The sequence below is a fragment of the Bacillus sp. SJS genome (assembly GCF_000732485.2).
GTDB lineage: Bacteria > Bacillota > Bacilli > Bacillales > Bacillaceae > Metabacillus_B > Metabacillus_B sediminis.
The window spans coordinates 57,509-113,975 of record NZ_JAQV02000023.1; the positions used below are offsets into that span (position 1 = coordinate 57,509).

63 protein-coding genes and 1 pseudogene (2 of these 64 cut by a window edge) are annotated in these 56,467 nt (G+C 46.8%); 57 read left to right on the forward strand and 7 right to left on the reverse strand.

Annotated elements, in window-relative coordinates; genetic code table 11:
- Together rpoE and AS29_RS13755 are read left to right on the forward strand one after the other, a co-directional pair.
- Window positions 1–101, forward strand: the 3' portion of a protein-coding gene (gene rpoE, locus AS29_RS13750) for a DNA-directed RNA polymerase subunit delta (RefSeq protein ID WP_035407988.1). The gene continues 454 nt to the left of window position 1, outside the view; 101 of the gene's 555 nt are visible here — the last part of the coding sequence; its start codon lies off the left edge, out of view; its stop codon occupies window positions 99–101.
- Between the two features lie 251 nt (window positions 102–352).
- On the forward strand, window positions 353–1,960 hold the full coding sequence (locus AS29_RS13755) for a CTP synthase (protein ID WP_035407989.1): 1,608 nt from the start codon (window positions 353–355) through the stop codon (window positions 1,958–1,960).
- A gap of 48 nt (window positions 1,961–2,008) precedes the next feature.
- On the opposite strand, the gene AS29_RS13760 is transcribed toward AS29_RS13755, so the two are convergent.
- The gene (locus AS29_RS13760; RefSeq protein ID WP_035407991.1) at window positions 2,009–2,554 is read right to left on the reverse strand and encodes a DUF2529 domain-containing protein; all 546 of its coding nucleotides are present in this window, start codon (window positions 2,552–2,554) and stop codon (window positions 2,009–2,011) included.
- Between the two features lie 339 nt (window positions 2,555–2,893).
- Between AS29_RS13760 and AS29_RS13765 the strand changes: the two genes are divergently transcribed.
- The 9 genes from AS29_RS13765 (at window position 2,894) to AS29_RS13810 (ending at window position 11,648) form a co-directional block, all read left to right on the forward strand.
- Complete coding sequence (locus AS29_RS13765; RefSeq protein ID WP_035407993.1) at window positions 2,894–3,268, forward strand: response regulator; 375 nt, start codon at window positions 2,894–2,896, stop codon at window positions 3,266–3,268.
- A 187-nt stretch (window positions 3,269–3,455) separates the two neighbouring features.
- Window positions 3,456–4,313, forward strand: a complete 858-nt coding sequence (locus tag AS29_RS13770; RefSeq protein ID WP_035407995.1) for a class II fructose-bisphosphate aldolase — start codon at window positions 3,456–3,458, stop codon at window positions 4,311–4,313.
- A gap of 104 nt (window positions 4,314–4,417) precedes the next feature.
- Window positions 4,418–5,059, forward strand: a complete 642-nt coding sequence (fsa, locus tag AS29_RS13775) for a fructose-6-phosphate aldolase (RefSeq protein WP_035407997.1) — start codon at window positions 4,418–4,420, stop codon at window positions 5,057–5,059.
- 595 nt (window positions 5,060–5,654) lie between these two features.
- Entirely contained in the window at window positions 5,655–6,944 is a 1,290-nt protein-coding gene (locus AS29_RS13780; protein WP_035407999.1) for a UDP-N-acetylglucosamine 1-carboxyvinyltransferase, read from the forward strand.
- A 74-nt stretch (window positions 6,945–7,018) separates the two neighbouring features.
- Window positions 7,019–7,981, forward strand: a complete 963-nt coding sequence (glpX, locus tag AS29_RS13785; protein ID WP_035408001.1) for a class II fructose-bisphosphatase — start codon at window positions 7,019–7,021, stop codon at window positions 7,979–7,981.
- Between the two features lie 283 nt (window positions 7,982–8,264).
- The gene (gene rho / locus AS29_RS13795) at window positions 8,265–9,548 is read left to right on the forward strand and encodes a transcription termination factor Rho (RefSeq protein WP_035408004.1); all 1,284 of its coding nucleotides are present in this window, start codon (window positions 8,265–8,267) and stop codon (window positions 9,546–9,548) included.
- A 170-nt stretch (window positions 9,549–9,718) separates the two neighbouring features.
- Window positions 9,719–9,919 (forward strand): 50S ribosomal protein L31, encoded by a 201-nt coding sequence (rpmE, locus tag AS29_RS13800; protein ID WP_035408007.1) that lies wholly within the window; start codon window positions 9,719–9,721, stop codon window positions 9,917–9,919.
- Between the two features lie 208 nt (window positions 9,920–10,127).
- Window positions 10,128–10,745 carry a thymidine kinase gene (locus tag AS29_RS13805; protein ID WP_035408009.1) on the forward strand — a complete coding sequence of 206 codons (618 nt, stop codon included), beginning with the start codon at window positions 10,128–10,130 and terminating at the stop codon, window positions 10,743–10,745.
- A 123-nt stretch (window positions 10,746–10,868) separates the two neighbouring features.
- On the forward strand, window positions 10,869–11,648 hold the full coding sequence (locus tag AS29_RS13810) for an AIM24 family protein (protein WP_051860679.1): 780 nt from the start codon (window positions 10,869–10,871) through the stop codon (window positions 11,646–11,648).
- Between the two features lie 637 nt (window positions 11,649–12,285).
- Here AS29_RS13810 and AS29_RS13815 read toward each other — a convergent pair.
- From AS29_RS13815 to AS29_RS13825, 3 genes are all read right to left on the reverse strand, one after another.
- Window positions 12,286–12,801, reverse strand: coding sequence for a MerR family transcriptional regulator (locus AS29_RS13815; protein WP_035408011.1), 516 nt, complete (start codon window positions 12,799–12,801; stop codon window positions 12,286–12,288).
- A 122-nt stretch (window positions 12,802–12,923) separates the two neighbouring features.
- Window positions 12,924–13,307, reverse strand: coding sequence for an SMU1112c/YaeR family gloxylase I-like metalloprotein (gene gloA2, locus AS29_RS13820; RefSeq protein ID WP_035408014.1), 384 nt, complete (start codon window positions 13,305–13,307; stop codon window positions 12,924–12,926).
- A 13-nt stretch (window positions 13,308–13,320) separates the two neighbouring features.
- Window positions 13,321–13,764 (reverse strand): hypothetical protein, encoded by a 444-nt coding sequence (locus tag AS29_RS13825; protein WP_035408016.1) that lies wholly within the window; start codon window positions 13,762–13,764, stop codon window positions 13,321–13,323.
- A gap of 221 nt (window positions 13,765–13,985) precedes the next feature.
- Between AS29_RS13825 and prfA the strand changes: the two genes are divergently transcribed.
- The 28 genes and pseudogenes from prfA (at window position 13,986) to AS29_RS13960 (ending at window position 37,699) form a co-directional block, all read left to right on the forward strand.
- A complete protein-coding gene (prfA, locus tag AS29_RS13830) occupies window positions 13,986–15,056 on the forward strand; it encodes a peptide chain release factor 1 (RefSeq protein WP_035408019.1) in 1,071 nt (356 codons plus the stop codon).
- A gap of 2 nt (window positions 15,057–15,058) precedes the next feature.
- Window positions 15,059–15,904, forward strand: coding sequence for a peptide chain release factor N(5)-glutamine methyltransferase (prmC, locus tag AS29_RS13835; RefSeq protein ID WP_035408020.1), 846 nt, complete (start codon window positions 15,059–15,061; stop codon window positions 15,902–15,904).
- Between the two features lie 15 nt (window positions 15,905–15,919).
- Window positions 15,920–16,549, forward strand: coding sequence for an NUDIX hydrolase (locus AS29_RS13840; protein WP_035408022.1), 630 nt, complete (start codon window positions 15,920–15,922; stop codon window positions 16,547–16,549).
- Between the two features lie 173 nt (window positions 16,550–16,722).
- The gene (gene spoIIR / locus AS29_RS13845; protein ID WP_035408024.1) at window positions 16,723–17,388 is read left to right on the forward strand and encodes a stage II sporulation protein R; all 666 of its coding nucleotides are present in this window, start codon (window positions 16,723–16,725) and stop codon (window positions 17,386–17,388) included.
- A gap of 79 nt (window positions 17,389–17,467) precedes the next feature.
- On the forward strand, window positions 17,468–17,911 hold the full coding sequence (locus AS29_RS13850) for a hypothetical protein (RefSeq protein WP_035408027.1): 444 nt from the start codon (window positions 17,468–17,470) through the stop codon (window positions 17,909–17,911).
- 182 nt (window positions 17,912–18,093) lie between these two features.
- Window positions 18,094–19,140 carry an L-threonylcarbamoyladenylate synthase gene (locus AS29_RS13855; RefSeq protein ID WP_051860680.1) on the forward strand — a complete coding sequence of 349 codons (1,047 nt, stop codon included), beginning with the start codon at window positions 18,094–18,096 and terminating at the stop codon, window positions 19,138–19,140.
- Window positions 19,141–19,201: 61 nt separating this feature from the next.
- Entirely contained in the window at window positions 19,202–19,762 is a 561-nt protein-coding gene (locus tag AS29_RS13860) for a manganese efflux pump MntP (protein WP_035408029.1), read from the forward strand.
- Window positions 19,763–19,913: 151 nt separating this feature from the next.
- A complete protein-coding gene (locus tag AS29_RS13865; protein ID WP_035408254.1) occupies window positions 19,914–20,369 on the forward strand; it encodes a low molecular weight protein arginine phosphatase in 456 nt (151 codons plus the stop codon).
- 18 nt (window positions 20,370–20,387) lie between these two features.
- Window positions 20,388–20,828 (forward strand): ribose 5-phosphate isomerase B, encoded by a 441-nt coding sequence (gene rpiB / locus AS29_RS13870; RefSeq protein WP_035408030.1) that lies wholly within the window; start codon window positions 20,388–20,390, stop codon window positions 20,826–20,828.
- Between the two features lie 18 nt (window positions 20,829–20,846).
- Window positions 20,847–21,419 (forward strand): TIGR01440 family protein, encoded by a 573-nt coding sequence (locus tag AS29_RS13875; protein WP_035408032.1) that lies wholly within the window; start codon window positions 20,847–20,849, stop codon window positions 21,417–21,419.
- A 76-nt stretch (window positions 21,420–21,495) separates the two neighbouring features.
- Window positions 21,496–21,600: pseudogene (locus AS29_RS21800) on the forward strand (family 1 glycosylhydrolase); the annotation flags it as partial.
- Between the two features lie 130 nt (window positions 21,601–21,730).
- On the forward strand, window positions 21,731–22,315 hold the full coding sequence (locus AS29_RS13880; RefSeq protein WP_035408034.1) for a TetR/AcrR family transcriptional regulator: 585 nt from the start codon (window positions 21,731–21,733) through the stop codon (window positions 22,313–22,315).
- A 61-nt stretch (window positions 22,316–22,376) separates the two neighbouring features.
- Entirely contained in the window at window positions 22,377–22,814 is a 438-nt protein-coding gene (locus tag AS29_RS13885; protein WP_035408036.1) for a nuclear transport factor 2 family protein, read from the forward strand.
- A gap of 1 nt (window position 22,815) precedes the next feature.
- Window positions 22,816–23,652: an NmrA family NAD(P)-binding protein gene (locus AS29_RS13890; RefSeq protein WP_035408038.1), complete on the forward strand. Its 837-nt coding sequence runs from the start codon at window positions 22,816–22,818 to the stop codon at window positions 23,650–23,652.
- A 594-nt stretch (window positions 23,653–24,246) separates the two neighbouring features.
- Entirely contained in the window at window positions 24,247–25,479 is a 1,233-nt protein-coding gene (glyA, locus tag AS29_RS13895; RefSeq protein ID WP_035408040.1) for a serine hydroxymethyltransferase, read from the forward strand.
- A gap of 143 nt (window positions 25,480–25,622) precedes the next feature.
- Window positions 25,623–26,252 carry a uracil phosphoribosyltransferase gene (gene upp, locus AS29_RS13900; RefSeq protein ID WP_035408041.1) on the forward strand — a complete coding sequence of 210 codons (630 nt, stop codon included), beginning with the start codon at window positions 25,623–25,625 and terminating at the stop codon, window positions 26,250–26,252.
- Between the two features lie 122 nt (window positions 26,253–26,374).
- A complete protein-coding gene (locus AS29_RS13905; protein WP_035408043.1) occupies window positions 26,375–28,603 on the forward strand; it encodes a S8 family serine peptidase in 2,229 nt (742 codons plus the stop codon).
- Between the two features lie 192 nt (window positions 28,604–28,795).
- A complete protein-coding gene (locus tag AS29_RS13910) occupies window positions 28,796–29,017 on the forward strand; it encodes an AtpZ/AtpI family protein (protein ID WP_035408045.1) in 222 nt (73 codons plus the stop codon).
- Between the two features lie 7 nt (window positions 29,018–29,024).
- Window positions 29,025–29,393 carry an ATP synthase subunit I gene (locus AS29_RS13915; RefSeq protein WP_035408047.1) on the forward strand — a complete coding sequence of 123 codons (369 nt, stop codon included), beginning with the start codon at window positions 29,025–29,027 and terminating at the stop codon, window positions 29,391–29,393.
- 20 nt (window positions 29,394–29,413) lie between these two features.
- Window positions 29,414–30,148 carry a F0F1 ATP synthase subunit A gene (gene atpB, locus AS29_RS13920; protein ID WP_035408049.1) on the forward strand — a complete coding sequence of 245 codons (735 nt, stop codon included), beginning with the start codon at window positions 29,414–29,416 and terminating at the stop codon, window positions 30,146–30,148.
- Between the two features lie 64 nt (window positions 30,149–30,212).
- Window positions 30,213–30,431 (forward strand): F0F1 ATP synthase subunit C, encoded by a 219-nt coding sequence (gene atpE / locus AS29_RS13925; RefSeq protein WP_035408051.1) that lies wholly within the window; start codon window positions 30,213–30,215, stop codon window positions 30,429–30,431.
- A gap of 179 nt (window positions 30,432–30,610) precedes the next feature.
- On the forward strand, window positions 30,611–31,150 hold the full coding sequence (atpF, locus tag AS29_RS13930) for a F0F1 ATP synthase subunit B (protein WP_035408053.1): 540 nt from the start codon (window positions 30,611–30,613) through the stop codon (window positions 31,148–31,150).
- Window positions 31,147–31,686, forward strand: coding sequence for a F0F1 ATP synthase subunit delta (locus tag AS29_RS13935; RefSeq protein ID WP_035408055.1), 540 nt, complete (start codon window positions 31,147–31,149; stop codon window positions 31,684–31,686). The genes atpF and AS29_RS13935 overlap by 4 nt, the downstream gene beginning before the upstream one ends.
- A 22-nt stretch (window positions 31,687–31,708) precedes the next feature.
- A complete protein-coding gene (gene atpA, locus AS29_RS13940) occupies window positions 31,709–33,217 on the forward strand; it encodes a F0F1 ATP synthase subunit alpha (RefSeq protein WP_035408057.1) in 1,509 nt (502 codons plus the stop codon).
- A 91-nt stretch (window positions 33,218–33,308) separates the two neighbouring features.
- Window positions 33,309–34,166, forward strand: a complete 858-nt coding sequence (gene atpG / locus AS29_RS13945) for an ATP synthase F1 subunit gamma (protein ID WP_035408059.1) — start codon at window positions 33,309–33,311, stop codon at window positions 34,164–34,166.
- Between the two features lie 46 nt (window positions 34,167–34,212).
- On the forward strand, window positions 34,213–35,634 hold the full coding sequence (atpD, locus tag AS29_RS13950) for a F0F1 ATP synthase subunit beta (protein ID WP_035408061.1): 1,422 nt from the start codon (window positions 34,213–34,215) through the stop codon (window positions 35,632–35,634).
- Window positions 35,635–35,658: 24 nt separating this feature from the next.
- A complete protein-coding gene (locus AS29_RS13955; protein ID WP_035408062.1) occupies window positions 35,659–36,063 on the forward strand; it encodes a F0F1 ATP synthase subunit epsilon in 405 nt (134 codons plus the stop codon).
- Window positions 36,064–36,658: 595 nt separating this feature from the next.
- A complete protein-coding gene (locus AS29_RS13960; RefSeq protein ID WP_051860681.1) occupies window positions 36,659–37,699 on the forward strand; it encodes a hypothetical protein in 1,041 nt (346 codons plus the stop codon).
- A gap of 34 nt (window positions 37,700–37,733) precedes the next feature.
- On the opposite strand, the gene AS29_RS13965 is transcribed toward AS29_RS13960, so the two are convergent.
- The gene (locus tag AS29_RS13965) at window positions 37,734–38,222 is read right to left on the reverse strand and encodes a hypothetical protein (protein WP_051860682.1); all 489 of its coding nucleotides are present in this window, start codon (window positions 38,220–38,222) and stop codon (window positions 37,734–37,736) included.
- A gap of 154 nt (window positions 38,223–38,376) precedes the next feature.
- Here AS29_RS13965 and AS29_RS13970 point away from each other — a divergent pair, with 154 nt between their 5' ends.
- The 16 genes from AS29_RS13970 (at window position 38,377) to spoIID (ending at window position 54,239) form a co-directional block, all read left to right on the forward strand.
- Window positions 38,377–38,727: a hypothetical protein gene (locus tag AS29_RS13970; protein WP_035408066.1), complete on the forward strand. Its 351-nt coding sequence runs from the start codon at window positions 38,377–38,379 to the stop codon at window positions 38,725–38,727.
- A gap of 580 nt (window positions 38,728–39,307) precedes the next feature.
- Window positions 39,308–39,682 (forward strand): NADH-quinone oxidoreductase subunit A, encoded by a 375-nt coding sequence (locus AS29_RS13975; protein WP_035408068.1) that lies wholly within the window; start codon window positions 39,308–39,310, stop codon window positions 39,680–39,682.
- Window positions 39,673–40,185, forward strand: a complete 513-nt coding sequence (locus AS29_RS13980; protein ID WP_035408069.1) for a NuoB/complex I 20 kDa subunit family protein — start codon at window positions 39,673–39,675, stop codon at window positions 40,183–40,185. The genes AS29_RS13975 and AS29_RS13980 overlap by 10 nt, the downstream gene beginning before the upstream one ends.
- Window positions 40,186–40,188: 3 nt before the next feature.
- Window positions 40,189–41,445: an NADH-quinone oxidoreductase subunit C gene (locus tag AS29_RS13985; protein ID WP_035408071.1), complete on the forward strand. Its 1,257-nt coding sequence runs from the start codon at window positions 40,189–40,191 to the stop codon at window positions 41,443–41,445.
- A 3-nt stretch (window positions 41,446–41,448) separates the two neighbouring features.
- Window positions 41,449–42,549 (forward strand): NADH-quinone oxidoreductase subunit D, encoded by a 1,101-nt coding sequence (locus AS29_RS13990; RefSeq protein ID WP_035408073.1) that lies wholly within the window; start codon window positions 41,449–41,451, stop codon window positions 42,547–42,549.
- Window positions 42,549–43,553, forward strand: a complete 1,005-nt coding sequence (gene nuoH / locus AS29_RS13995; RefSeq protein ID WP_035408075.1) for an NADH-quinone oxidoreductase subunit NuoH — start codon at window positions 42,549–42,551, stop codon at window positions 43,551–43,553. The genes AS29_RS13990 and nuoH overlap by 1 nt, the downstream gene beginning before the upstream one ends.
- Before the next feature lie 253 nt (window positions 43,554–43,806).
- A complete protein-coding gene (nuoI, locus tag AS29_RS14000) occupies window positions 43,807–44,229 on the forward strand; it encodes an NADH-quinone oxidoreductase subunit NuoI (protein WP_035408077.1) in 423 nt (140 codons plus the stop codon).
- A complete protein-coding gene (locus tag AS29_RS14005; protein WP_035408079.1) occupies window positions 44,226–44,741 on the forward strand; it encodes an NADH-quinone oxidoreductase subunit J in 516 nt (171 codons plus the stop codon). Before nuoI ends, AS29_RS14005 begins: the two co-directional genes overlap by 4 nt.
- Window positions 44,738–45,052 carry an NADH-quinone oxidoreductase subunit NuoK gene (nuoK, locus tag AS29_RS14010; protein WP_035408081.1) on the forward strand — a complete coding sequence of 105 codons (315 nt, stop codon included), beginning with the start codon at window positions 44,738–44,740 and terminating at the stop codon, window positions 45,050–45,052. The genes AS29_RS14005 and nuoK overlap by 4 nt, the downstream gene beginning before the upstream one ends.
- A gap of 32 nt (window positions 45,053–45,084) precedes the next feature.
- Window positions 45,085–46,974 (forward strand): NADH-quinone oxidoreductase subunit L, encoded by a 1,890-nt coding sequence (gene nuoL, locus AS29_RS14015; protein ID WP_035408083.1) that lies wholly within the window; start codon window positions 45,085–45,087, stop codon window positions 46,972–46,974.
- A complete protein-coding gene (locus tag AS29_RS14020) occupies window positions 46,971–48,464 on the forward strand; it encodes a complex I subunit 4 family protein (RefSeq protein WP_035408085.1) in 1,494 nt (497 codons plus the stop codon). The genes nuoL and AS29_RS14020 overlap by 4 nt, the downstream gene beginning before the upstream one ends.
- A gap of 3 nt (window positions 48,465–48,467) precedes the next feature.
- The gene (gene nuoN / locus AS29_RS14025) at window positions 48,468–49,925 is read left to right on the forward strand and encodes an NADH-quinone oxidoreductase subunit NuoN (protein ID WP_035408087.1); all 1,458 of its coding nucleotides are present in this window, start codon (window positions 48,468–48,470) and stop codon (window positions 49,923–49,925) included.
- 97 nt (window positions 49,926–50,022) lie between these two features.
- Complete coding sequence (locus AS29_RS14030) at window positions 50,023–50,253, forward strand: DUF1146 family protein (RefSeq protein WP_035408089.1); 231 nt, start codon at window positions 50,023–50,025, stop codon at window positions 50,251–50,253.
- A gap of 249 nt (window positions 50,254–50,502) precedes the next feature.
- Window positions 50,503–51,240 (forward strand): YwmB family TATA-box binding protein, encoded by a 738-nt coding sequence (locus AS29_RS14035; protein WP_035408092.1) that lies wholly within the window; start codon window positions 50,503–50,505, stop codon window positions 51,238–51,240.
- 32 nt (window positions 51,241–51,272) lie between these two features.
- Window positions 51,273–52,583, forward strand: a complete 1,311-nt coding sequence (murA, locus tag AS29_RS14040) for a UDP-N-acetylglucosamine 1-carboxyvinyltransferase (protein ID WP_035408093.1) — start codon at window positions 51,273–51,275, stop codon at window positions 52,581–52,583.
- 627 nt (window positions 52,584–53,210) lie between these two features.
- Window positions 53,211–54,239, forward strand: a complete 1,029-nt coding sequence (spoIID, locus tag AS29_RS14045) for a stage II sporulation protein D (RefSeq protein ID WP_035408096.1) — start codon at window positions 53,211–53,213, stop codon at window positions 54,237–54,239.
- A 232-nt stretch (window positions 54,240–54,471) separates the two neighbouring features.
- Here the strand turns inward: spoIID and AS29_RS14050 are convergent, their stop codons facing one another.
- Window positions 54,472–54,963, reverse strand: coding sequence for a GNAT family N-acetyltransferase (locus AS29_RS14050; protein ID WP_035408097.1), 492 nt, complete (start codon window positions 54,961–54,963; stop codon window positions 54,472–54,474).
- A 2-nt stretch (window positions 54,964–54,965) separates the two neighbouring features.
- Window positions 54,966–55,394, reverse strand: coding sequence for a VanZ family protein (locus tag AS29_RS14055; protein ID WP_035408099.1), 429 nt, complete (start codon window positions 55,392–55,394; stop codon window positions 54,966–54,968).
- A 123-nt stretch (window positions 55,395–55,517) separates the two neighbouring features.
- Between AS29_RS14055 and AS29_RS14060 the strand changes: the two genes are divergently transcribed.
- Complete coding sequence (locus tag AS29_RS14060) at window positions 55,518–56,312, forward strand: M23 family metallopeptidase (RefSeq protein ID WP_035408259.1); 795 nt, start codon at window positions 55,518–55,520, stop codon at window positions 56,310–56,312.
- Window positions 56,313–56,419: 107 nt separating this feature from the next.
- Window positions 56,420–56,467, forward strand: partial view of a Gfo/Idh/MocA family protein gene (locus AS29_RS14065; RefSeq protein ID WP_035408102.1) — the beginning only. It continues 939 nt past the right edge of the window; only the first 48 of its 987 coding nucleotides appear in the window; its start codon is at window positions 56,420–56,422; the stop codon falls past the right edge of the window.

The following is a 56,467-nucleotide window of genomic DNA, read 5'->3' on the forward strand; positions in this document are numbered from 1 at the left end:
TAGACGACGAGGACGACGATGATCTCGAAATCATTGATGATGAAGATCTTGATGATGACGATGAAGATGACACGGACGAGGATGACGAAGAGAAAGAATAAGATTCATCTTGACTTTCGACATTGAAGTTAGTAATATTTTATTTGGGCTCTTTTTAAGTGCTTTTATGATGATTATAATATCAGCTCCCTTCTAAGAAATTGGAAGGGGGCTTTCTTATTTTTCTCAGCAAGCATACGACCGTTTCATCATTTATCCGTGCTTTCAGCCTTGCTCCATTTCGAATACTAAATTGGCTGGTTTTAGCACAAATTATACAAAGATTGCATCTCGTGAGGGGGAAGACCATCAAATGACAAAGTATATTTTCGTAACCGGCGGTGTTGTCTCGTCGCTTGGTAAAGGTATTACAGCAGCATCACTTGGCCGCCTTTTAAAGAACAGAGGATTGAACGTAACGATTCAAAAATTCGATCCTTACATTAACGTGGATCCGGGAACAATGAGCCCGTATCAGCATGGGGAAGTATTCGTAACCGGAGATGGCGCAGAAACGGATTTGGATCTTGGCCATTATGAACGTTTTATTGATATTAACCTAAATAAATACAGCAACGTGACGACGGGAAAAGTTTATTCCACGGTGCTGAAAAAGGAACGCCGCGGAGATTATCTTGGAGGAACGGTTCAGGTTATCCCGCACATTACGAATGAAATTAAAGACAAGGTATTCCGTGCCGGCAAAGAAACAAATGCGGATGTCGTGATTACAGAAATCGGCGGAACAGTTGGAGATATTGAGTCTCTGCCATTCCTTGAAGCCATTCGCCAAATCAAAAGTGATATCGGCCGCGACAATGTCATGTATATTCACTGTACGCTTGTGCCTTATATCAAGGCTGCTGGCGAGATGAAAACAAAGCCTACACAGCATAGTGTAAAGGAATTAAGAAGTCTGGGCATTCAGCCGAATGTGATTGTTGCCCGTACGGAATTGCCGATTTCCCAGGATATGAAGGATAAAATTGCTTTATTCTGTGACATCGATGCGAAAGCTGTCATTGAGTGCCGCGATGCCGACACACTTTATTCGATTCCTCTTGCTCTTCAGGATCAGAAGCTTGACACCATTACATGTGAGCACTTGAAGCTTGATTGCCCGGAGCCAAATATGGAGGAGTGGAAAGAGCTTGTCCACCGCGTAACCAACCTTTCCAAAACGACGCGCATTGCGCTTGTCGGAAAGTATGTTGAATTGCAGGATGCATACATTTCAGTCGTTGAAGCACTTCGTCATGCAGGCTATGCCTTTGATTCGGATATCAGCATTGATTGGATCAATGCAGAAGAAGTAACCGATGAAAATGTCAGCACTCTTCTTGCAAATGCAGACGGAATTCTTGTTCCTGGAGGATTTGGAGACCGTGGAGTAGAAGGTAAAATCGCGGCTACTAAGTTCGCGCGTGAAAACCGAGTGCCATTCTTCGGAATCTGCCTTGGAATGCAAGTAGCATCCATTGAATATGCACGAAATGTACTTGGACTGGAAGGGGCTCATTCTGCAGAAATTGATCCTCTTACACCGCATGCAGTCATTGACCTTCTTCCTGAACAAAAGGATATTGAAGATCTTGGCGGAACATTGCGTCTTGGAATCTACCCTTGCAAACTGACGGAAGGCTCTAAAGCAATGGAAGCTTATGCAGATGAAGTTGTATACGAACGCCACCGTCATCGTTACGAATTCAACAATGAGTACCGTCAGGCGATGGAGGAATCAGGTTTCATGTTCTCCGGTACAAGCCCTGACGGAAGATTGGTTGAAATTATCGAGCTGAAGGATCACCCTTGGTTTGTAGCGTCTCAATTCCACCCGGAATTCACGTCTCGTCCAACACGTCCGCAGCCGCTATTCCGTGATTTCATTCAAGCTTCCTTGAAAGCTTCAGAAAAACTGTAAATCATGCAAAAAATCCTGACGGCTTGTCCGTCAGGATTTTTTTTGCGGTTACAGATCTTCTTCATCCTCTAAATATTCAGAGAGGATTTCTTCAATTGTAAACCTGAGAGCGTAATAAACAAACAGTCCTGTCATAATGGCGGGAAAACCGTAGCGGCTGCCGTCTTCCGCGGGGATCATCGGTTTCTTTAGTTTCGAATCGATATGGATATCCACTGCGGTTTCCAAACCGGAATCTCCATTTATAGCAGATACCCCTACTGTTTCAACGCCTGCTTCCTGAAGCTGTCTGGCAAGTTCAATTGCATCATGGTCGCTGGAAAGTCTAGTGAAAAGCAGCACGCGGTCAGATGGGAGAACAGCTTCCATTTCCCCGTCTTCTCTAAAAAGCGGCTTTGCATTTGGAAAGGGTTCAAGGCTTTGGGATGCTTCACTGACAATTCCTGAAAGCTCACTGAATCCGTGAATGTAGATGGTGCCGTCTCCTGCACAAGCCTGTGCAAGCAATCTTGCTCCATCCTCTATTGAAAATTCCTCCTGGCTTTGAATGCGCTGAAACTGTCCGGCGAGCTGGGTGGAAAATATTTTTAGCATGGGAAAAACTCCTTCTGTACAAATCCTTTTCACAGGCATTATACGGAATATCGGCCCAAAAGACAAAATGTTAAACAATATCCAATAAGAGGCAGGAGATTGACCAACTTAAAAGAATTAGTATCATAGGACATAAGGAATGCGAAAGCGCTTGGAATGAAGTTCTGCTAAGTGCGCGACGTCCTGTCGCAACGCAGAACTGACCCGCGTCTTGTGGGCCTCCGACTCCTCGAGGGGCTAGGCGCTGGAGCTGGACAGGTCACCTTATTCAATGCAGGACATTCAGTATTAAATAATACTTTCTTGCTATTTAAGGAAAAAATGTGAAGAGGTGCAGAGATGGCAAAAGAGAAAATATTAATCGTGGATGATCAGTACGGAATCAGAATTTTATTAAATGAGGTCTTCCAAAAAGAAGGCTACGACACGTACCAGGCTGCAAGCGGCTTTCAAGCATTGGAAATTCTGGAGCAAACACCTCCGGATCTTGTTCTGCTTGATATGAAAATTCCTGGAATGGATGGAATTGAAATACTAAAGAGAATGAAGCTTGTTGAGCCCAACATCCGCGTTATTATCATGACGGCTTATGGAGAACTGGATATGATCCAGGAGGCGAAAGACCTTGGGGCGCTTACTCATTTCGCCAAACCATTTGATATTGATGAAATTCGCGCAGCTGTCAAGAAACATCTTCCGATCAGATCAAACTGAGAAGTAGTTTGAATTTTTGGACTTGTGTCGAAAAGTTGCCGATTTTTCTTGTTATTGGTATGCTATTGTTTGAGAAAAGCTATGCATCCATTTCTTAGTTACATATACAGGAAATTTTCTGGTCAAGCTAGATTTGATAGGCTTTTCGGGTTTAGCAAAATCAGGCTATACAAGGAGGATATTTGATATGCCTTTAGTATCAATGACAGAAATGCTTCAAAAAGCCAAAAGCGAAGGCTACGCTGTTGGTCAATTCAACCTGAACAACCTTGAGTTCACTCAAGCGATTCTTCAAGCTGCACAAGAAGAAAAATCACCGGTTATTCTAGGTGTTTCTGAAGGTGCTGCACGTTACATGGGCGGCTTCAAAACAATTGTTGCTCTAGTTGAAGCTCTTATGGACGAATACAAAGTGACGGTACCTGTTGCCATTCACCTTGACCATGGTTCAAGCTTCGAATCTTGTGCAAAAGCAATTCATGCAGGTTTCACATCTGTTATGATCGATGCTTCTCACCATCCGTTCGAAGAAAACATTGCTGAAACATCCAAAGTGGTTGAGCTTGCTCATTTCCACGGCGTATCTGTTGAAGCTGAGCTTGGAACAGTTGGCGGACAGGAAGATGACGTAATCGCTGAAGGCGTAATCTACGCTGACCCTAAAGAGTGCCAGGAGCTTGTTGAGCGTACTGGAATCGACACACTTGCACCTGCACTTGGATCTGTACACGGTCCTTACAAAGGTGAACCAAACCTTGGTTTCAAAGAAATGGAAGAAATCGGTGCGGCTACTGGCCTTCCACTCGTTCTTCACGGCGGAACTGGTATCCCGACTCACGATATCCAAAAAGCTATTTCTTTCGGAACAGCTAAAATCAACGTAAACACTGAGAACCAAATTGCTTCTGCAAGAACGGTTCGTGAAGTGCTTGCTGCAAAACCTGAAGAGTACGATCCACGCAAATATCTTGGACCAGCTCGCGATGCAATCAAAGAAACGGTTCAAGGAAAAATGCGCGAATTCGGTTCTTCAAACCGAGCTTAATTTCAACAATTGAAAACCGTCTTTTTTAAGACGGTTTTCACAGATATAAAAAGAAAGCGATAACAAGTTTCAGTTTTCAGATTTTGATAAGGGAGCGAGACAGAATGAAATTTTTCATTGATACAGCAAACCTTGAAGAAATCAAAGAAGCCCAGGAAATGGGAATCCTTGCAGGTGTGACGACAAACCCGAGTTTAGTAGCCAAAGAAAATATCTCCTTTCATGATAGACTAAGAGAAATCACGGACATAGTTAAAGGATCGGTCAGTGCAGAAGTCATTTCTTTAAAAGCCGAAGAAATGATTGAGGAAGGCAAAGAACTAGCAAAAATTGCTCCAAACATCACCGTAAAAGTCCCGATGACGCCAGATGGACTAAAAGCGGTTAAGGAATTCTCGGAGCTTGGAATCAAGACAAACGTGACCCTTATTTTCAGTGCAAACCAGGCGCTTCTTGCAGCGCGTGCAGGAGCAACATACGTTTCTCCTTTCCTTGGCAGACTGGATGATATCGGCCAGGATGGAATGGACTTGATCGCGACGATTTCTGAAATCTTTGACCTTCACGGACTGGACACAGAAATTATCGCTGCTTCAATCCGCCATCCTATGCACGTTACGGATGCAGCATTACACGGTGCGCACATTGCCACCATCCCATTGAAAGTCATTCATCAGCTATTCAAACACCCTCTTACAGAACAGGGAATTGAGAAGTTTCTCGCTGACTGGAACAACCGCGCTTAATCAGCGGACAAGTAAATAGGCAGATATAAATGGCAAGCTTCGTGCTTGCCATTTATGCGGTCTATTAGAAAAGCGGAGGGCGCTGGGGTAAGGAAGTTCTGCTAAGGCCGCGACGTCCTGTCGCAACGCAGAACTGACCTGCCTCCTGCAGGCCTCACCTGTGAGAGACGGTGGAGCAGGGACTGACAAAGTCGCTCTTTGACTTTGACAGGGCCGGCGAAGCGTCCGAACAGCTAGCCGCCGGAGCTAGACAAATAGAAAAGCGGAGGCGCTCAAGTAAGGAAGTTCTGCTAAGACCGCGACGTCCTTTAATATAAAAACGCTAAGCCCAAATTTGTAAATCCCCTCATCATCTACTATTCTTAAAGGAAGTTCTGATAAGGGTGCCGTCCTCAAAAAGCGGGGAACGGAACTTCTCGTTGAGGGCTTCATTTGAGCATCAATGGAATTTAATTTACAATGGAAACAGGTTCATTTTTTAACATCCCATACAGAGGAATTTTATTTTTCATATACGGAGTATGTTCTGTCGGAATTATGGAGAATTTGTTGAAAAGTGCTCTTAACATGTCAGCTTCTTAGGAAGGAGACCATCATGGAAAAATTGAAAATTGCAGGCGGTGATCTGCTGAAAGGTTCCGTTTCGATCAGCGGGGCAAAAAACAGTGCGGTAGCGCTGATTCCGGCGACCATTTTAGCTGAATCATCCGTCATTATTGAAGGTTTGCCAAATATATCAGATGTGCATATTTTGAAGGACTTGCTTGAGGAAGTAGGCGGAAAAGTCGACTTTCAAAACGGCGAAATGCACGTACAGCCAGAGAACATGATTTCAATGCCGCTTCCGAACGGAAAGGTAAAAAAATTAAGAGCCTCTTACTACTTGATGGGGGCCATGCTCGGCCGCTTTAAAAAAGCGGTGATTGGACTTCCGGGCGGATGCCACCTCGGACCGCGGCCGATTGACCAGCACATTAAAGGCTTTGAAGCGCTTGGAGCACAAGTTACAAATGAACAGGGTGCGATTTATCTCCGGGCAGAAGAATTAAGAGGCGCACGTATTTATTTAGATGTCGTCAGCGTTGGCGCGACCATCAATATTATGCTTGCAGCTGTTCTTGCAAAAGGCCGGACCATCATTGAAAACGCAGCGAAAGAACCGGAAATCGTTGATGTCGCAACGCTTCTGACCAGCATGGGTGCGAAAATCAAAGGAGCGGGAACAGACGAAATTCGTATCGATGGTGTGGAAAAGCTTCACGGCTGCCGCCACTCTATCATTCCGGACCGGATTGAAGCTGGAACCTACATGATTATTGCTGCTGCAGCAGGCAAGGAAGTTCTGGTTGACAACGTTATTCCGCTGCACATGGAATCCCTGATTGCTAAATTGAGGGAAACCGGAGTTCATATTGAAACGAGCAACGATCAAATCTGGATTGTCGGCGGACAGAAAGAGCTGAAGCCGGTTGATGTGAAGACTCTTGTCTATCCTGGATTTCCGACGGATCTTCAGCAGCCGTTCACCTCGTTCCTGACGAAAGCCAATGGGACAAGCGTCGTCACGGATACGATTTACTCCGCGCGCTTTAAGCACATTGATGAACTTCGCCGCATGGGCGCGTCTATCAAAGTGGAGGGACGTTCCGCCATTGTTTCGGGGCCGAATAAGCTTCAGGGGGCAAAGGTAAAGGCGAGCGATTTAAGAGCCGGTGCGGCACTTGTCACAGCAGGTCTCATGGCTGAGGGGATTACCGAGGTTACAGGGCTTGAACATATTGACCGCGGATACAGCGAGCTGGAGGAAAAGCTCACCAACATGGGAGCAACCATCTGGCGTGAAAAGTTAACCGCTCAGGAAATCGAACAAATTCAAAACTCTTAATTCCGTGAATATCCTGCTTCCGAATGGAAGCAGGTTTTACATATTATCGTTACAGCGAAGGGGAGGAACCAAAGATGGAAAGAAGTTTATCGATGGAACTAGTACGCGTAACAGAGGCCGCAGCACTTGCATCCGCACGCTGGATGGGCCGCGGAAAGAAGGATGAAGCGGATGATGCCGCAACATCTGCAATGAGGGATGTCTTCGATACGATCCCGATGAAAGGGACTGTCGTAATCGGAGAGGGAGAAATGGATGAGGCTCCAATGCTTTATATTGGAGAAAAGCTTGGAAATGGCTACGGACCAAGAGTAGACGTAGCGGTAGACCCGCTTGAAGGAACAAACATCCTGGCACAGGGCGGCTGGAATGCGCTTGCGGTTATCGCGGTTGCAGACCATGGAAACATGCTCAACGCCCCGGATATGTACATGGATAAAATCGCGGTGGGACCGGATGCAGTTGGCTGCATTGACATCAATGCCCCGATTATGGACAACCTTCGTGCAGTAGCAAAAGCAAAGAACAAAGACATTGAAGACATTGTCGCCACCATCTTGAACCGCGAGCGCCACCAGGGCATCATTAATGAGCTTCGCGAAGCAGGCGTCCGCATCAAGCTGATCAATGACGGCGATGTTGCCGGCGCGATCAACACGGCTTTTGATCATACCGGAGTAGACATCCTGTTCGGATCCGGCGGAGCGCCTGAGGGTGTACTTGCAGCCGTAGCGCTGAAATGCCTTGGCGGTGAAATTCAGGGCAAGCTGCTTCCGCAAAACGACCAGGAGCTGGAACGCTGCGTGAAAATGGGTCTCGATGTAAACAAAGTCCTTCTCATGGATGATCTGGTAAAAGGCGATGACGCAATCTTCGCTGCCACCGGAGTTACCGATGGAGAGCTTCTCCGCGGCGTGCAGTTTAAAGCATCAAGCGGCACAACCCAGTCCATTGTCATGAGAGCCAAATCCGGAACCGTCCGCTTCATCGACGGCCAGCACAGTTTGAAAAAGAAACCAAATCTGGTTATAAAATAAAATACTTTTCTCTAATTAGCTGACCGGGGCTTCCATGCTCCGGTTCCCTCATTTGTTTCAAATGTTTTACGTCTCCGAAAACGTATTGATTAATCACGTGAAATAAGGTAAAACTAAAGAGTGCTGCAAAATCACATTCACAAATTACACTGCTTTCAACTACTTCAAGCTTTTCCTTCTTTTCCTTCTCTATCCTGAAATCCATTTTTCAATGTCAAAAGTACATATAGGGCGGAAAGAAAACCAGTATGTCTATTTTATATGCTAAAAGTGTGGTGTTTACATGAGTAAGGTTTCCATCTCTTCATTGGAAAACATGAAGCTGAAAGAATTGTACGAGCATGCTCGTCATTTCAAAATCTCTTACTACAGCAAGTTGACGAAGAAAGAATTAATTTTTGCTATTTTAAAAGCAGATGCAGAACAGGAAGACCTTTTATTCATGGAAGGCGTTCTTGAAATCATCCAGTCTGAGGGCTTTGGCTTCCTTAGACCGATTAACTATTCTCCGAGCTCGGAGGATATTTATATTTCTGCGTCTCAAATCAGACGCTTTGACTTAAGAAACGGTGATAAGGTTTCGGGTAAGGTTCGTCCTCCGAAAGAAAATGAGCGTTACTACGGACTGCTTCATGTCGATGCCGTTAATGGCGACGATCCTGAATCAGCGAAGGAACGTGTTCACTTCCCGGCATTGACACCGCTTTATCCGGACCGTCAGATTAAGCTTGAAACAGAGCCGCACATGCTGTCCACAAGAATTATGGACCTGATTGCGCCGGTTGGATTCGGCCAGCGCGGACTGATTGTTGCGCCTCCAAAAGCAGGGAAGACGATGCTTCTGAAAGAAATTGCCAACAGCATCACAACGAACAACCCGGAAGCAGAACTCATCGTTCTATTAATTGATGAGCGTCCAGAGGAAGTAACGGATATCGAACGTTCCGTTGCAGGCGATGTGGTCAGCTCAACCTTTGATGAAGTTCCGGAAAACCACATTAAGGTTGCCGAACTCGTGCTTGACCGTGCGATGAGGCTTGTGGAGCACAAGAAAGACGTAATCATCCTTATGGACAGCATTACTCGTCTTGCACGTGCCTATAACCTTGTTATTCCTCCAAGCGGACGTACGCTTTCCGGAGGTATTGACCCGGCTGCATTCCACCGTCCGAAGCGTTTCTTCGGGGCTGCCCGTAATATTGAAGAGGGCGGCAGCTTAACGATTCTTGCAACGGCACTAGTCGATACGGGATCCCGTATGGATGATGTCATTTATGAGGAATTCAAAGGAACCGGTAATATGGAGCTGCATCTTGACCGCTCTCTTGCCGAAAAACGAATTTTCCCTGCCATTGATATCCGCCGTTCCGGAACACGTAAGGAAGAGCTTCTTGTTCAAAAGGAACATCTTGAGAAGCTATGGGCAATCCGTAAATCAATGACGGATACACCTGACTTTGTTGAAAAGTTCCTTCGCAAGCTAAAGCAGTCAAAAGGCAATGAAGAATTTTTTGAAGTGCTTTCCGCTGAAATGAAGCCAAGCACTGCAGGTTCAAGAAGGTCATAGAAAAAATGAGCGGGATTTCCTTTATGATTCCAATTTTGTTTCTTGCAATCATAGAGAAGCCCTGTTATACTTTTTTCATATGCCGTTCAAATAGGTGATTTTAATCACCATTTTTTGAACAAGATAACTCTGGATTCGGTAAGAATGCAGGGCAGAAGGAGATGAAAAGAATGAAAACTGGAATCCATCCTAACTACAAAAAAGTTATGGTTAAATGTTCTTGCGGTAACGAATTTGAAACAGGTTCTGTTAAAGAAGAGGTGCGCATCGAGACTTGCTCTGAGTGCCATCCATTCTACACTGGACGTCAAAAATTCGCTGAAGCTGGCGGACGTGTTGACCGTTTCAATAAAAAATATGGTATGAAGTAATTTCGAAATAGATTCAAACAAAAACAGGCAAGTCTTCACACTTGCCTGTTTTTTTACGATAAAAACACGGAATTCAGCGCTTTACATAGGGACTTTCGGCATGTAAAGGCAGCTTTCGGACAAGATAAACAAAGGGTAAAAATGCAATAAACAGGCTGTCACACGGTCCATCAGCCTAATGCAGTGAATGAAGGGAGAGGCCGTTTGCATGTATGTAATGAAATTTAGCGGATGGCTTGAAATCATTTGCGGAAGCATGTTTTCAGGTAAATCCGAGGAACTGATCCGCAGAGTGCGCCGTGCGCAATATGCTAAACAGAACGTTTTGGTTTTTAAGCCATCCATTGATAATCGATACAGTGAAAAGGAAGTCGTTTCCCACAATGGGACAACCATTATCTGTTCACCGGTTCCATCATCAGAGGATGTTTTGAAGCTCGTGGATGAGGACACAGATGTAGTAGCAATCGACGAAATTCAATTTTTCGATGCCGGCATTATGGAAGTGGTCACAACCCTTGCAGACCGCGGTCACCGGGTCATTGCGGCGGGTCTCGATCAGGACTTCCGCGGAGAGCCGTTTGGGATTATGCCGGATTTAATGGCCATCGCTGAAACCGTCACAAAGCTCCAGGCTGTCTGCTCCGTTTGCGGATCTCCCGCAAGCCGCACACAGCGCCTGATCGACGGCAAACCAGCGGCCTATCAGGATCCAATCATTTTAGTCGGAGCGTCAGAATCGTACGAGCCCCGCTGCCGACACCATCACGAGGTACCGGGCAAGCAGGCATTTACACGTGAACAAAACCAGACTTCTCATAAATAAAACAACAGCCATCCCTCTTAGCTTACAACCAGCGAAAGAGGGATTTTTTGTTTTAGAAGGAAGTTTTTAACTGATTTAAGTGTGGTACGATGATTAAAGAAGATAATTTTAGGAGGAGAAACCATGATCGTTCAAAATAATCAGGATGTATACAGTGTCATTGAGCAGCTCGAAACACAGAATGCTGTTTTTAAAATTGTAGAATTTAATGACCTGAACGGCAGTACATACTTAACCTCGCCAACCGATATGTATTACGCGAAAAAGCTCGGCATGGGCCTTCGGCAAATCGCAGTTGAACTGAGAAATGGCAGCATTACAACCGAAGCGGGAGCCCTTCATTACATGCAGGGAAACATTGAAATGGAAAACTCGCTTGGCGGAGCTGCAGGAATCATGAAGAAGTTTGCGAGCAGCGTACTGACGAATGAATCAGGAATCAAACCCAAATATAAGGGAACCGGGGATATCTTTTTAGAGCCAAGCTTCAGCCACTTCCTCATGCTTGAAATCGAAAATGACTCAATCATCGTGGATAAAGGCATGTTTTACTGCTGCGAGTCAACAGTGGAGGTTGGAATTGAATCAATGAAAAACTTGTCCTCTGCTGCAAAAGGGGGAGAAGGCCTATTCCAAACGAAGCTTTCCGGAACAGGTATTATCGTGCTGGAAAGTCCCGTTCCGGCAGGCGCGGTCGTAAAAGTCGATCTAAACAACGACACGCTGAAGGTGGACGGCAACTTCGCCATACTCCGGACCGGCGGCATCCAATTTACAGTAGAGCGCTCTGCAAAAGGAATCATCGGATCTGCAACGAGCGGAGAGGGCTACTTGCAGACATTCCGGGGAACGGGTCAAGTCTGGCTTTCTCCGACGACATCGAGAAGACCTCTGCTATCATAAGGAAGACCGCTGCATGTTTAGGCAGCGGTTCTTTTTTGCACTGACCCCCGCTCTGCTAAAGGACTAAACCTCCGTCCCCGCATCCTGTATCCCCATATAAATCAAGCCTCAGCGAAGCCGATGCTTGTTCCCCCGGCTCTTTAAAGGATAGAAGGTCAGAGCACTGCACTGACCCCCGTTCTGCTAAAGCGTTAAACCTCCGTCCCCATCTCTCGCCAGGTCAAGGGGTATATGGATAAACAGTCTCCTTGCTCCGTCCTTTTATTCTTTAATAGGCTGAGGGTCAGTGCAGCTTATTTCAAAAAGAGGGGTCAGTCCCGCAAAATTTCACCGAACTAAAGCTCCGGCACCGAGTCGCTCAGCCGTTAAAGGATAAGGGCTCAGAGGCCGAGGTCTCTGTCCCCCGATGCGGTGAAGCATGACGGGACTGGCACCGTGCCAGTCCCGCCAAATTTTACCGAACTAAAGCTCCGGCACCGAATCGCTCAGCCGTTGAAGCATAAGGACTCAGAGGTGGAGTCCTCTGTCCCCCGCTGCGGTGAAGGATAACGGGACTGACCCCGCCAACCCCCGCCATCCCTACCCCAACCCCCAACCCACAAAAAAAGGACAACCCCCAAAGGTCATCCAATCTTTGTTACAAACTAAAAATCGACCGCAGCAAGCCTCTGCGCTTCTGCAGCTTCTGGTTATCAAACACAAGAACCGGCTCCTGCTGGGCGTCCGGGAGCTGGGCAAAAAGAATATCAATCGTTTGCTCAATTTTTTGAATTTTGCGGCTTAGCTCTTCCATTTCCCGGCGGTGCTGAAGAAGCTGGTAGGACACGACGGCATCGGCCTTCAGGTTCATTTTCTGCTCCATGAGCTCCAGACGGTTTTCAAGTTCGGCGACACGGCTTTCAGCGTCAGTTGATAAAGGTTTCGTTTCGGCCGGTTCCATTGCCGGGACTGGTGCGTTTTCTGCTTTTATATCTTGCAGGAGCACGCCATGGTGGAGCTGCTCCTTTACGCTTTTTAACGTTTCTAGATCATCTTCCCGGAAATGATAGTGTCCAAGCTCGTTACGTTCCATTGGCAGTTCCAATTGCTTGACCCAGCGCTGTATAGTTTTTGTGGAAACCCCAAGTTCTTTTGCAACGGCAGCAGTGTTCATTAAACATTCCCCCTATCTGTTGATAAAAAAGGAATTCGCTCTTTCCCTTTTATCTCCTTTGCAAAAGACAAAACAAGAACCTGTTCGGCAAAGGTAGTGAAAATGCGCGAGGGTTTGTCGAATCAATTTTCGTACAGTTCAAGCGGCAAATCGTCAGGATCGCGGAAAAAAGTGAAGCGTTTCCCGGTCAGTTCGTCAATTCTGACGGGCTCGCATTCCACGCCCTGTTCGGCAAGTCTTGCCACCTCAGCATCCAAATCCTCTGTCCCAAAAGCTAAATGCCGTAAGCCCCTTGCTTCCGGCTTTGTCGGACGGAGCGGGGGTTTAGGAAAGGAGAACAGCTCAATCTGTCCGAAGTCTCCAACGGCGAGATCCAGCTTGTAGGAGTTTCTTTCCTCCCGGTACGTTTCTTCAATAATACGGCACCCGAGTGTATGGACGTAAAACGCTTTAGAGATTTCATAATCAGAACAAATAATGGCAATATGGTGGATGTGCGTTAGCATATTTAGGCTCCTTCTAGTCTTTTTTCGAAAGCCGGACCTGCCGCTGGAAATAAAGGAATACAGGCAGAGGGATTACAATCCATCCCAGGCTTTTAATTATTCCGTTTAATGCATTTGCTCTGGTGCGTTCTTTCTCAAATTGGAGGGCATCTTCATACTGTGCCCGGATTTCTTCATCTGTTGCTTTTTCCTTCGGGTTGCCTTCTTTCATGGCTTTAAAATCCGTGTAGCTCTGCTGATAGGATGGGGCGGAAAGATAATCGGCAGCAGACATAAACACTCCGACTGATCCTCCGATGGACATCATTAAGGTAGCGAAAAGAACAAGGTACACATACAGGTTTCGAAAAGTCATATCCAGCTCTCCTTTTTGCTGCTCTTTTTTGGAAATGAAGATGGCCATTCCAGCCGCCGCAATAATCATGAAAGCGATAAAAAGAACGATTAGTGAAATCATATCATTTGCCGTCCTCCTTCTCTATTCTTCCTTAACATTACCATATGCGAAAGGCCAAATTGCTTTTGATTGTTTGCATGACCTATACTATAATTAGAATGTTATGGATAAAGTGAGATGATTATGTTTTCCTTGTCCCCCGCAGATGGAAATGAGACTTACTGCGGGATAAAAATAGACCGGCTGAAAGAATAAGCTAGGAAACTCCAGAGGTGAAGAACGTGTTAGATCGTTTGCAAGCGGTTGAAGAGCGTTATGAAAAATTAAATCAGCTATTGATGGATCCTGATATTATCAGTGATACCAATAAGCTGAGAGAATATTCAAAAGAACAATCTGATCTGTCTGATACAGTGGAAGCATACAGAGAATATAAAGCAGTAAGAGAGCAAATCGCAGACGCAAAGGCGATGCTTGACGAAAAGCTTGATGGCGATATGCGCGAAATGGTAAAGGAAGAGCTATCTGAGCTGCAGGATCAGGAAGTATCCTTAAATGATAAATTGAAGCTTCTCCTTGTTCCAAAGGATCCAAATGATAACAAAAACGTAATCATGGAAATCCGCGGAGCAGCAGGCGGTGACGAAGCGGCTTTGTTTGCTGCCGATCTATACAGAATGTACAGCAAATACGCGGAGGCTCAAGGGTGGAAAACCGAAGTAATGGAAGCAAGCTCATCGGGTGTCGGCGGCTATAAAGAAATTATCTTTATGCTGAACGGCAAAGGTGCCTATTCCAAAATGAAGTTTGAAAACGGAGCCCACCGCGTACAGCGTGTACCTGAAACCGAGTCAGGTGGCCGGATTCACACGTCCACCGCGACAGTTGCCTGCCTGCCTGAGGCAGAGGAAGTCGAAGTGGAAATCCACGATAAAGATGTACGTGTCGATACGTTCGCATCCAGCGGACCAGGAGGACAGAGTGTAAATACAACGATGTCCGCGGTCCGTCTGACTCACCTTCCGACGATGACTGTTGTAAGCTGCCAGGATGAAAAATCGCAGATTAAAAACAAAGAAAAAGCAATGAAAGTACTCCGGGCCCGCGTTTATGATAAATTCCAGCGCGAAGCTCAAGCCGAGTATGATCAAAACCGTAAGCTTGCTGTCGGTTCCGGAGACCGTTCTGAACGGATTCGCACGTATAACTTTCCGCAAAACCGCGTAACAGACCACCGCATCGGTCTGACGATTCAGAAGCTTGATCAAATCCTTGAAGGAAAGCTTGATGATGTCATCAATGCGCTCATCGTCGAGGATCAGTCCAGCAGGCTGGAACAGGCGGAAAACTAAGCATGACAACTGTATTCGAAGCCCTGAAATGGGCTTCTCTTTTTTTAACCGATGCGGGAAGAGATGAAAATGCCGGAGAATGGCTGCTGAGACACCATTTAAATATGAACCGGTCCTCGCTTCTAGCCAATTTTCGAATGGAAATCAGCGAAGAGGTACTGGAAGCGTTCATGGCCGATGTAAAAAAACATGCGGCCGGCGTCCCGGTTCAGCACCTGACCGGATACGAGGAATTCTACGGCCGGAAATTTGAAGTGAATAAAGAAGTACTGATTCCAAGGCCTGAAACAGAGGAATTAATTGAAGGACTGAAGAGCAGAATTCAGTCTCATTTGCCGAATAAACAGCTGACTGCTGCCGATATCGGGACAGGTTCCGGGGCGATTGCCATTACACTTGCGCTTGAAGTTCCGGACCTTCTTGTGATCGGAACGGACATCGCGCAGGAATCCCTGGATGTTGCGGGCCGGAATGCAGAGCGGAACGGTGGAAAGGTTCAATTTGTTCAGGGTGACCTGTATGAACCACTTGAAGGCCGTACTTTTGACATCATCGTCTCCAATCCGCCGTATATTCCAGATGAAGATGTCCTGCAGCTGTCAGAGGTCGTAAAAGACCATGAACCGCACAGAGCGCTCGCAGGAGGCAAAGATGGTTTGGATTTCTACCGGAAGCTTTGCGCAGGTATGCCTGCTCTCTTAAATAAGCCTGGCATTGCCGCATTTGAGATCGGGGCAGGCCAGGGAGAAAATGTTGCCCGTCTGCTTCAAGTGGCATTCCCGGAAGCGAAGGTGGAAGTGGTTTTCGATATTAACGGCAAGGACCGGATGGTGTTTGCTGAAAGGTAAAGGGGCGCTTTAGCGATGGAAACGGAGCTTCTGAAGGTTCTTGATGAAAGCGGCCGCTGTCTTGGGACGGCTACACGGGAAGAGGTTCACCGGAAAGGCTATTGGCATGAAACCTTTCACTGCTGTATGACGGAACGCGGGATGGACAGGATCTATCTTTATTTTCAGCTTAGAAGCTCAAGGAAAAAAGACTATCCCTCCCTGTTCGATATAACCGCAGCTGGCCATCTGCTGGCTGATGAAACAGCAGAAGATGGAATAAGGGAAGTGGAAGAGGAACTTGGCTTAGGCATTCAATACGAGGATCTTGTATCTCTCGGTACGATTCCCTGGACAGGCGGCAGCGGGGACATCATCGACCGTGAGCTTGCCCGCGTCTATCTCTATCATCAGGAATCCCCTATTGAAGGTTTTTCTCTGCAAAAGGAAGAAGTGGCAGGGATCGTAAAGGCGGATTTAAGAGAGTTCGAGAAACTGGTATTACGAGAGCGAAACCAACTCCAAGTCACAGGCTTCAAAGAACAAGAGGACGGGGAGAAAATTTTGCTGGAGGATTCCGTTGATTTATCAGCCTTCGTCCCGCATACTAGCAGCTATTATCACGAGCTGTTTAAACAGATTCGCTTGAATTTAAGGCTATGTTAAAGTAAGAGGTTGATTGATTACACATGTTGATTGGAGCGAACGCCTGCAGCGTAAATCAACAGCTGCGTTTAATAGAGCTGAATTTTATATAGAATCATAGATTTTGATTTTGCGTGTTTATTTTTCAAAACTCCCGGCCATACTGTTGCTAGAGAAGGGATGGTTGAGGAGAAATGAAAAAACAAACATTAGCAATCATATATTTAGTGTTTATCACAGCGGGAGCGCTTTTAAATACGTATAATCAGCCGCTTGGAGCAAGCCAGGCATCAGCGGCAGAGCAAAACGGGCCTAAGGTCATACCGGAGGAAGCGATCCGGCTCAGAATTCTTGCGAACAGCGACGCACCTGAGGATCAGGCCGTCAAACTGAAAATTCGCGATCAAGTGAATAAGCAAATTACCAATTGGGTGAAGGATATTGATTCCATTGAAAAAGCAAGAGCCCTGATTCGCTCCGAGCTTGGAGAAATCAATAAGATTGCGAAGGAAACAATGAAACAAGAAGGAATGAACCAAAGCATCAAGGTTGAGTATGGAACGAGTGTCCGCTTCCCGACGAAACTTTATGGAGATTTTATTTATCCGGCGGGTGATTACGAAGCAATCCTCATCACGCTTGGCGATGGTGAAGGCGCGAACTGGTGGTGCGTGCTGTTCCCTCCATTATGCTTCCTTGATTTCTCAACAGGACAAGCGGTGGAAGCGCAAAATAAAGAAGTGCAGCAAGAAGAAAAGAAAGTGGAGAAATCAGAAAAGGTAGCTTCCGAAGACAGCAAGAAAGACGAAGTGGAAGTCAAATTCTTTCTCGCAGAATGGTTAGGCGGACTGTTTTCATAGAGAACAGTCTATCTTTTTTATCATAATGAAACGTTGAGCCACATACATTGGGAGTAACAAAGAACAATGGGGTGGAACGATGTTTTATCAATTAAAATTAGCAGAACCAGCAGATAAGAGCCGTTTAATAGAGTTTGTGGAAGCAGCAGGTTCAAATGCCGCGGGCATTGAAGAAAAAATTGACCAGTTTGTCATGATGACGGATTCGGATAAAAGAATTGCAGCCTGCATCGGCCTTGAGATATTCGGAGAATACGGTTTGCTGCGGACACTTGTTGTCTCGGACAAGCTGGATCAGGCTTATATTCTTTCGCTCTTTCAAAGCATTCATGAAGTAGGGCGCAAAAAAAAGCTCAAAAATTATTATCTCGTTGCAGGCGGGCAGGGCTCTACGGAGTTTTTGGAAGTTATTGGATTCAAACAAACTTCAAAGGCGGAGCTGCCTGAAGAGATGCTTGGCTCTAAACATATCCAATCCTCTCTTAAAGCAGATGGATCCGTAATTATGGTCAAGAATACCTGATTAACCAGGCACTGGAAATAGGTCTAAATAACTTTATCAACATAGTTATCCACCGAAAGATCAGCTTTATCCACATTTTGTGGATAAAGCTTGTTGGGGTTCCTTGCTTTTACATAAGCAGGCTGGGTGGTAAACTAGTTGAAACAGCAATAAAGATAAGGAAAGTTAGGAGTCAGATAAGAATGGATACGATTCACTGGACTGTGGATAAGAACAGCGGTTTATCCAAAGGTTATCCACAAATTGCACAGGCAGCAGCTTTACTTGCCCAAAACGAAACGATCGCTTTTCCGACCGAAACGGTTTATGGCCTTGGAGCCAATGCGGGATCGGATGAAGCGGTGAAAAAAATATATGAAGCAAAAGGAAGACCGGGAGACAATCCGCTCATCGTCCATGTGGCAGACCATAGCCAGGCACTTGCGCTCGTTAGCGATATACCGGCTTACGCCATGAAAATCATGAGCATGTTCTGGCCTGGTGCACTGACTGTCATCCTGCCGCAAAAAGAGGGAAAGCTCTCTTCATTGGTTACAGCAGGTTTATCCACAGTCGCCATTCGCATGCCGGACCATCCGATCGCCCTTGCCTTAATTAAGGAAGCCGGAGTTCCGATCGCGGCGCCAAGTGCCAATCTATCTGGTAAGCCGAGTCCGACAGAAGCTGCCCATGTGGCGATGGACTTGGACGGAAGAATCGCGGGAATCGTGGACGGGGGGCCAACAGGTGTTGGAGTCGAATCCACCGTTTTGGATTGTACGAAATCGATTCCTGTTATTGTAAGACCGGGCGGTGTCACACGGGAGCAGCTGGAAGCTGTTATCGGACCGGTTCACGTAGACCAGGCTCTCGTTGATGAAACACAAGCGCCGATCTCACCCGGTATGAAGTATACTCATTACGCTCCCAACGCTCCATTAACGATCGTAAAGGGCACGAGGGAATTTTTGCAAAAGCTCGCAGATGAAGCAAGATTGGAAGGGAAAAAGGTAGGGATTCTCACTACCTCTGAATATAAGGAAGAGTTCCGGGGGGATGAAGTTCTCGCGTGCGGTTCTGCCTTGCAGCTCGAGACGGTTGCCTCAAATCTTTACGGAGTACTCCGCCGGTTTAATGAAAATACAGAGCTTGATTTAATATACAGTGAAGCCTTTCCCGAAGATGGAGTAGGACAGGCAATCATGAACCGGCTCATGAAAGCGGCCGGACACCGTGTAATTGAAGAATAACCCGTTCTAACCCTCCTTGGACAGACATATGCTGAAACAGGCGTGTCCAAGGAGGGAATGCATGAGTGTAGAAGCGGTAATCGGGGAAATTCTAACGCTTTTTATGATGGCCTTTGCTTTAGGAATGGATGCCTTCTCCGTTGGTTTGGGGATGGGCATGATTTCGCTGAGATTTAGACAAATCTTCTTTATTGGCTTGGTCATCGGCTTGTTTCATATTGCTATGCCTCTGGCTGGCATGGGTCTCGGCAAGCTGCTATCAGATAAATTGGGTGCCATCGCTGCCTATGCCGGCGGCGGACTGCTCATCCTTCTTGGGATTCAAATGGTCGTTTCCTCCTTCAAAAAAGATGATGCCCCGCTCATTACCCCGGTCGGCTTTGGTCTGCTGTTATTCGCGCTGAGTGTAAGCCTGGACAGTTTCTCTGTCGGCCTCACTCTCGGAATCTACGGAGCCAGAACGATGCTTGCCATCCTCATGTTCGGGTTTGTCAGCATGGTGCTCACTTGGACCGGCCTGATCATCGGCAAGCGTGTACAGGGGTGGCTTGGAAACTACAGTGAAATTCTCGGAGGAGCGATTCTGCTGGTTTTTGGAATCAAGCTGCTGCTTCCTATGTAAAAAGCTGGACCATATGGGGTCTGGCTTTTTTCGTTCCTTAAGCTTGGTAGCGGCTTCAGTTAGTAGTACAATATAGACAGATCCAATCTTGACGTGTACCCGCAAACTTAAAGCGGTGCTTATAAATGGAAGGCCAGATGAAGAAAGAGGAGTGGAAACGTTGTCGAATGTCCTTTTCGTTTGTACAGGAAACACTTGCAGAAGTCCAATGGCTGAAGCGCTCCTGCAATTTATGAAGCGCTCAGACGACATCAAAGTTAAATCAGCAGGGGTCTTTGCAATGGACGGGAGCGATGCTTCTCCGTTAGCAAAGGATGCACTCCTTGAAAAAGGGGTAGCATTCAACCATTGTTCAGCCCTTCTCAATAGAGAAAGTATCGAGTGGGCAACCCACATTTTCACCATGACCGAAAGCCACAAAATGCTGCTGCTTGAACGGTTTCCGGAATCACGGGAAAAAATATGGACGCTCTCTGAATTTGTTCACGGAGCTTCTAAAAAAAGAGATGTCCTCGATCCATACGGAGGTCCGATTGAGATTTACAGGGCTACAAGAGATGACCTTGAGAGCATGCTGAAGCTTTTGATTGAAAAACTGGAAAAGTAACGCAGGGAGGCAACTGGAATGAAAGTAGCAATTGCATCAGATCACGGCGGCATGAATATCCGCGAAGAAATCAAATCTCTCATGGATGAAATGGGAATCCAATACGAAGATCTAGGCTGTGAATGCAGCCAATCAGTCGACTATCCCGACTACGCGGTACCCGTTGCTGAAAAAGTCGCATCAGGAGAAGCGGATCGGGGAATCCTGATTTGCGGAACTGGAATTGGCATGAGCATTGCGGCAAACAAAGTAAAAGGCATCCGCTGCGCGCTCGTCCATGACATCTACAGCGCCAGGCTGACACGGGAGCACAACGACAGCAACGTCCTTGCAATGGGAGAGCGCGTAATTGGCCCAGGGCTTGCCCGCGACATCGCCAAAACATGGCTGCAATCAGATTTTGAAGGCGGAAGGCACGCAAACCGCATCGGCAAAATCGGGCAATACGAAAACAAATAACGAAGAGGTGGACCGATAATGGGAGAAGTCGAAGTATGGCGTTCCGAACTCCAAACAATCCTGAAAGACCTCGAAAACCAAGTCACCTTTGAGAAAAACAGCCTATTCGTCATCGGCTGCAGCACAAGCGAAGTCATCGGCGAAAAAATCGGTACAGCCGGAACCTTCGACGCAGCTGCCATGATATTTGAAGAGCTGTCCCATTTTAGCAAAAAGCACGGGATTTCCCTTGCATTTCAATGCTGCGAGCATCTGAACCGGGCACTGGTTGTAGAAAAAACGGCAGCTGAAACGCACGGCCTCGAGCCCGTCACAGTCATTCCTGTCAGAAAAGCGGGAGGAGCCATGGCCACGCATGCCTATAAATCCATGACCAACCCCCTAGTCGTCGAACACATCAAAGCCGCAGCCGGCCTCGACATCGGCGACACCTTCATCGGCATGCACCTGAAGCACGTGGCGGTTCCAATCCGGAGCAGCCTTAACAAAATTGGACATGCCCATGTAACAATGGCCAAAACCCGGCCGAAGCTCATCGGCGGTGTGAGGGCTGTTTACGAAGAAACGGAAGAGAACGAATCTTGCAGGTAAAGAAGGAACCGCTATTGGAGGCGGTTCTTTCTGCGTTATGAAATGTTCGGGGGTATCATCGACATGGTTTCCTTTACAAAAGCGGTACGGTTTGGTTTATGTGGACCGTGTTAATGAGGTCAACGGGTCCAGGAAGCGCTATAAGAAGGATTCTTTTAAGTGGTATAAAAAAGTAATGGAGAGAATGGCGGGGAGCAGAGAGCTTTGTCTCCCTGCTTTTTTATTTTGTTCGTCCCCTCTTCCTTCTCCATTTTATTTATTTGACTAATCAGTCCAAAAAGGATAATCTGTACTTGAAGGGGGGAATGCAATTGGCAAGAAGCAAAGAATTTGATACGGTTGCTGTTTTGCGAAAAGCGGCTGAAGTTTTTGGACAGCTAGGCTATCAAGGTGCCTCGCTTCCAGAACTGCTCAAGCATTTGGAGATTGGCCGGCAAAGTTTATACGACACGTTCGGGACGAAGAAGGACCTTTTTCTTTCCGCTGTCAAAACGTATTTGGAGGCAAAAAACGAGCTGGTTATTGCAAGACTGAAGGAAGCCGGTTCTGTAAAAGAAGCTGTCCGCGATATTTTTGCTGAAGGAATTCAGGCTTTAAAGGACCCCGAAAGTGCTACTGCCTGCTATATTATTAACAGTGCAGTTGAACAGCTCCCTTTTCAGGAGGAGCTTGCCAATTACTTCAGCCAGCAGTCACTGCTGCTCGAGAATGCCTTTTATGAGGCTCTAGTGCGCGGAAAACAGGAAGGAGAGTTCACAGATCGGCACGGTGATTTAAGAAGCCTTGCCCGCTACCTGAACCAATCGAGACTGTCTCTTACCTTTATTGCAAAAACAAACAAAAGCTTTAATGCGCTGGAAAGCTATGCGAAAGTCAGCCTGTCTGTTCTGGATTGAATAGGAGGCTTTTCCTTTGCTTATTTTGGACTAATCAGTCAAAAAAGGAGCTGAATTGATAATGAACGAAGCCGTAAAAATCATGGATCAATTTTTTCAAGGCATGCTGGAAAATAATATCGAACAGTGGATGACGATCTGGCATAAAGACGCTGTATTTGAAATTCCCTATGCCCCTTCTGGTGTTTTAACAAAACTGGAAGGAGATGAAGCCATCTACAATCATGTGAAGGATTTCCCCGAAAAAATTAACTTTACCCGTTTTTCTGAGCCGAACTACTATCCTGTCGAAGGCCAAAATACGGTGATTGTGGAGTTTGAATGTGAAGCTGTGATTCTGGAAACAGGACTCCCTTACAACCAGAAATATATTAGTGTTATTGAGTATGAGGATGGAAAAATTCTTCGTTATAAAGATTACTGGAACCCGCTTATCTTTATTGGTGCTTACAATAATGAACCTCAGGCATTTCTAAAATTTCTAAAAAGGAGCGAATAGCATGTCCATTTTACTTACTGGAGGAACCGGCACAACAGGAAGCCGCATTGCTTCCAAGCTTCTGGAACGGGGCTATTCTATTCGCATTGCCAGCAGATCGGTTCCCAGGCTTGCTGGTGCAGAGCATGTGCCTTTCGACTGGCATAGCGGGCAATTTCCTGCTGAACTGTTTAACGGGATTGAAAAATTGTACCTGGTTGCACCGGTCGGTGTGCTTGATCCGCTGCCTGCCGTTCTGCCCTTTTTGAAAAACGCTTTGAATTCCGGAGTGAAACGGGTGGTCATGCTCGGTGCGGCCATCGTCTCTGATGACGGTCAAGTGTTTGGGAAGCTGCAGCTCGCTGTCAAGCAGCTGGCACCTGAATATGCCATTCTCCGTCCTTCTTATTTTATGGAGAATTTCCTGGCCCCTCACCACCTTCACACCATTAAATCAGAAAACAAGATTTGGTCGGCAGCCGGTGATGGAAAAATTGGTTTTGTCAATGCAGATGACATTGCGGAAGTTGGCGTTCGTGCATTAATCGATCAAGAGCCGCACAACACGAGCCACATCGTTACCGGTCCGGAGGCTTTGAGCTATTCAGAAGCTGCTTCGATGATCGGCCATGCTGCCGGCACCACCATTCAATACGGAAACATGCCACTTAGCCAGTATGAGCAGGCTATGATCCAAGGAGGCTTAACAAAAGAGTATGCCGGTTTCATGGCAAGTCTTGAGGGAAAAATTGCAAACGGTGCAGAAGACCGTGTAACCAATACAGTTGAAATGGTAACTGGAAAAAAGCCGGTTAGTTTAAGTGAATTTGCGGCGGCCCATAGGGAGGCCTGGATGTAATACGGAAGGAGAAGCAGTTTGAACTGCTTCTCCTTTTCATTTTTCTGTTAATCAACCGAAGGGCATAACATAAAACAGCAGGCCTCCCACAGGCTAAACTGGAGTTATATAGCAGGGCAAAAGTGGCTAGTTTTGGCCGGAAAACGGTTGGAAAATAAGGTTTGGCAGGATTAATTGAAGTTCTTGACAGAAAACCTGTTGAAGCGGCAAGAACCGTTCCTTTTTATTTGGAGATTATACCGTCTTATTTACGCGTTCCTCTCACTAATCTGATCGATCCTATTTGTCCATTCACCCGATGATCTGTCCGTTTCGGGACTGAATTTGCCCACTCCACGGTGTTAATTGTCCGTTTCGCTCACGACTCTGTCCAATCAATATACCCCCCCTTTGCCAAAACTGCTCCTTTAATAATCCACTGCTTTCCGCCATCCCCCTCATTTCGAACAATCTCTTCCATTCAACTCTCTATAGTTCGGTATTAGCCTCATTTTTTCAAAAATCAGCCGATTGTCTTTTACATTTCGTTCAGAATATGTGTAAAATAGGAGCATATAAGCAAGCCACTACTGTCCAACCAAGGGGGAAATTATCATGACATTTTTGCAAAAGCAGGATCCATCCGTATTTGAAGCGATGCAGCAGGAGCTTAAACGCCAGCAGACAAAGATTGAACTTATTGCATCTGAGAACTTTGTAAGTGAAGCGGTAATGGAAGCGCAAGGTTCTGTGCTGACGAACAAATATGCAGAAGGATATCCGGGCAAGCGCTATTATGGCGGCTGCGAATACGTAGATATCGTAGAAGATATTGCGCGCGACCGTGCGAAGGAAATTTTCGGTGCAGAGCATGCGAACGTTCAGCCGCATTCCGGTGCACAGGCAAACATGGCCGTTTACTTTACCATCCTGGAGCATGGAGATACAGTACTTGGTATGAATCTTTCCCACGGCGGCCACCTTACCCACGGCAGCCCCGTTAATTTCAGCGGAGTTCAATACAACTTTGTTGAATACGGTGTAGATAAAGAGACGCACCGTATTAACTATGAAGATGTGCGTCAAAAAGCAATCGAGCATAAACCAAAACTGATTGTGGCAGGAGCAAGTGCGTATCCTCGTGAAATCGACTTCCAGAAGTTCCGTGAAATTGCGGATGAGGTGGGAGCCTACTTCATGGTTGATATGGCACACATTGCAGGTCTTGTAGCGGTAGGACTTCATTCAAATCCTGTTCCTTACGCGGATTTTGTGACGACGACGACTCATAAAACACTTCGCGGACCTCGCGGCGGAATGATTCTCTGCAAGGAAGAGTTTGCGAAAAAGATTGATAAATCGATCTTCCCTGGAATTCAAGGCGGTCCGCTTATGCATGTGATCGCGGCTAAAGCTGTTGCTTTCGGTGAAGCCCTTCAGCCTGAATTTAAAGAATACGGCGAAAAAATCATCGAGAACGCGAAGCGTCTTGGCGAATCTCTTGTTAAAGAAGGCATCAATCTCGTATCCGGCGGTACGGATAACCATTTGGTCCTTCTCGATGTACGGTCCCTGAACCTGACAGGCAAAGTGGCTGAAAAAATCCTGGATGAGATCGGCATTACGACAAATAAAAATACCATTCCATTTGATCCCGAAAGCCCATTTGTAACAAGCGGTATCCGAATTGGAACAGCAGCCGTCACGACACGCGGCTTCGGGCTTGAAGCGATGGACGAGATTGCTGCAATCATTGCCCTTGCTTTAAAAAATAGCGAAGACGAAGAAAAACAAAAGGAAGCAGCGGAACGCGCGGAAGCTCTTACTTCCAAATTCCCGCTTTATTAAGGTCCCTGGGAGCAGCTGTGAAAGCTGCTCCTTTTTCCATGTTTTACTATACTGGTCTCACTCTTGAAACCCGCGGTTTTTTTCTGTAGAATCAATGGAAGTGCAATGAAACAGGTACGATTTATTAAAAGGAGATGAGCAGGTTGGGGAAAGTATACGTTTTTGATCATCCGCTAATTCAGCATAAGCTAACTTACATAAGAGATGTAAAAACAGGCACAAAGGACTTCCGTGAATTGGTAGACGAAGTGGCAACATTGATGGCATTCGAAATTACTAGAGATCTTCCGCTTGAAGAAGTAGAAGTAGAGACACCGGTAACCGTTGCAAAATCAAACGTACTCGGCGGAAAAAAACTGGCGATTATTCCGATTCTGCGCGCGGGCCTTGGGATGGTAGACGGAATCCTTAAGCTTATTCCTGCAGCAAAAGTGGGACATGTGGGTCTTTACCGCGATCCTGAAACGCTTAAGCCGATTGAATATTATGCGAAGCTTCCATCCGATGTGGAAGAGCGCGATTTCATCGTAGTGGACCCAATGCTTGCGACAGGCGGATCAGCAATCGAAGCGATCAACAGCCTGAAAAAACGCGGAGCGAAAAACATTAAATTCATGTGCCTGATTGCAGCACCTGAAGGCGTGGAAGAATTTAAGCTTGCTCATCCTGACGTAGATATTTTCATCGCAGCTCTTGATGAAAAATTGAACGAAAAAGGATACATTGTCCCTGGTCTCGGAGACGCTGGCGACAGAATGTTCGGAACAAAATAAAGAATAAAAGGCTTGAACTCGATTCTCGGGTTCAGGCCTTTTTTTATGGCATGCAAGCACCCCATTTTACTAATAAAACGAACCGCCTCTGAGAACCCTAATTCGAAGGAGGGGGTTTTGCTATGAAAAAGACAATCATTCTTCTGCTTATTCTGTGCTTTGCAGCGGCAGTAAAAACGTCCTCGAATGCTTATTCCTATCCAAGCCGGCCGCCGATTCCGGAAGAGAGCGGAACGGCTATGGAAAAGCGGATTCTGATTGTAAAGCCGGCTAAATGGCGAAGCTTTCAGGCGAAGTTTAAAAATCAATTTCCAAGGCTGAAAATCAGACATGTCTATACGGAGGTATTTAAAGGGATATCGGTAGAGGGCACCCTAGCAGATTTAACAAGGCTGTCCGCTCAGCCTGAAGTGGAGGATCTTGGTCCGGTCACGACCTATAATACCGAATCGCAATCATATGTTTCCTTCGTTGGAGGTGACAAGGTGCGCAGTCTTTTTGATTCAAAAAATCAGCGGCTGACAGGCAAGGGTGTGAAGGTTGGTGTCATTGACACAGGAATGGACTATCTCCATCCTGATCTGCGCAGGAATTACGCAGGCGGCTATGATGTAGTGGATGATGACCGGGATCCGATGGAGACAAGAGGAAGTGAAGAGTTAGCGACGATTCATGGAACCCATGTAGCGGGAATTATTGCTGCGAATGGCAAAATCAAAGGAATCGCTCCAGAAGCAAGCCTTTACATATACAGGGCCCTTGGTCCGGGAGGGATTGGAACTTCGGAGTGGATCATCGCGGCTATTGACCGGGCGGTAAAGGATAAAGTGGACGTTCTGAATCTATCTCTTGGAAACGATGTGAACGGTCCGGACTGGCCGACAAGCCTAGCTTTAAATAAAGCTGTAGAGAAGGGCGTTATTGCGGTGGCGGCGAGCGGTAATTCCGGTCCGGGAAAATGGACGCTCGGCTCACCGGGGACCGCTGAAAAAGCAATATCCGTCGGTGCATCAACTCCTCCCATAAAAGGATACAAGCTGCTATTGGATAATGCTGAACCTATCAGACTCATTCCATTTCAAGGCGCAGCTGAGTGGAGAGCATTTCGCGGCCTGGAAATTACAGATGCAGGCTTCGGAAGGGGAAATGAGTTTCCGAAAGATATCAGAGGAAAGCTTGTCCTGGTGCAGAGAGGGAAAATTCCTTTTTCTGAAAAGGCAGCATCAGCTGAGAGCAGAGGGGCGGCTGCCATCCTCGTCTATAACAATGAAAAAGGAAATTTTGCAGGCTCGATGAAAAACATTGGGATTCCTGCAGCGTCCCTGTCGAGACAGGATGGGGTAAAACTTAGACGGTCTCTCCGGCAGCGTGCAAGCATCCTTCAGATAAAAGAAGAAGACACCCTGGCAAACTTCAGCTCCCGGGGGCCAGTGACTGGAAGCTGGGAAATCAAACCGGATCTTGTTGCTCCAGGGGTAGCCATCATGAGCACAATCCCGGACAAACAATACAAACCGCTTCAAGGAACCAGTATGGCAGCGCCGCTTGTGGCAGGGGCGGCAGCACTGATCAGGCAGGCTCACCCGGATTGGAGCCCGGAGGAAGTAAAGGCTGCGCTTATGAATACGGCAAAGCCGCTCAAAGATTATCACTCGAGGCTTTACGAGCCGATCAGCCAGGGTGCTGGGAGAATGGATGTCTGGAGAGCTGTGAAAAGTGAGGTTTTAGCGGTGCCTGGCTCCCTCGTCTTTTCGCAGTTTTCATCTGGCGGAAGAAGATCCGCGCACAAAGCTAAGATCAAACTTGTGAATCACTCCGGCCAAACGAAAAAATTTGTTTTCTCTTATCCACCAAGAGCCCAGGGAGTTACGTGGCATATTCCGGGAGCTCAGTATGTAAACCCCCGATCCTCCAAAGAGGTCGAAATTGAGCTGGAAGGAACGCCGATGCACCTCGTTGACGGCACCCATCAGGGGTGGCTTAATGTGACAGCCGGATCGGAGCGCTTCAGCATTCCCTACCTTTACATGATGAATGAACCTGATTATCCCCGTCTGATGGGCTTTGACTTTCATCCCGGGAAAGAGCCGGACACGAGCGAGTACGAAGTTTACCTTCCAGGCGGGGCGGATGAAATTGGCATTGCTTTATATGAACCTGCATCGTATCATTTTATTGGCTATTTGGATTGGAAGAAACATGTCGGAAAAGGCCGGCTGAAAAGAGTACTGAAAAACAGGGAGCTAAAAGTTAGTGAGGGAACCTACAAAGCCCTTATTTTTGCGAAGAAAGGGAAGGTTGAGGACATAATTGAAACCTCGCTCACGATCGATTTTAGGAGTCAACGCTAACTTTGTCTAAAAATGTGAACAATTTGTGCCGGGCTGGGCTGTTTGTGAACTTTTAGCAAGGAATCACATTGACACAGCCCAGTGCCTATTGTTATGCTATATGAGGGTAATGATAAGGTTTTCAAAACTTGTGAATTACTTGTATATTTCCCCTGAAATGACCTATAAAACCTGATTGAGGGGTGCTGTAAAATGCGCGATAAAAATCGTCATCCGTTACAGGCTATGGCCCTTATGTCTGGCATTCTATCACATTTGGTAGGATCTGTTTTAGTAGGGATTTTCGCCGGAAGATGGCTCGACGGCTATCTTCATACGGTACCGCTGTTTTTAATCATTGGCCTTCTTTTAGGACTGTCAGCAGGCGTTTACGGCATGCTGAAGCTGGTCCGCCACTACTTTCCAGGAGACTGAGCATCTCATGTCTGAACTGCATCTCATGAACCAGCGCTATTTAAAATACATAGTATACTTGCTTGCCATTTACGTGCTTGGCTGGGGTTTTACAGATTACAGAGAGATCTTTCTCGGTCTGATAACCGGGACATGCTTTAGTCTTTTTAACTTATGGACGATGGTGCGGAAGCAGAAACAGTTTGAAAAAGCTTATCAGGAAGGCAAATCGATCCGTTCAATGGGGATGCTGTCCAGAATGGCGGCAGCCGGTCTTGCTGTGCTCATTGCAATGAGATACCCCGAGTATATCAATCTAATTTCCGTGGTTATTGGATTAATGACGATTTACGTCGTTATTATGATAGATTTTCTAATACAACATATACGCGACTAGCTGGAAGAGAGGTGAATATATTGGAGCACAAAGCACCTGTCGTAGAGTTTTTAGGTTTATATTTTAACTTGGCGAATATGATGATGATCACCATTGCAAGTGTCATCGTGTTTATTCTGGCTGTGGCTGCCACCCGCACCCTTGCATTGAGGCCAACCGGCATGCAGAACTTTATCGAATGGGTGATGGACTTTGTTAAGAACATCATCAACAGCACGATGGACTGGCAGACAGGCGGCCGATTTTTAACACTTGGCATGACGCTTCTCATGTACATATTTGTAGCGAATATGCTGGGCTTGCCGTTCGCAGTTGTTATTGACCATGAGCTATGGTGGAAATCACCGACAGCTGATCCGGTCATAACGCTTACCCTGGCTGTTATGGTAGTGGGTCTCACTCATTACTATGGGATCAAAATGAAAGGTGCTGGCGAATACGCACGCGATTATATTAGACCAATGAAATTTTTGTTTCCTATTAAAATAATCGAGGAATTCGCGAACACTCTTACACTTGGCCTTCGTTTATACGGAAACATTTTTGCCGGAGAAATCTTGCTTGGATTACTTGCAGGACTGGCAACAAGCGGCTATGCCGATGGTTTTATGGGAGGCATTTTCGGAACATTGGGTGCAATCATACCAATGCTTGCATGGCAGGCATTCAGTATTTTTGTCGGTTCCATCCAGGCTTTCATTTTCGTCATGTTAACAATGGTTTATATGGCCCACAAAGTGAGTCACGACCATTAATTTATAATTAGCTCTATCTAATAGGCAAAACTATTATTTTCATAAGATAAGGGAGGATTTACAAATGAGTTTAGGTTTAATTGCAGCTGCAATCGCAGTAGGTTTAGGTGCACTTGGTGCAGGTATTGGTAACGGACTAATCGTTGGTCGTACAATCGAGGGAATCGCTCGTCAGCCGGAACTAAGAGGAACTCTTCAAACAACTATGTTCGTTGGTATCGCACTAGTTGAGGCACTTCCGATCATCGCAGTAGTTATCGCATTCATCGTAATGGGTCAATAATTACCAGATCAATCACTATATGATGTGAAAAGAAGATGGCGAAGATCATTCTTAGAAAAGAACCTTCGCCATTCTCTTATCTGCCCTACCGTCTCTTTTTTTGTCCAAAAACAGAAATTATGAGGTCATAGCCTTATTAAAACGTATACCGTAACCCTTGAAGGGAGTGAATTCGAGCAATGTTTACTATATTTGCACTAGGCGCAGCAGGCGCGGGTGAAGCTGCAGCAGAAGGCCATTTCAATGGCGGAGATATTATCTTCCAGCTTGTAGCATTCCTGATCCTTCTTGCCCTTTTAAGAAAATTCGCATGGACGCCGATCATGAACATCATGAAAGAGCGTGCAGACCATATCTCCAACGAAATCAGCGGGGCTGAACAGAAGAATCTCGAAGCCGGAAAACTGATTGAAGAACAGCGTGTATTGCTGAAGCAGGCTCGTCAGGAAGCTCAAAGCCTGATTGAAAATGCGAAGAAAATCGGCGAACAGCAAAAAGAAGAAATTATTACAACTGCCCGCAATGAGGCAATCCGCCTTAAAGAATCTGCGCGCAAAGAAATCGAGCAGGAAAAAGATCAGGCTGTCGCGGCACTTCGCGATCAGGTTGCGTCTCTATCTGTCATGATTGCTTCCAAAGTCATTGAAAAAGAATTGAATGAACAGGCACAGGAAAAACTCATCAGCGATTACCTCAAAGAAGCAGGGGATAACCGATGAGCAGCATCCTTGTTTCCAAACGTTATGCATCCGCACTTTTTGAAATTGCCAAGGAAACAAAAATGCTTGATCAGTTCGAAGATGATTTGACAGCTGTTAAGGAAGTATTTAAGCAAAACCCTAAGCTGATGGTTCTGCTTCAGCATCCTAAGCTGGACATGCAAAAGAAAAAAGAGCTTGTTAAAGAAGGGTTCGGAACTTTAACAACTCCTGTTTTAAATACGCTCTACCTTTTAGTTGAGCGCCACCGTGTCGATAGTATCCCTGAAATTGCAGGAGAGTTTGCAAGACTTGCAAACGAAGCCCGCGGTTTAGAGGATGCAGTCGTATACTCTGTGCGTCTGCTGAGTGAAAAAGAACTTTCCGAACTATCCGCAGCATTTGCGAAAAAAATCGGTAAAACGTCATTGAGGCTGAAAAACGTAATCGATCAATCCCTGATCGGCGGCGTGAAGCTGAAAATCGGCAACCGTATTTTTGACGGAAGCGTAAGCGGCAAACTTGCACGAATCGAGAAACAGCTCGTTACAAAATAGATCACAGATAGGGGTGAAACTCATGAGCATCAAAGCTGAAGAAATTAGTGCTCTGATTAAAAAGCAGATTGAAACCTATCAGTCTGAAATCGAAGTTAGTGATGTAGGTACAGTTATCCAGGTTGGTGACGGTATCGCTCGTGCTCATGGCCTCGACAATGTCATGGCTGGAGAACTTGTTGAGTTTTCAAACGGCGTTTTGGGAATGGCCCAAAACCTGGAGGAAAGCAATGTTGGTATCGTTATTCTTGGACCTTACAAAGAAATCCGTGAAGGCGATGAAGTAAAACGTACTGGACGCATCATGGAGGTTCCTGTAGGTGAAGCGCTTATTGGGCGTGTAGTAAACCCGCTTGGACAGCCTGTTGACGGACTTGGTCCGATTGAAACAACAAAAACCCGTCCAATCGAAGGTCCGGCTCCTGGAGTAATGGATCGTAAATCCGTTCATGAGCCTTTGCAAACGGGTATTAAAGCGATCGATGCTCTTGTTCCGATTGGCCGCGGCCAGCGTGAGCTGATCATCGGAGACCGTCAAACAGGTAAAACATCTGTTGCAATTGATACCATCCTAAATCAAAAAGATCAGGATATGGTCTGTGTGTACGTGGCAATCGGCCAAAAAGAATCCACTGTCCGCGGTGTTGTTGAAACACTTCGCAAGCACGGAGCTCTTGATTACACAATCGTTGTAACGGCATCTGCTTCCCAGCCGGCTCCTCTTCTTTACCTTGCTCCTTATGCAGGTGTAACAATGGGTGAGGAATTTATGTACAATGGCAAGCACGTATTGGTTGTTTACGATGACCTTTCCAAACAGGCAGCTGCTTACCGTGAGCTTTCCTTGCTCCTTCGCCGTCCTCCGGGCCGTGAAGCATATCCAGGGGATGTATTCTACGTTCACTCACGCTTGCTTGAGCGTGCTGCAAAGCTTAGCGATGCAAAAGGCGCTGGCTCTCTGACAGCTCTTCCATTCGTTGAAACACAAGCGGGAGATATCTCAGCTTACATTCCAACGAACGTAATTTCCATCACAGACGGACAGATTTTCCTTCAGTCTGACTTGTTCTTCTCAGGCGTACGTCCTGCGATCAACGCTGGTCTTTCTGTATCCCGTGTTGGTGGATCCGCTCAAATCAAAGCAATGAAGAGTGTAGCAGGTACCTTGCGTCTTGACCTTGCTTCTTACCGTGAGCTTGAAGCATTTGCTCAATTCGGTTCTGATCTGGATAAAGCTACTCAGGCGAAACTTGCCCGCGGAGCGCGTACAGTTGAAGTTCTGAAGCAGGACCTTCATAAACCGCTTAAAGTTGAAAAGCAGGTTGCGATTCTTTATGCCCTTACTAAAGGCCATTTAGATGACATTCCAGTACAGGACATCAACCGCTTTGAAAACGAAATGTATGCATACCTTGATCAAAACAATGCTGATCTGCTTGAACAAATCCGTACATCCGGAAAACTTCCTGCTGATGAAGCAATCGTTTCTGCGATCACAGGCTTTAAAAAGACATTCGTAATCTCTGAATAATACATTTTAAGAGGGATCGCCGTTTGGTGCTTCCCCTCTCTTTATGAATAAGACCTAAGACCGGAGTTTAAAAACAAGGTGGTGAGTATCTTTGGCATCATTACGTGATATTAAATCAAAAATCACTTCGACGAAAAAGACGAGTCAAATCACGAAGGCAATGGAAATGGTTTCGGCTGCAAAGCTTAACCGTGCTGAGAACAATGCGAAATCATTCGTTCCTTACATGAACAAGATGCAGGAAGTTGTATCGAATGTAGCAAACGGAATTTCCGGTGCGCGCCATTCCATGCTTCTATCACGTCCGGTTAAGAAAACGGGCTATCTTGTGATTACGTCTGACCGCGGACTTGCAGGTGCTTTCAACAGCAGTGTTCTGCGCGCTGTCTACCAAACCATCCAGAAACGCCATTCATCCAGTGATGAATATGCAGTGATTGCAATCGGAAAAATCGGCCGTGATTTCTTTAAACGCCGCGGTATTACGGTAGCCCGTGATATTGTGTCCCTTGGAGATGAGCCAAGCTTTTCTGATATCAAGAACATTGCAAGCGAAACGGTAGGCATGTATGAAGATGAGACATTCGATGAACTGTATCTCTTCTACAACCACTACGTCAGTGCTATTCAGCAGGACGTAACCGAGAAAAAATTGCTGCCGCTGACTGACATTTCAGCTGAAGGCAAACGTACTTCTTACGAATTCGAGCCGGATGAGGACGAAATCCTTGAAGTGCTTCTTCCTCAGTATGCAGAAAGCTTGATCTACGGAGCGCTTTTAGACAGTAAGGCGTCTGAGCATGCTGCCCGTATGACAGCGATGAAAAATGCAACGGACAATGCCAAGGAATTAATCAGCAGCTACACACTTACTTTCAACCGCGCACGTCAGGCAGCCATCACTCAGGAAATTACCGAGATTGTCGGCGGAGCCGCTGCGCTCGAATAGACCGGAAAAATACATGGTTTTATAAAGCTCGATAGGAGGGAAAGCGATCATGAAAGGACGCGTTATACAGGTTATGGGTCCCGTCGTTGACGTAAAGTTCGAAAGCGGACACCTGCCGAAGATTTACAACGCTCTTACAATTAAGCAAGCTGCAAAAAGCGAAGCTGATGCATCCTTCTCACTTACCTTGGAGGTTGCCCTTCATCTTGGTGATGATACCGTACGTACGATTGCAATGGCATCGACTGACGGATTGCAGCGTAACACAGAAGTAACGGATACAGGTTCACCGATTGTTGTTCCTGTTGGAGATATCACACTTGGACGTGTATTCAACGTACTTGGAGAAAACATCGATTTGGATGCTCCAATTGCTGCTGAATCCCGCCGTGATCCAATTCACAGACAGGCACCTACTTTTGAACATCTTTCCACAGAAGTAGAAATTCTTGAAACAGGAATCAAGGTTGTTGACTTGCTTGCTCCTTATATTAAGGGCGGTAAGATCGGTTTGTTCGGAGGAGCGGGTGTAGGTAAAACCGTTCTAATTCAGGAACTAATCAACAACATCGCACAAGAGCACGGCGGTATCTCCGTATTCGCCGGTGTTGGAGAGCGTACACGTGAAGGTAATGACCTTTACCATGAAATGACGGATTCCGGTGTTATCAAGAAAACAGCCATGGTATTCGGACAAATGAACGAGCCGCCTGGAGCACGTATGCGTGTTGCTTTGACTGGTTTGACAATGGCTGAATATTTCCGTGACGATCAAGGACAGGACGTTCTTTTCTTCATGGATAACATCTTCCGCTTCACGCAAGCAGGTTCTGAGGTTTCCGCCCTTCTTGGACGTATGCCTTCTGCCGTTGGTTACCAGCCGACACTTGCAACAGAGATGGGTCAGCTTCAAGAGCGTATCACATCTACTAACGTAGGTTCTGTAACATCCATCCAAGCGATCTATGTACCAGCCGATGACTATACGGATCCGGCTCCTGCTACAACGTTCGCTCACTTGGATGCAACAACAAACCTTGAGCGTAAATTGTCTGAGATGGGTATCTACCCTGCGGTAGATCCGCTTGCTTCCACTTCACGCGCGCTTTCTCCTGAGATTGTGGGAGAAGAGCACTACAACGTGGCACGTCAAGTTCAGCAGACACTTCAAAAATATAAAGAGCTGCAGGATATCATTGCGATTCTTGGTATGGATGAGCTTTCTGAAGAAGATAAATTGGTTGTACAGCGTGCGCGCCGTATCCAGTTCTTCCTTTCTCAGAACTTCCACGTAGCTGAACAGTTTACAGGACAAAAGGGTTCTTATGTGCCGGTTAAAGAAACCGTTAAAGGCTTCAAAGAAATCCTTGACGGCAAGTACGACCACCTTCCAGAAGATGCTTTCCGCCTTGTTGGACGCATTGAAGAAGTTGTGGAAAGCGCTAAAGGCATGGGTGTTGAAGTCTAATCTGGTCCTTAGGAGGGTATGAGTATGAAGACAGTACAAGTCAATGTCGTTACTCCTGATGGCCCAGTTTACGACGCGGAAGTGGAAATGGTCAGTGTAAAAGCTCAAAGCGGTGAGCTTGGAATCCTGCCTGGACACGTTCCGATGGTTGCTCCCCTTAAAATAGGAGCGGTTCGCCTGAAAAAAGGAAGCAGCACGGAACTCGTGGCTGTTAGCGGGGGATTCATTGAAGTCCGCCCGGATAACGTAACGATTTTAGCTCAGGCTGCAGAAGCTGCTGAGAATATCGATCTTGATCGTGCTCAAGCATCAAAAGAGCGCGCAGAACGCCGTCTGAATCAGAAGACAGCGGATATGGATTCTCATCGTGCCCAACTGGCACTAAGCCGAGCGATTAACCGAATTGACATAAAAAACAATCGTATATAAAGACAGCCCCCCGGTTCCAAACCGGGGGGTTTTTGCATAAAAAATTCCCTCCCTAAGGAAGGAATCTTCATCATCTATATGGCATATGTGTTTTTATCTTAGGTGCCCTCGTATTGGGAGCAATCAAATTAGCCTCTCACGATCTTGCCTTTTGCTGTCAAAAGGAAGCCGGAGTCATTAGATGGTAACGGGATCCTCTCCCAGCTCCATTGCCTCGAGGATGTTCTCCTCAGAAAACCCGATAAGCTGGCTTATTTTTGGAATGGTTAGCGGGATTGTTCGTCCTCGTTTCTTTGTTTCATTCACCACTTTTTTTATCTTATAGAGAATGATGGAGTGTCTGTTATTAATTAGAATTAAAATACAATCACTTCTCCTTTAGAGCTCCCTCAGAGAAAAAATTGAAAGACCACATTTAGTCTATTCCCTTTTTGGGAGGTTATGAAACATTTTTTGTCTTAAACGGAAAAAATTCATTGTTTTGAACCGGCAGGGGATTCCTTCTTTCAAAATATAGACAAAAATCTCAGCTTAAAAGGTAAACTGGAAGATTTATACTATATAAAAAGGATAGAAGAAAAGGGGGAGTATGAACTTGACTGCACTGAATAAACCGCGTTGGGGATGGAAGATCTTTTTGTCTGCCATCATACTTGGAAGCAATGCCCTTATATACAGAATCCCTGATTTTGTGGCGATGACACCGGAAGCTGCAATTGGATCCTTGTTTGATTGCATTCTTATTCTTCCGCTCGCTGCCTATTTGCTCATCATTCGAAAGCGGTATTCACTGCGCTGGATCTTTCCGGTTATCATGGCGGGACTCGCTGTTTCCTGGCTGATCATCCCCATGGAGTACATGGTGCAATTCCATTACCTGAAGTACTTAGTAACAGGCGGCATGGCTGTTTTACTCGGCGCTGAGGTTTTTCTCCTTATTCAGCTCGTTTTAAAGGCGGCTGCCATTCTAAAGGATTTCAAAACACAGAATAGCGTTTCATTTTTTGATAGATTTGAACAGGCTGTTTCAAGGCAGATCAAGACTTCACGCCTGCTCCCCATCCTATCAAGTGAAGCAGCACTGATTTATTATAGTTTTTTTTCTTGGAAGAAGAAGCCTTCGCAAGCTCCAAATATTTTTACCTTCCACAAAAAAACAAGTGTGGTCGCCTTCAATATTATGCTGATTCATGCGCTCCTCATTGAATCAATCGGATTTCACGTTTTGCTGCATTCATGGAACCCGGTTTTATCCTGGATTCTCCTCGTTCTCAATATTTATACGATTTTCCTGTTTATAGCGGAGATACAGGCCTTCCGCCTGAATCCATTTGTAATGACCGATGGGGAGCTGCACTTACAGGTCGGAGTTATGAAGCGGCTTACAGTAGATTTTAAGGAAATTCAATCCGTTTCTTATTACCAGAAGCCTAAGGTTCCTGATGAGTCACGGGTTTTTGACGGAATGCCTAAAGAATTCGCGGAAGAGGAACCAGCTATCGTGATAGAGTTTATTCGTCCAGTGGAGGCAAAATTGCTCTATGGTTTTACAAAAAAAGTAACAAAAGCGCATGTGCGTCCAGATGAACCACAGCTGTTTTATAAAGCGTTGATTCGTAAACTGGCCTGTAATTAAAAGGAGCAGGCACCCCTGCTCCTTTTTCAGCGACTTACCGCTTCATTCTCTTCTCAATTCTCTTAAACCGTCCCAAAAGATAGTGCTCGTCTTCATTTTTCACAGATAGATAGTGGTCTTCAAAATAGTTGGTGAAAAAATCGGTATGTTTTCCGCGATTTAAGCCCAGCACATATTTCGATTCATTAAATGGATACGGCTGAACGGCCCAATCGGTACCTGAAATATTCCTCGTTACCACTTCTCCGAAATAAATGGACATCATCGTTTCAAATTCGTGAATGGTGAGCTGAAGATCCTTCCATCCATTTGTACGGAAACACATAAAATACAATTTCTCCAGGTCAATCAAACTCTCAGGAGAATAATCCAATTCGCGCAGTCTCATATATTCAGCAGCTTCGTGTAAAATTGAAAGCTGTTCAGTACGGTAATCAAAGTAGTAGGCGATGGCTTCAAATTCACTCTCAAATTCAGGGAGATTCCGGCCATATTCCTCCTCGATATGAAATGATTCATGCATACGATCATCTCCTTTTCACTAGGGACAGTATATCACGAAATTTGTAAAAAAATAGGGAATAGAAACCGTTACCTAATGGAAGAAAAATATAGTAAATGAGGTCATTTTTAGGTAGAATGAAAGAAACATATTCGATTTGCAAGGAGAGAACGGGATGGCGTTTTGGATCATACCCCTAATAGCGGGACTATTTTTACTGCGGATCGTTGTTCGCTTTTTCTGGTCCAGAACCATTACATTCCATGTGAATCACATAAAAGATCATCCCCATGAGGAACAGGCAGCCGTATTTATCAGGGCTGTAAAAAGAGTCTGGTCCATACCAAACCAGCAGAATCTATGGATTGAACTGAAGGAAGCTTATTTTATGATTCTGAACAGTGAACAGATTGAGTTTGAAACAAAGCTTGCCATCTATCAGCTGTTAACCAAAAAAAGAGTGTACGGGTTGAGAAAACCATATAAAAGGCTGCATTCCAAAGCCATAACAGAGCCGTCTGCATAGCAGGCGGTTTTTTGTGCTGTTTTTGGCATTGTGAGCATATTTATAGAACAAATCGGTTTGTCCAGCTGGATTTCGGCAGGGGGGATGTTTGTCCAAGGGTTTGAAACCGAGATTTGAACAATCACATGGGGCAGCTAAAAAGATATCGGTCCGGATATCGGCCGAAATTCAGATATATCGGCTATTATTCTAATTTATCGGCCGAAATCATAATATATCGGCTATTATTTAAATTTATCGACCAAAATGGGTGGGATATCAACTTTTCGACATTATTCGTCAAAGAGGCAGACCCCTCCATCTTATGCGTTTCATCTAATGAAGATTCTTATCAACGAAAATTTCAATATATCGACGAAATATCAAGTAAATCAACGAAAATCTGAGTATATCTCGACGAAAAATCAAACAAATCGTCGAAAATCCCAATAAATCAACGAAATCGCGATAATCAGCCTTGCTCAAAGGGTTGCGGCCACTAGCTCTCCAGTTTATATCGACACTTCCAGGAAATGTTTGCTATAATGATAGCGGTTACAAAAATAGAATATTTAGAAAGTTTCAACATTGGAGGGGGATCATGGAATCACTTTATCCATATTGGAATAATTATTTAATTGTCGTTGTTTTTCTTTTACTCGGTTTGCTTCTTCCTGCCATTGCCCTGACAATCGGACGGGTTCTTCGTCCTCACGCTCCCACACAAGCTAAGATGACCACCTATGAAAGCGGGATTGAACCCTTTCATGACTCCAGAATTCAATTTAATGTCCGCTATTACATATTTGCCCTGCTGTTCGTTATTTTCGATGTTGAGACCGTCTTTATGTATCCATGGGCAGTAGCCTATGAAAAATTGGGGATTTTCGCGCTGATTGAAATGCTGATCTTTGTCGTGATGCTGCTGATCGGCTTGCTTTATGCATGGAAAAAGGGGGTGCTCAAATGGACTTAAAGCTCGAAAACCTTCCTCCAGGAGAGCTGGAGCAAATCAGACAAAGTGTCTTCTTAAGCACCTTGGAAGAGCTCAAAGCATGGGCACGAAGCAACTCGCTCTGGCCGCTCACATTCGGTCTGGCCTGCTGTGCCATTGAAATGATGGGGGTCGGTGCATCCCATTATGATTTAGATCGATTCGGTTCCTTCTTCCGCACCTCGCCAAGGCAGTCAGATGTCATGATTGTCTCGGGAACGGTCACGAAGAAAATGGCCCCGATCCTAAAACGGCTTTACGATCAGATGCCAGAGCCAAAATGGGTCATTGCCATGGGCTCCTGCGCGACAGCGGGCGGACCTTACATCAAATCCTATGCCGTCGTTAAAGGGGTCGATCAAATTGTACCAGTGGACGTTTACATCCCCGGCTGTCCGCCAAACCCTGCAGCCCTTATTTATGGGATCAACAAGCTGAAAGAAAAAATCCGTTACGAGGCGAAAACCGGAAAGCGGGTGCTCTAATACATGACAGATCGGAAAGACTTGGAACGCTTAAAAAAAGAAACAGCCGAAAAAGCAAAGCTCGCTGCCAAGAAAAAAATGGAGGAACGGAAGCTGAATGAAGAAGCCGCCGTTTCCATCGAAAAGGACAAGACCAAATTGGAAGAAGACGCCCTCGCTTTAGCGAAAAAGAAAGCGGCCGCCGCAGCCAAAGCAAAAGCTGCCGCCCTCGCAAAACAGCAGCGGACCAACGGTGAGGAAACACCAGAGGAAGACGCCGTAGCCCTCGCGAAGAAAAAAGCAGCCGCCGCAGCCAAAGCAAAGGCCGCAGCCCTCGCCAAACAGCAGCGGACCAACGGTGAGGAAACACCAGAGGAAGACGCCGAAGCCCTCGCGAAGAAAAAAGCAGCCGCCGCAGCCAAAGCAAAGGCCGCCGCCCTCGCAAAGCAGCAGCGGATCAACGGCGAGGAAACACCAGAGGAAGACGCCGTAGCCCTCGCGAAGAAAAAAGCGGCCGCAGCAGCCAAAGCAAAGGCTGCTGCCCTCGCCAAACAGCAGCGGACCAACGGTGAGGAAACGCCGGAGGAAGATGCCATGGCCCTCGCGAAGAAGAAAGCGGCCGCAGCAGCAAAGGCAAAGGCTGCAGCAGCAGCTAAGACGTCAAGAACCGAGCCGCTTTCAGATGAGGAGGCGGCAAAGGAGAAGGCAAAGGCGGTTGCCGCTGCGAAAGCGAAGGCCGCCGCTGCTGCTAAGGCGAAGCTTGCCGTGAAGGATATCGAGGAGGTAAAGGAAGAAACGCCATCCATTCACCAGCCGAGGCTTGATCGTACAGTGGCCCTATTGACGGAAGCCTTTGGAGCAGATTGTCTGGAGGACGCCTTCATTAACCGTCTTTCAAAAGAGGTGCCGACGATTGTTGTGAAACGGGAGCGCTATTTAGAGGCGGCTACTCTGCTAAGGCATCATGAGGATACGTCGTTTGATTTTCTTTCTGAGATGCACGGAACGGATTTTCAGACGCATATGGAAATTTTCCTGTACTTGTTCTCGTATACCCATCATCATGCGCTCGTTTTAAAAACGAAAATTGACCGGGATCAGCCGGTGGTGGAGTCGGTCGCCAATTTGTGGCGGGGGGCGGATTGGCCGGAGCGGGAGACGTTTGATCTCCTGGGAATCCAGTTCACGAACCACCCGAATTTAAAGCGGATCATGCTGCCGGATGAATGGGTGGGTCATCCGCTGAGGAAAGATTATGAACCGTATGATGTGGAGGTGTAGCCGATGATCCGCACGGAAGAAATGCTATTGAATGTCGGCCCGCAGCATCCGAGTACCCACGGTGTTTTTCGGCTCGTCATTAAAATTGACGGCGAAATCATAAAAGAAGCCACCCCTGTCATCGGCTACCTGCACAGGGGGACGGAAAAGCTTGCTGAGAATCTGCAGTACACCCAGATCATTCCTTACACGGACCGGATGGATTACTTGTCGGCGATGACGAACAATTATGTGATCTGTCATGCAGTGGAGACGATGGCGGGGATCACACCGCCGGACCGGGCTGAATATTTGCGGATCCTTGCGATGGAGCTTGGCCGTGTTGCAAGCCACCTCGTCTGGTGGGGAACGTATCTGCTCGATATCGGGGCGGTCAGTCCATTTCTGTACGCCTTCCGTGAGCGGGAAATGATTATTAATCTATTAACCGAGCTTTCCGGAGCCCGGCTGACCTTTAACTATATGAGAGTTGGAGGGGTGAAGTGGGACGCGCCGGATGGATGGCTTGAGAAGATCGAAGAATTTGTTCCATACATGAGGGAGCAGCTGAAGGGCTACCACGATTTCGTGACGGGCAACGAAATTTTTCTCAACCGTGTAAAGGATGTTGGGATTTATACGAAAGAGGAAGCGATTGAGTACTCCCTGAGCGGGGCAAACCTGCGCTGTACGGGAGTGGAATGGGATTTGCGGAAGCATGAGCCGTATTCGATTTACGACCGGTTTGATTTTGACATTCCTGTCCGGACGAAGGGAGATGCGTTTGCCCGGTACGAATGCCGGATGGCTGAAATCGAAGAATCCTTGAAAATCATCGAACAGGCCGTCGCGCAGTTTCCAGCGGAAGGTCCGATTATGGCGAAGGTACCGAAGATCATTAAGCCGCCTAAAGGTGAGACGTACGTCCGGATTGAGTCGCCGAGAGGAGAAATCGGCTGCTATATCGCCTCTGAAGGAAAAAAAGAACCGTACCGCTTAAAATTCAGAAGGCCTTCCTTTTACAATCTGCAAATCCTTCCAAAGCTTCTGGAGGGCGAAAACATGGCAAATCTCATAACCATACTAGGGGCGATTGACATCGTTCTCGGGGAGGTAGATGGCTGATGATGCAGGATCTGATTTCCGCCCAGCCAAGCTGGCTGAATTTCCTGGCCTTTTTTTCACTCGCCACGCTGTTTTTATTTGTCGTACTTGGATTCGTTACGTACGGAATTCTTGCTGAACGGAAAGTAATGGGGTTCATGCAGGGACGGATCGGCCCGAATCAGGTAGGGGGAAGATGGGGGCTGCTTCAAACGGTTTCCGATGTGCTGAAGCTGCTCCTGAAGGAGGACACCATTCCAAAGCTTGCGGACCGGCCGCTTTTCATTCTCGCTCCTGTGATTGCCTTTGCACCTGCTTTTCTTGTTCTGGCCGTCATTCCGTTCACGGATGCCTTTCAATTTGCGGACATCGGCGTCGGCCTGCTCTATTACATTGCCATCTCGGGTTTAACGACAGTCGGAGTTGTTGCCGGTGGCTGGGCTTCGAACAATAAATATTCCCTCCTCGGCGGAATGAGGGCAGCCGCCCAGATGATTTCGTATGAAATTCCGCTCGTTATGAGCGTGATTGGCGTCGTTCTGTTATCCGGCAGCCTGAATTTGAATGAAATCGTTGCTGCCCAGGAAAATGTCTGGTTTATTTTTGTCCAGCCAATTGGCTTTCTTGTCTTCCTGATTGCTTCGGTAGCGGAGCTGAACCGGACGCCATTTGATCTGCCTGAAGCGGAATCGGAGCTGGTTGCCGGATACCATGTTGAATACTCCGGCTTCAGATGGGCGTTTTTCATGCTCTCTGAATATGTGTATTTCTTCGCAATGGCATCCCTTACAACCGTTCTGTTTTTAGGTGGCTGGCATGAGGTGCCGTTCCTCGGCTTCATCCCGGGTGCAGTCTGGTTTGCGCTAAAATTCAGCGTCATCGTCTTTATCCTGATCTGGTTCCGGGTCACCTTTCCGAGACTTCGTGCCGATCAGCTGATGGAATTTGGCTGGAAGGTGCTGCTCCCGGTAGCACTGGCCAACATCTTTATCACAGCGCTCGTAAAAGAATTATTTTTCCGATAGGTTAATTTGAAACATGATGGTGATTTTTAAACACCTGTTGATTGGAGTGGAGGGTGTGAGACTCCTGCGGGAGCAGCGGGACAGGTGAGACCCCGCAGTGGCGAAGCCAGGAGGAGGCTCACCGCCCGCCCCGCGGAAAGCGATCACCCGCAACGGAAATCAACAACCGAATTTAACAGAGCTTTCCAATAAAAATTAAACGATTATTAGCAGCTGCCCGTTAAAACGGGATAACCAGAAGGGGAGTGACACCATGCGGGGCTTAGGAAAAGGGCTTTCCTATACGCTGAAAAACCTCACGAAGAAAAAAGTAACGTATGATTATCCGAATGAAGCATTGATGCTGCCGGACCGGTTCCGGGGCATTCAGAAATTCTATCCGGAAAAATGCATTGTCTGCAATCAGTGTGTGAATATTTGTCCGACCGACTGCATCTCGCTAACCGGCAAGAAGCATCCTGACCCAACGAAAAAAGGAAAAATCATTGAGACGTATGACATCAATTTTGAAATTTGCATTCTTTGTGATTTGTGTACTGAGGTGTGCCCGACCGAGGCCATTGTCATGACGAATCACTTTGAGCTCGCGGAGTACAGCCGTGACAATCTTTTTAAAGACATGGAATGGCTGGATGAAAACGACACCCATGTCCGAAAGGAGAATAAGGTCGAATGATCTCAGGCGAGTTTGCCGCATTTGCCATCCTTTCACTGACGGCCATCTCAGGCGGAATTCTCATGCTGAATGTAACGAAGGTCGTTCATATGCTGATTTCCCTCGTGCTCACCTTTGTGAGCATCGCGGGACTCTACATTCTGCTCACTGCTGAATTCATTGCCGTTGTGCAAATCCTCATCTATTCAGGTGCCATCACCATCATCATGCTGTTTGGGATTATGCTGACCCGTAAAACAGATGAAGAAGAACCATCCGCCGGCCGCTTAAAAAAAGGGCTTGTGTTCGCTTCGACCGCCGTTTTCGCTGTCGTCATGTACATCGGCATTTACCGTCTCGATTTGAACGGCGATCCCGCTGCTCTGCATGAAAACAATACCGAGCAGATTGGGATTGCGTTATTTTCGAAGCACATCATCCCGTTTGAGTTAACGTCCGTGCTACTCCTCGCTGCACTGATTGGTGCCATTATTTTAGCGAAAAAGGATGAGGAAAAGGAGGAGCAGTCATGAGTTCGATCCCGCTATCCGGATACCTTGTTCTTGCGCTGATCCTTTTTTGCATCGGACTGTACGGTGCCCTTACGAAACGAAATACCGTGATTGTGCTGATCTGCATGGAGCTGATGCTGAATGCAGTAAACCTGAATCTGGTCGCCTTCAGCAAGCTTGGAGCGGCTCCTTCCATAACCGGCCAGGTCTTTGCGCTATTCTCCATTACGATTGCGGCGGCAGAAGCTGCGGTTGGACTGGCCATCCTGTTCGCCCTTTACCGCAACCGGAAGTCCGTCGCGGTGGATGATTATGATTCGATGAAGCATTAGAAAAACAGAACCTCAAAAAGGGGATAGGGAATATGATGCAATTCGCCTGGCTGATACCGCTTTTTCCGCTGATTTCCTTCCTGATCCTGCTCGCTGCCGGCAACCGTCTGAAGGCTAATAGTGCCTGGCTTGGAACAGGATTCATGCTCGTTTCATTTCTATTCTCCATTTTTGTCCTTGCAGACCGGCTGCAGCATGGAACCTTTAAGGCTGAGGGCACATGGCTGACCATCGGCGATCTGCCCATCACGGCAGGTTTTGAAGTGACTCAGCTCAACGCCCTTATGCTGATCACGGTTACGCTTGTCAGTCTGCTTGTACATATGTACTCCAGGGTTTACATGGCAGATGATGAGCGGCTGCACGTATTTTTCGCTTACCTTGGCTTGTTTACCTTTGCGATGCTTGGCCTCGTGATGACGACCAATCTTCTGCAGCTCTATGTGTTCTGGGAGCTGGTCGGACTTGGTTCGTTCCTGCTGATCGGCTTTTATTTTTCGAAGGAATCTGCCAAAAAAGCGGCAAAAAAAGCGTTCATGATGACGAGGATCGGGGACGTCGGACTGCTGATCGGGATGCTTCTCCTTTTTTCACAAACAGGAAGCTTCGAGTATGATGTGATTTTCCAATTCGTTGGAGCAGGTTCCATTCCGGACGATCTGCTCACATTGATTGCCATCTTGATCTTCGTTGGTGCAATGGGAAAATCCGGACAATTTCCGCTGCATACGTGGCTTCCGGATGCGATGGAGGGCCCGACACCGGTCTCCGCACTCATCCATGCAGCCACAATGGTCGCAGCCGGTGTCTATCTCACAGCGCTCATGTTCCCGCTTTTTGAAGCAAGTCCCGCCGCCTTAACAGTTGTCGCTGTAATCGGCGGCTTTACTGCCATTTTTGCGGCAAGCATCGGGCTTGTTCAGAACGATATAAAAAGGGTGCTTGCCTATTCGACCGTGAGCCAGCTTGGCTACATGATGCTCGCCCTCGGCTCTGCAGGCTACACGGCCGGCATCTTTCACCTATTCACACACGCCTTCTTCAAAGCCCTTCTATTCCTGGCAGCGGGAAGCGTCATTCATGCTGTTCACACTCAGGATATCCGGAAAATGGGCGGACTATGGAAAAAGCTGCCCTGGACGGGTCCGCTGTTCTTAATCGGCGCGTTATCCATCAGCGGATTTCCTTTCTTCTCAGGTTTTTTCAGTAAAGATGAAATTCTTGCCTCCGTTTGGCTTCATGGCAATCCTTTCCTGTTTTGGCTCGCTGTGATTGCCGCATTTTTCACGGCCTTCTATATGTTCCGCCTATTCTTCCTCATTTTCGGCAAAGGAGCGGAAGAAACGGCAGCGGCGATTACGCCCGAAGCGCAAACCGGAGCTTTGATCAAAAACAGTGCTGAAGCCGGTCCGCTGATGATCATTCCTATGGCGGTACTTGGAGTTCTCGCCGTAACAGCGGGATATCTCAACACTCCGTGGTTTCCGGTATTGGGGGAATGGCTGCAGCCCGGCGAAGCGCATGAGGCGGCTCCTGTGTGGATCATGCTGATGGCAGTCGCTGTTTCGCTTGCAGGTATTTTCCTAGCCTACGCGATTTATGAAAAAGGGTGGATCAAGCGAAATGCCATTGCAGGAAAAATGCCGATGATCCATCAAGTGCTTTTAAGAAAATATTTCATTGACGAGCTATATCAAATTACCGTTCTTGCAGCGGTCCGCGCTATTTCCGGACTATGCCAGCTCGTTGAGCGGTTCGTCGTTGAAACGCTTGTGAAAGCGACCGCATCCTTTGTGCAGGGACTTGGAACGGCAGGGTCCAGGCTGCAGAGCGGGCAAACACAAAGCTATGCAGCGGCTGCCTTTTTAGGGCTCGCACTGCTCGCTGCCGTATTCTTGCTGACAGGGGGAATGCAAAAATGAACAGCCTCATCCTGACATTGCTCGTGTTTTCCCCGCTTGCCGGCGCTGCGGTCCTTATGTTTATCCCAAAAGAAAAGGAACGGGCACTAAAGACGGCAGGACTTGTCGCAACCATGCCGGCACTCATTCTTTCGGGCATCATTCTCATCCAAAACGCACTGGGTGCCGACGTTGAAAGGTTCAGTGTTTCTGTTCCGTGGTTCAAAATGGGAAATGTAAGTCTAGGAGGGGAGTATTTTTTCACCGTCAACTACGAGCTCGGAATGGACGGGTTCTCTCTCATTATGATGACGCTCGCTGCCGTTCTTGCCACTCTTACTGCTTCTGCTTCCTCGTTTATTCAATCCGGATGGAAGGGCTATTTTTCTCTCTTGCTTATTCTTGAAACCGGGATGCTTGGCGTGTTTGCGGCAGAAAACCTGATTCTTTTTTTCATTTTCCTCGAGCTGACACTAGTTCCGATGTTCTTCCTCATCGGAAAGTGGGGCTTTGCAGGAAGGGAAAAAGCGGCCTGGTATTATCTGCTATATAACGGAATTGGCTCAGCCATCCTTTTAATCGTCATCGTTTACCTGTTTGGACTGACTGGAACGGTAAATATTGAAAAACTGATGGATCTCGCCGGCGATTTTCCCGCAGCTGTCCAGCTTGGCTTGCTCCTTGCCTTGCTCGTTTCCTTCGGTGTGAAGCTGCCGATTGTACCGCTGCATACGTGGATGCTTCATGTTCACGTTCAGGCGCCGCCGCCGGTTGTAATGCTTCACTCAGGGGTTTTATTGAAGATCGGTGCATACGGATTAATCCGGATCGGGATCGGATTGTTCCCGGAAGCCTTTCAAACTCTCGGGACGGCGATTATGATTTTAGGAACGGTCAATCTCCTGTACGGCGCTTTTCTCGCGCTCATTCAAACGGACTTTAAACGAATACTCGCTTATTCAAGCGTCTCGCATATGGGAATTGTGCTGATTGGGCTTGGGGCCATGAACGAAGCGGGCATTCAGGGAGCCATTTTTCAAACCGTTTCCCATGGCTTCATCTCTGCGCTGCTGTTCCTGCTCGTCGGAGTGATGGCTGTTCGCTTTCAGACGACCGACATCCGCGAGCTTGGCGGACTCGCCCGGAAGCTGCCAAAGCTCTCCGGCGTCCTGCTTGCAGCGGGAATGGCTTCTCTCGGCCTGCCCGGCATGTCCGGTTTTATCAGTGAGTTTATGGCCTTTATGGGCATCTTCCTCGTTCAGCCTGAGCTCGGTGCGGTTGCAGCCGTCGGGCTGATCCTAACGGCTGCCTATGTACTAAGAGCGGTCCTGTCGATTACGTTCGGCAAGGAAAAAGGGGCAGAAGGGAGCCTGCCGGATTTGAAATGGCACGAAGCGGGTCCCGCCTGGATTCTTCTTTTCCTGATCATATCAGTTGGAGTTTTTCCGAACGGTCTCGCTGTTCCGCTGCAGCCTGCGATTGAAACCATTATGAAAGGAATAGGAGGGTAACCGATGGATGCCGAAACATTGATGTCCTATAACTGGATGCTGATGATGCCTGAATTCATGGTGCTTGGCGGGGCCGTCCTCATTTCCGTCCTCGATTTGCTCCTGCCGAAGAAAACGGGCAGGGAATGGCTTGGGTGGCTCGGTCTGGCAGCCATCGCCGGTGCTGCAGCGGTGCTTTTTTTCCTGACCCCATCGGAAACAGAAGGGATTCTTGGAGACAGCTTCGTCCTCGATGGATTCGCCAAGCTGTTTAAAATCCTCCTTCTCGCCGGCGCAGCACTCATTTACTTGCTGACATTCCAGGAAAAAAAGTCGGAAATAACAGAGCGCAGCGAATTTTATACACTTTGGCTCACTGGACTTCTCGGGGCGATGTTTATGAGCTCAAGCCGGGATTTGATGACTCTGTTTGTCGGGCTTGAACTGCTGTCGATCTCTTCCTATATCATGGCCGGTTTAAAGAAAAAGGATCAGAAATCAAATGAAGCGGCCATGAAATACGTGATCAACGGCGGAGTCGCCACCGCCATTACTCTGTTTGGGATGAGCTATCTCTACGGAATTACGGGGACGGTTTCCTTGAGCGACATGAGCGGGCAGCTGCAAAGTCTTGAAAATGCGGATCATCTATTCGTTCTTGGCCTGTCCTTTCTGATCATTTTCACCGGCTTGTCCTTTAAAATTGCCGCCGCTCCTTACCACATGTGGGTGCCGGACGTGTATGAAGGAGCGCCTACTTCTGTGACGGCCTTTTTAAGCGTCGTTTCAAAGACGGCTGGCTTTATCCTTATCATCCGGCTATTCTATACAGTTTTCCTGAATACTTCGGTTTTACAGGGTGAGTCCATGCTGATGAATATGCAGCCGTACATTGCCGTACTCGCCGCCTTAACCATGATTATCGGAAATGTGACAGCGCTGAAGCAGAGAAATGTGAAGCGGATGCTCGCCTATTCCTCCATAGGCCATGCAGGATACATGCTCGTTGCCTTCGCATCTCCGCAGTCTCCGCTCATGTTCGATGCCATCTGGTTTTACCTGCTCGCCTACCTGTTCATGAACGCAGGAGCGTTCGCCATTTTGCTGGTCATTGAACAGCAGGCAGGCTCTGCCCATCTGAATTCCTTTTCCGGGCTGTATAAACGTTCACCCGTCATAGCTGTATTGATGGGCATCCTTCTTCTTTCGTTAGCGGGAATACCGGGTACGGCCGGATTTATGGCGAAGCTCACCATTTTGCTCACCGCCTTTACAAATCAGGTGCCGATGCTCATCCTTGCCTCGATCATGCTGGGAGCGACCGTCATTTCATATGTGTATTACTTCCGTGTTTTTGCCCATATGTTTTTCAAGCAGGGCGAAGCGGAACCAAGACTCCGCTTCCACCCGGCAGCCGCGGCGGCCCTGCTCATCTGTACAGCAGGTACCATTCTCTTTGGAATTTTCCCGCACATTCTATAAATAGGTAACATTTTCTTATAGCAGGGCGATATAATAGGAGAGGTGAAAACCTCTCCTTTTTTTGCGGGGAAAATGAATACATATTTGGAGGATTAAGATGATTGAATTTTCACAGCAGGCTTTAACCGGTTTAGTGTCGCATATATTTTTCATCGCCGTCACCTGGTGGGCGCTTCAGTCGCTGAATTTCGACAAATTTATTCGAAGCGGACGTGTGGTCCAGGCCCAGGTCCTTCTTATATTGCTGACAATTGCCATTGCTTACCTGGTCAGCAGTTTTTTCCTTGATTATTTATTTTGGTCAAAGGAACTTCCTTCCCTATTTTAAGTTTACGCCTTAATTCCACTGGGAATATAGGTGGAGAAGGGGTTGCGGAGGAGTAATCCCAGCGGGTTCAATCCATCCAACGGGCATGGGACTGGCCAGGGAATTAGTTAAAAACTGATTTCTAACCCCATGTAAAACAGGACCATAGACCTTGCAGAAAGCTTGATTCTGTAGAACAATGACGACTTTTTCCACGTATGTCCAGCCCCTCTCCGGCAAGACTGTTAATAAGGAGAGGAAGTGGACGGAATGGATAAAATAAAACAGATGATGTTGATCGCTCTTATGTTTATTGTCGTCACCGCTGCATGCGGAAAAATTGTGGAGGCAGCCATTAAGAAGCCGGAAATAGCACAATTGGCCGCCGCGTTTCAAGATCAGGGAATAGAAGTAAAGGAATGGACGATCTACTCCAAGAAAAAAATTTCGATGCCAAGTGAAAAATTTTCGGAAAATGTGAAACGTTTTACACAGCAGCATCGTCTTTTTAAGTGGTCGATCGAACGGACCAGCAGTGGCTGGAAGGCAGCAGGCACGAAAGTGAACAAAAACCTGGGTGCCACGGAATCATTGCAAATTATATCAACCGACACAAATAGCCAATCGAACTCGTATATCCTGTATCAAGTCCATGGCCGTGGTGAATCCCGGAATTGGGCTAACATTCATACACATTTTAAAAAGCAATCATTCGACATTTTTCATGAATATCCCACAATTTTCTCTTGTATTGAAGGCAGTGTAGATGATAAGATGGTAGGTGTTTTGCATCTAACTGATGCTTTGCTCAACGAATTTAACGCGGTACCGCTTGAAAAGCTTAAAGAAAAAGATTTCATTTCGGTATCAGCATATACAGCACGCTGGGAGCAAAAGATCCCGGCTGAACAAGGCAGCATGAACATGCAAGTGGCCGTTAGACACGGCGGATTGGGCGAAAATACTACAGTAGTCGCAGGAACACCAATCATCACGACTGAATATTAATATAGAGAATTTGGGACGCGGAGGGGAATACCTTGGAAAAAATCATCGTCCGCGGCGGTCAGAAGTTGAACGGCACAGTAAAGGTAGAAGGTGCCAAAAATGCCGTTTTACCGGTTATCGCTGCATCCTTATTAGCTAGTGAAGATAAGAGCATTATTTGTGATGTACCTACGCTCTCCGATGTATATACGATTAATGAAGTTCTGCGCCACCTTGGTGCAGATGTCCATTTCGAAAACAATCAGGTAATTGTAGATGCATCCAAAGAGCTTAGCACCGAAGCACCATTTGAATATGTGCGTAAAATGCGGGCATCCGTTCTTGTAATGGGACCGCTTTTGGCAAGACTTGGCCGCGCGCGTGTAGCACTGCCGGGCGGATGTGCAATCGGTTCACGTCCAATTGATCAGCATCTTAAAGGCTTTGAAGCCATGGGCGCGATCATCAAAGTTGGAAATGGCTTTATTGACGCCGAAGTAAAGGGCAGACTGCGCGGAGCTAAAATTTATTTGGACTTCCCGAGTGTAGGTGCCACTGAAAATATCATCATGGCCGCTGCACTTGCAGAGGGTACAACAACCCTTGAAAACTGTGCAAAAGAGCCAGAGATCGTTGACTTGGCGAACTACATCAATGCTATGGGCGGAAAAATTCGCGGAGCTGGAACAGGTACCATCCGTATTGAGGGTGTATCTGAACTAAAAGGCGCTCAGCACAACATCATTCCTGACCGTATTGAGGCAGGAACCTTCATGGTGGCTGCAGCGATTACAGGCGGAAACGTCCTTGTAAAAGGCGCTGTACCTGAACACCTTGCTTCATTAGTAGCGAAAATGGAAGAAATGGGCGTAGAAATCATCGAAGAAGAAGATGGTTTGCGTGTCATTGGACCAGAAGAATTAAAAGCGGTAGACATCAAAACCATGCCTCACCCAGGATTCCCGACAGACATGCAATCTCAAATGATGGCATTGCTACTTCAGGCAAAGGGCACAAGCATGATTACAGAAACCGTATTTGAAAACCGCTTCATGCACGTGGAAGAATTCCGCCGCATGAACGGAGAAATCAAAATCGAAGGCCGTTCCGTGATCATCAACGGACCTGGCGAGCTTCAAGGAGCAGAAGTAGCAGCAACAGACCTGCGTGCAGGTGCCGCTCTTGTCCTGGCTGGCCTCGTATCCGAAGGGTATACACGCGTAATGGAACTGAAGCACATCGACCGCGGCTACGTAAACTTCCACGGCAAACTTGCCGGAATCGGAGCCGACATCGAACGTATCACAACCGACGACCAATCCATCACACCAGAACAGCAAGCTGTTTCGGACTTAAATGCATAATTTTATACTCTCAAACGGGACTCGCCATCTGGGCGGGTTCTTTTTTATGCAGTTTAGTGGAGTCGGCAAACCGTGAATTCAGCATAAATTACGGAAATTCATCATAAATCCGGAAAATTCATCATAAGTTTTTTGTGGTGTGATTTTTTGGGAATTTGTAGTTTGTGGTCAACGGTTATTAGTGGGCAGTCAGCAATTATTGGTAAAAAGTCAGCAATTATAACGTGAATGTCAGCAATAATCCCGAAGAAGTCAGCAATTATTCCAGATTGATCCCGATCGAGCCCTGGAAGAACCTCTGAATACCGCCAAATCTCATTTAAACCGTTAAAAGCTCAATTAAAACCGCTAAAACCTCAATCAAAACCACCAAAACCCTAAATCAAAACCGCCAAACCGTTAATCAAAACCCCAACCAACACCCGCCAATCCCTCTCCAACAGGTATCACTTCCAGTATACCTTCATTTAAGGGAATTCATTCCTGTTCCTTGTGAAACATTTTTCGCCATATTTCGATGAACTAAACATCACTCTACTAACCCTTTCATATCAAAAGTCAGTCATAAAAGGTTGTCCAAGCCCATAGGATGGAGTATACGCATTACTCAATCAGGAGGCTCAGTGGATGAAATCTATGAAACCGCTATTGGTCGTACTAGCCGGACTTTTTATTTTAGTTCTCATGATCCCGGCGCTGCTTGTTTCCCCTTTCGTCAGCCAGTCAAACGGCAGTCTGGGAGAAGAACTGAAGCAGAAGGAAGAGCAGGAGAAGCCGCAGGTACCAAAATCAAGTGTGACCGTGTCGGTTTACCGGACCGCTGCCAAAAAGGTAGAGAACGTGGCACTTGAGGATTATGTATTTGGAGTCGTCGCCTCAGAAATGCCGGCTGATTTTGAAGAGGAAGCATTGAAAGCCCAGGCACTTGCGGCAAGAACCGTAATCGTCAAATCGCTAACTGCCGGAAAAGGCATCTCAACCCCAACCGGCCAAAAAGCGAATGTCACCGACACCGTAATCCATCAGGTATACCGGAACAAAGAAGAATTGAAGAAATTATGGGGTAGCGACTACAGCTGGCGATCTGAGAAAGTGCTGGCTGCCGTATCAGGAACCTCCGGACAAATCCTTACCTATGAGAACAAGCCGATCACCGCATCCTTTTTCTCAACAAGCAACGGCTATACGGAAAACTCGGAAGACTATTGGCCAAACGCCATACCATACTTAAGAAGTGTCAAAAGTACATGGGATGAAGCATCCCCTAAATACTACAGTCAGCAAATCTTTTCTGTCGCAGACTTCCAGAGAAAACTCGGTGTGTCGCTCAAAAGCGCAAACTCCGTCGGAAAAGTAATCGAGCGCACCTCAAGCAACCGCGTCGCAAAAGTGGAAATCGGCGGCAAAACCTTAACCGGCCGTGATGTCCGTGACAAACTTCAGCTGAAATCCACCGACTTCACCTGGACACTAAAAGGCGGCAACGTCGTCATCCAAACGAAGGGATACGGCCACGGAGTCGGAATGAGCCAATACGGTGCGAACTTCATGGCTCAGGACGGAAAATCATACAAAGACATCGTCGGATACTACTATAATGGAACGACACTCGCAGCTGCAGACCCGTTTTTAACGAAATTGACGGCACAGCAATAGGGCACAGCCTCCTTTTGGGGGCTGTGTTTTTTTGTTTCAAAATGATAAAAGGACCGGTCATCATAAACCAGTAGGAGGATAGCAAGCCGCCACCTGGTTCTCACCAGCGCTCCCCCAAATCATTGTTGTTGGTCTAGCTCTTCACTTTTTTCTAAAAGGTGTCATTAAAAATGGATCAACCCAATCACGGTAACAAAAAGACGGCCGGTACTCGATACCGGCCGTCTCTCGTTTATCCCACTCGTTTCCCCAAAATCACTAAATCACGCTCCACACCCTCAAGGTTTGCCACCTTCGGAAGAGTGCCCCACCGTTCAAACCCGAACCGTTCAAACAAACGGATGCTTGGTTCGTTGTGTCCGAATACAAATCCGAGCAGAGTTTGGATATTCAATTCCTTGCACTGATCGATTGCAGCCTGGAGCAGTTTTTTCCCAAGACCTCCTCCGCGGAAGGCCGGGTCAATGTAAATGCTGACCTCAGCAGTGTGTTTGTAGGCTTCTCTGCCATAGAAGGGCTGGAGACTGATCCAGCTCGTAATGGCGCCTGATTCATCCTCAGCGACCCACAGGGGGTAATGCTCATTATGATCATCAAACCATTTTCCCCGGGATTCATATGTAACCGGCACAAGATCCGCCGTCACCATTCTGGATGCAATCGTTGTATTATAAATATCTACAATTCGTTCTAAATCTTCCCTTTTGGCTAACCTCAGCTTCATTGTCAGTTCCTCCGATCAAGCGTTTCAAGCCTTTGAAAAAAGCGGTACATACGTGAATCCTTCGACTTAAAATAAGTGTATCTCATAATGATATAGGAAACGGTGATTCCCACTGCATCCTTAAACAGATCAAACCAGGTTGACGTCCGGAACGGCGTGAACATCTGGTGGATCTCATCAATCGCCCCATATGAAAGGCAAACGATGACGATCGCAAGGCTTGTCCCTGCTGTCCATTTTCCGTGAACGGCGAGGGCAAATGCAAATAGCCAGTACAAAATTCCAAACTCTATTAAATGGAGCGAGTCTTTAAATACCGCCTCAAACGTAAAGGGTGCATTCGGGTCTCCCGGGATGCTCGAAAGCTCCCAAATCAGCCACATATAAGCGATCGGTGCAATCGTCAGCACCCAGTATAATAGTTTCTTCATCGTCCTCATCCTTTTTTGCATAATGGCAAAATCACAGGAGCATACTAAGCGTTTTTTAAATTTTTTTTGGCAAATGTATATATTTTCAGAATTGTGTTCAGAATGGTTGCTGAGGTGATGAAGATGAGAGAGGAAGAAAAAAATCGTACTTCTCAACAATCAAAGGTTCAGCAATTTTTTAGAAAACGCTGGGTATTTCCGGCAATCTACTTAGTTAGTGCAGCTTTGATTTTAACAAGTGTGTTATGGTATCAGGCAACACGCGATATGAACCCGGTAGGCGAACAGCCAGGCAAGCCCCAAACTGAAAAGGGACAGGATGCTGCTGAAGTAGCCAAGCCAGTGGAGAATATCACAACGCCGGCTCTTGACAAAGAAGAGATTCAAGTCGTGAAAAAGTTCTATGATTCCAAGTCTTCTAAAGAAGAGCAGGAAGCGGCACTCGTATCCTATAATAACACGTACAGTCCGAACCAAGGAATCGACCTTGCGAAGAAGGACGGTAAGGAATTCGATGTGACAGCTTCTCTAAGCGGAACCGTTCTAAGAGCAGAAAAAGATCCAATCCTAGGATACGTTGTTGAAATTCAGCACGAGGATAGCGTAACAACTGTCTATCAATCTCTAGCATCTGTTGCAGTAGAAGAAGGCGACACAGTCGCACAGCATGCAGTAATCGGTAAGGCCGGGAAAAATCTATTAAACGAAAAGAACGGCGTACACGTACACTTTGAAATCCGTAAAGACGGAAAAGCATTGAATCCTGCTAACCTTCTTGACAAGCCTGCAACCGCCATCTCTGATGAAGCAGCAGCTGCAAGTAAAGAAACAGAAGCAAAGCAGCAGGAAGAAAAGAAAAACGAGAAGCAAGAAGACGCTAAAGAATCTGAAGCTTCCGTTCCTTCTAAAAACGCATAATCATGCCTTACATTTTGAACCCGTACGGTGCTCCTGCATCATGCGGGTTTTTCTTTTGAGTATGGTAAAATAAATGCGGAACTACCATCGTCAAAGGAGAGATATACATGATACGTTTTGGAGTGATCGGAACAAACTGGATTACTGAAAAATTT

Bases quoted from the DNA above. Each gene is read 5' to 3' on its own strand.
- nuoI (WP_035408077.1), top strand. From the start codon at position 43,807: ATGCGGGGCTTAGGAAAAGGGCTTTCCTATACGCTGAAAAACCTCACG.
- rpiB (WP_035408030.1), top strand. From the start codon at position 20,388: ATGAAAGTAGCAATTGCATCAGATCACGGCGGCATGAATATCCGCGAA.
- nuoK (WP_035408081.1), top strand. From the start codon at position 44,738: ATGAGTTCGATCCCGCTATCCGGATACCTTGTTCTTGCGCTGATCCTT.
- AS29_RS13810 (WP_051860679.1), top strand. From the start codon at position 10,869: ATGATCGTTCAAAATAATCAGGATGTATACAGTGTCATTGAGCAGCTC.
- AS29_RS13990 (WP_035408073.1), top strand. From the start codon at position 41,449: ATGATCCGCACGGAAGAAATGCTATTGAATGTCGGCCCGCAGCATCCG.
- nuoL (WP_035408083.1), top strand. From the start codon at position 45,085: ATGATGCAATTCGCCTGGCTGATACCGCTTTTTCCGCTGATTTCCTTC.
- AS29_RS13985 (WP_035408071.1), top strand. From the start codon at position 40,189: ATGACAGATCGGAAAGACTTGGAACGCTTAAAAAAAGAAACAGCCGAA.
- AS29_RS13875 (WP_035408032.1), top strand. From the start codon at position 20,847: ATGGGAGAAGTCGAAGTATGGCGTTCCGAACTCCAAACAATCCTGAAA.
- glpX (WP_035408001.1), top strand. From the start codon at position 7,019: ATGGAAAGAAGTTTATCGATGGAACTAGTACGCGTAACAGAGGCCGCA.
- glyA (WP_035408040.1), top strand. From the start codon at position 24,247: ATGACATTTTTGCAAAAGCAGGATCCATCCGTATTTGAAGCGATGCAG.
- AS29_RS13980 (WP_035408069.1), top strand. From the start codon at position 39,673: ATGGACTTAAAGCTCGAAAACCTTCCTCCAGGAGAGCTGGAGCAAATC.
- fsa (WP_035407997.1), top strand. From the start codon at position 4,418: ATGAAATTTTTCATTGATACAGCAAACCTTGAAGAAATCAAAGAAGCC.
- AS29_RS13805 (WP_035408009.1), top strand. From the start codon at position 10,128: ATGTATGTAATGAAATTTAGCGGATGGCTTGAAATCATTTGCGGAAGC.
- atpE (WP_035408051.1), top strand. From the start codon at position 30,213: ATGAGTTTAGGTTTAATTGCAGCTGCAATCGCAGTAGGTTTAGGTGCA.
- AS29_RS13855 (WP_051860680.1), top strand. From the start codon at position 18,094: ATGGATACGATTCACTGGACTGTGGATAAGAACAGCGGTTTATCCAAA.
- AS29_RS14060 (WP_035408259.1), top strand. From the start codon at position 55,518: ATGAGAGAGGAAGAAAAAAATCGTACTTCTCAACAATCAAAGGTTCAG.
- AS29_RS13765 (WP_035407993.1), top strand. From the start codon at position 2,894: ATGGCAAAAGAGAAAATATTAATCGTGGATGATCAGTACGGAATCAGA.
- AS29_RS13975 (WP_035408068.1), top strand. From the start codon at position 39,308: ATGGAATCACTTTATCCATATTGGAATAATTATTTAATTGTCGTTGTT.
- AS29_RS13910 (WP_035408045.1), top strand. From the start codon at position 28,796: ATGCGCGATAAAAATCGTCATCCGTTACAGGCTATGGCCCTTATGTCT.
- rho (WP_035408004.1), top strand. From the start codon at position 8,265: ATGAGTAAGGTTTCCATCTCTTCATTGGAAAACATGAAGCTGAAAGAA.
- AS29_RS13935 (WP_035408055.1), top strand. From the start codon at position 31,147: ATGAGCAGCATCCTTGTTTCCAAACGTTATGCATCCGCACTTTTTGAA.
- AS29_RS13890 (WP_035408038.1), top strand. From the start codon at position 22,816: ATGTCCATTTTACTTACTGGAGGAACCGGCACAACAGGAAGCCGCATT.
- prmC (WP_035408020.1), top strand. From the start codon at position 15,059: ATGACAACTGTATTCGAAGCCCTGAAATGGGCTTCTCTTTTTTTAACC.
- AS29_RS13970 (WP_035408066.1), top strand. From the start codon at position 38,377: ATGGCGTTTTGGATCATACCCCTAATAGCGGGACTATTTTTACTGCGG.
- AS29_RS13905 (WP_035408043.1), top strand. From the start codon at position 26,375: ATGAAAAAGACAATCATTCTTCTGCTTATTCTGTGCTTTGCAGCGGCA.
- AS29_RS14050 (WP_035408097.1), bottom strand. From the start codon at position 54,963: ATGAAGCTGAGGTTAGCCAAAAGGGAAGATTTAGAACGAATTGTAGAT.
- spoIID (WP_035408096.1), top strand. From the start codon at position 53,211: ATGAAATCTATGAAACCGCTATTGGTCGTACTAGCCGGACTTTTTATT.
- AS29_RS13860 (WP_035408029.1), top strand. From the start codon at position 19,202: ATGAGTGTAGAAGCGGTAATCGGGGAAATTCTAACGCTTTTTATGATG.
- AS29_RS14005 (WP_035408079.1), top strand. From the start codon at position 44,226: ATGATCTCAGGCGAGTTTGCCGCATTTGCCATCCTTTCACTGACGGCC.
- rpmE (WP_035408007.1), top strand. From the start codon at position 9,719: ATGAAAACTGGAATCCATCCTAACTACAAAAAAGTTATGGTTAAATGT.
- AS29_RS14030 (WP_035408089.1), top strand. From the start codon at position 50,023: ATGATTGAATTTTCACAGCAGGCTTTAACCGGTTTAGTGTCGCATATA.
- AS29_RS13760 (WP_035407991.1), bottom strand. From the start codon at position 2,554: ATGCTAAAAATATTTTCCACCCAGCTCGCCGGACAGTTTCAGCGCATT.
- AS29_RS13825 (WP_035408016.1), bottom strand. From the start codon at position 13,764: ATGATTTCACTAATCGTTCTTTTTATCGCTTTCATGATTATTGCGGCG.
- AS29_RS13755 (WP_035407989.1), top strand. From the start codon at position 353: ATGACAAAGTATATTTTCGTAACCGGCGGTGTTGTCTCGTCGCTTGGT.
- AS29_RS13885 (WP_035408036.1), top strand. From the start codon at position 22,377: ATGAACGAAGCCGTAAAAATCATGGATCAATTTTTTCAAGGCATGCTG.
- AS29_RS13770 (WP_035407995.1), top strand. From the start codon at position 3,456: ATGCCTTTAGTATCAATGACAGAAATGCTTCAAAAAGCCAAAAGCGAA.
- nuoN (WP_035408087.1), top strand. From the start codon at position 48,468: ATGGATGCCGAAACATTGATGTCCTATAACTGGATGCTGATGATGCCT.
- AS29_RS13850 (WP_035408027.1), top strand. From the start codon at position 17,468: ATGTTTTATCAATTAAAATTAGCAGAACCAGCAGATAAGAGCCGTTTA.
- atpF (WP_035408053.1), top strand. From the start codon at position 30,611: ATGTTTACTATATTTGCACTAGGCGCAGCAGGCGCGGGTGAAGCTGCA.
- AS29_RS13840 (WP_035408022.1), top strand. From the start codon at position 15,920: ATGGAAACGGAGCTTCTGAAGGTTCTTGATGAAAGCGGCCGCTGTCTT.
- AS29_RS13815 (WP_035408011.1), bottom strand. From the start codon at position 12,801: ATGAACACTGCTGCCGTTGCAAAAGAACTTGGGGTTTCCACAAAAACT.
- AS29_RS13965 (WP_051860682.1), bottom strand. From the start codon at position 38,222: ATGCATGAATCATTTCATATCGAGGAGGAATATGGCCGGAATCTCCCT.
- spoIIR (WP_035408024.1), top strand. From the start codon at position 16,723: ATGAAAAAACAAACATTAGCAATCATATATTTAGTGTTTATCACAGCG.
- AS29_RS13955 (WP_035408062.1), top strand. From the start codon at position 35,659: ATGAAGACAGTACAAGTCAATGTCGTTACTCCTGATGGCCCAGTTTAC.
- gloA2 (WP_035408014.1), bottom strand. From the start codon at position 13,307: ATGCTAACGCACATCCACCATATTGCCATTATTTGTTCTGATTATGAA.
- AS29_RS14055 (WP_035408099.1), bottom strand. From the start codon at position 55,394: ATGAAGAAACTATTATACTGGGTGCTGACGATTGCACCGATCGCTTAT.
- atpA (WP_035408057.1), top strand. From the start codon at position 31,709: ATGAGCATCAAAGCTGAAGAAATTAGTGCTCTGATTAAAAAGCAGATT.
- AS29_RS14020 (WP_035408085.1), top strand. From the start codon at position 46,971: ATGAACAGCCTCATCCTGACATTGCTCGTGTTTTCCCCGCTTGCCGGC.
- nuoH (WP_035408075.1), top strand. From the start codon at position 42,549: ATGATGCAGGATCTGATTTCCGCCCAGCCAAGCTGGCTGAATTTCCTG.
- AS29_RS14035 (WP_035408092.1), top strand. From the start codon at position 50,503: ATGGATAAAATAAAACAGATGATGTTGATCGCTCTTATGTTTATTGTC.
- AS29_RS13780 (WP_035407999.1), top strand. From the start codon at position 5,655: ATGGAAAAATTGAAAATTGCAGGCGGTGATCTGCTGAAAGGTTCCGTT.
- AS29_RS13915 (WP_035408047.1), top strand. From the start codon at position 29,025: ATGTCTGAACTGCATCTCATGAACCAGCGCTATTTAAAATACATAGTA.